At 52.8% G+C, this 57671-nt stretch carries 55 protein-coding genes and 13 tRNA genes; 47 read left to right on the forward strand and 21 right to left on the reverse strand.

Annotated elements, in window-relative coordinates; genetic code table 11:
- Positions 1-53: 53 nt before the first annotated feature.
- Genes BLU70_RS10690 through BLU70_RS10700 form a run of 3 tightly spaced genes read right to left on the reverse strand, consistent with a single transcriptional unit; the run spans position 54 to position 2318 of the window.
- Positions 54-737: a ferric reductase-like transmembrane domain-containing protein gene (locus tag BLU70_RS10690; protein ID WP_074693444.1), complete on the reverse strand. Its 684-nt coding sequence runs from the start codon at positions 735-737 to the stop codon at positions 54-56.
- Positions 722-1639 carry an FAD:protein FMN transferase gene (locus BLU70_RS10695; protein WP_074693445.1) on the reverse strand — a complete coding sequence of 306 codons (918 nt, stop codon included), beginning with the start codon at positions 1637-1639 and terminating at the stop codon, positions 722-724. The genes BLU70_RS10690 and BLU70_RS10695 overlap by 16 nt, the downstream gene beginning before the upstream one ends.
- 10 nt (positions 1640-1649) lie before the next feature.
- Positions 1650-2318: a peptidoglycan-binding domain-containing protein gene (locus BLU70_RS10700; RefSeq protein ID WP_074693446.1), complete on the reverse strand. Its 669-nt coding sequence runs from the start codon at positions 2316-2318 to the stop codon at positions 1650-1652.
- Between the two features lie 183 nt (positions 2319-2501).
- Here BLU70_RS10700 and BLU70_RS10705 point away from each other — a divergent pair, with 183 nt between their 5' ends.
- A complete protein-coding gene (locus BLU70_RS10705) occupies positions 2502-3518 on the forward strand; it encodes a lactonase family protein (protein ID WP_074693447.1) in 1017 nt (338 codons plus the stop codon).
- A 31-nt stretch (positions 3519-3549) separates the two neighbouring features.
- Positions 3550-3810 carry a YuzB family protein gene (locus tag BLU70_RS10710; protein ID WP_232302310.1) on the forward strand — a complete coding sequence of 87 codons (261 nt, stop codon included), beginning with the start codon at positions 3550-3552 and terminating at the stop codon, positions 3808-3810.
- A 98-nt stretch (positions 3811-3908) separates the two neighbouring features.
- On the opposite strand, the gene BLU70_RS10715 is transcribed toward BLU70_RS10710, so the two are convergent.
- Positions 3909-4127 (reverse strand): hypothetical protein, encoded by a 219-nt coding sequence (locus tag BLU70_RS10715; protein ID WP_040290321.1) that lies wholly within the window; start codon positions 4125-4127, stop codon positions 3909-3911.
- A 131-nt stretch (positions 4128-4258) separates the two neighbouring features.
- On the opposite strand from BLU70_RS10715, the gene BLU70_RS10720 reads away from it, so the two are divergent.
- The 5 genes from BLU70_RS10720 to BLU70_RS10745 all read left to right on the forward strand — a co-directional run bounded on the left by BLU70_RS10720 (position 4259) and on the right by BLU70_RS10745 (position 8841).
- Complete coding sequence (locus BLU70_RS10720; RefSeq protein WP_074693448.1) at positions 4259-4990, forward strand: pseudouridine synthase; 732 nt, start codon at positions 4259-4261, stop codon at positions 4988-4990.
- Positions 4991-5086: 96 nt separating this feature from the next.
- Positions 5087-5473 (forward strand): phasin family protein, encoded by a 387-nt coding sequence (locus BLU70_RS10725; protein WP_244885185.1) that lies wholly within the window; start codon positions 5087-5089, stop codon positions 5471-5473.
- 34 nt (positions 5474-5507) lie between these two features.
- Positions 5508-7196 (forward strand): ABC1 kinase family protein, encoded by a 1689-nt coding sequence (locus BLU70_RS10730; protein ID WP_083341263.1) that lies wholly within the window; start codon positions 5508-5510, stop codon positions 7194-7196.
- A 20-nt stretch (positions 7197-7216) separates the two neighbouring features.
- The gene (locus BLU70_RS10735) at positions 7217-8086 is read left to right on the forward strand and encodes a PhzF family phenazine biosynthesis protein (protein WP_074693449.1); all 870 of its coding nucleotides are present in this window, start codon (positions 7217-7219) and stop codon (positions 8084-8086) included.
- Between the two features lie 539 nt (positions 8087-8625).
- Entirely contained in the window at positions 8626-8841 is a 216-nt protein-coding gene (locus tag BLU70_RS10745; protein ID WP_040290319.1) for a cold shock domain-containing protein, read from the forward strand.
- A 189-nt stretch (positions 8842-9030) separates the two neighbouring features.
- Here the strand turns inward: BLU70_RS10745 and BLU70_RS10750 are convergent.
- From BLU70_RS10750 to BLU70_RS10800, 11 genes are all read right to left on the reverse strand, one after another.
- Positions 9031-9107 (reverse strand) — tRNA-Met (locus BLU70_RS10750).
- 107 nt (positions 9108-9214) lie between these two features.
- Positions 9215-9290 (reverse strand) — tRNA-Phe (locus tag BLU70_RS10755).
- Positions 9291-9293: 3 nt separating this feature from the next.
- Positions 9294-9369, reverse strand: a tRNA-Met gene (locus BLU70_RS10760).
- Between the two features lie 7 nt (positions 9370-9376).
- Positions 9377-9452, reverse strand: a tRNA-Val gene (locus BLU70_RS10765).
- Between the two features lie 18 nt (positions 9453-9470).
- Positions 9471-9545: transfer RNA gene (locus tag BLU70_RS10770), tRNA-Glu, on the reverse strand.
- Between the two features lie 6 nt (positions 9546-9551).
- A tRNA-Asn gene (locus BLU70_RS10775) sits at positions 9552-9626 on the reverse strand.
- Between the two features lie 3 nt (positions 9627-9629).
- Positions 9630-9705 (reverse strand) — tRNA-Ala (locus tag BLU70_RS10780).
- A 4-nt stretch (positions 9706-9709) separates the two neighbouring features.
- Positions 9710-9786, reverse strand: a tRNA-Arg gene (locus tag BLU70_RS10785).
- 3 nt (positions 9787-9789) lie between these two features.
- Positions 9790-9864, reverse strand: a tRNA-Gln gene (locus tag BLU70_RS10790).
- 3 nt (positions 9865-9867) lie between these two features.
- Positions 9868-9943, reverse strand: a tRNA-His gene (locus BLU70_RS10795).
- Between the two features lie 44 nt (positions 9944-9987).
- Positions 9988-10072 (reverse strand) — tRNA-Tyr (locus tag BLU70_RS10800).
- Between the two features lie 117 nt (positions 10073-10189).
- Between BLU70_RS10800 and BLU70_RS10805 the strand changes: the two genes are divergently transcribed.
- The gene (locus BLU70_RS10805; protein WP_040290360.1) at positions 10190-10960 is read left to right on the forward strand and encodes an alpha/beta hydrolase family protein; all 771 of its coding nucleotides are present in this window, start codon (positions 10190-10192) and stop codon (positions 10958-10960) included.
- 50 nt (positions 10961-11010) lie between these two features.
- Complete coding sequence (proC, locus tag BLU70_RS10810; protein ID WP_074693451.1) at positions 11011-11829, forward strand: pyrroline-5-carboxylate reductase; 819 nt, start codon at positions 11011-11013, stop codon at positions 11827-11829.
- Between the two features lie 17 nt (positions 11830-11846).
- Here the strand turns inward: proC and BLU70_RS10815 are convergent, their stop codons facing one another.
- A complete protein-coding gene (locus BLU70_RS10815) occupies positions 11847-12335 on the reverse strand; it encodes a MogA/MoaB family molybdenum cofactor biosynthesis protein (RefSeq protein ID WP_040290318.1) in 489 nt (162 codons plus the stop codon).
- A gap of 93 nt (positions 12336-12428) precedes the next feature.
- Here BLU70_RS10815 and BLU70_RS10820 point away from each other — a divergent pair, with 93 nt between their 5' ends.
- From BLU70_RS10820 to BLU70_RS10850, 7 genes are all read left to right on the forward strand, one after another.
- Positions 12429-13250: a dienelactone hydrolase family protein gene (locus BLU70_RS10820; RefSeq protein WP_040290317.1), complete on the forward strand. Its 822-nt coding sequence runs from the start codon at positions 12429-12431 to the stop codon at positions 13248-13250.
- 57 nt (positions 13251-13307) lie between these two features.
- Positions 13308-15038 carry a phospho-sugar mutase gene (locus BLU70_RS10825; RefSeq protein WP_006447754.1) on the forward strand — a complete coding sequence of 577 codons (1731 nt, stop codon included), beginning with the start codon at positions 13308-13310 and terminating at the stop codon, positions 15036-15038.
- 1 nt (position 15039) lies between these two features.
- Positions 15040-16230, forward strand: a complete 1191-nt coding sequence (locus tag BLU70_RS10830) for an MFS transporter (RefSeq protein ID WP_006447753.1) — start codon at positions 15040-15042, stop codon at positions 16228-16230.
- A gap of 287 nt (positions 16231-16517) precedes the next feature.
- On the forward strand, positions 16518-17288 hold the full coding sequence (locus tag BLU70_RS10835; RefSeq protein WP_040290316.1) for a WecB/TagA/CpsF family glycosyltransferase: 771 nt from the start codon (positions 16518-16520) through the stop codon (positions 17286-17288).
- A gap of 100 nt (positions 17289-17388) precedes the next feature.
- Positions 17389-18612, forward strand: a complete 1224-nt coding sequence (gene metK, locus BLU70_RS10840) for a methionine adenosyltransferase (RefSeq protein ID WP_052012382.1) — start codon at positions 17389-17391, stop codon at positions 18610-18612.
- Positions 18613-18826: 214 nt separating this feature from the next.
- Positions 18827-19489 carry a response regulator gene (locus BLU70_RS10845; RefSeq protein WP_074693452.1) on the forward strand — a complete coding sequence of 221 codons (663 nt, stop codon included), beginning with the start codon at positions 18827-18829 and terminating at the stop codon, positions 19487-19489.
- Positions 19490-19546: 57 nt separating this feature from the next.
- Positions 19547-19969: a hypothetical protein gene (locus tag BLU70_RS10850; protein WP_006447749.1), complete on the forward strand. Its 423-nt coding sequence runs from the start codon at positions 19547-19549 to the stop codon at positions 19967-19969.
- 21 nt (positions 19970-19990) lie between these two features.
- Here the strand turns inward: BLU70_RS10850 and BLU70_RS10855 are convergent, their stop codons facing one another.
- A complete protein-coding gene (locus BLU70_RS10855) occupies positions 19991-21445 on the reverse strand; it encodes a helix-turn-helix domain-containing protein (RefSeq protein ID WP_176780892.1) in 1455 nt (484 codons plus the stop codon).
- A 131-nt stretch (positions 21446-21576) separates the two neighbouring features.
- Here BLU70_RS10855 and BLU70_RS10860 point away from each other — a divergent pair, with 131 nt between their 5' ends.
- The 13 genes from BLU70_RS10860 to BLU70_RS10920 all read left to right on the forward strand — a co-directional run bounded on the left by BLU70_RS10860 (position 21577) and on the right by BLU70_RS10920 (position 33599).
- Positions 21577-22314: a response regulator transcription factor gene (locus BLU70_RS10860; RefSeq protein WP_006447747.1), complete on the forward strand. Its 738-nt coding sequence runs from the start codon at positions 21577-21579 to the stop codon at positions 22312-22314.
- Positions 22311-23615: a HAMP domain-containing sensor histidine kinase gene (locus BLU70_RS10865; protein ID WP_006447746.1), complete on the forward strand. Its 1305-nt coding sequence runs from the start codon at positions 22311-22313 to the stop codon at positions 23613-23615. Before BLU70_RS10860 ends, BLU70_RS10865 begins: the two co-directional genes overlap by 4 nt.
- Positions 23616-23633: 18 nt before the next feature.
- On the forward strand, positions 23634-24389 hold the full coding sequence (locus BLU70_RS10870) for a ComF family protein (RefSeq protein WP_074693454.1): 756 nt from the start codon (positions 23634-23636) through the stop codon (positions 24387-24389).
- 57 nt (positions 24390-24446) lie between these two features.
- On the forward strand, positions 24447-24836 hold the full coding sequence (locus BLU70_RS10875; protein ID WP_052012381.1) for a TIGR03826 family flagellar region protein: 390 nt from the start codon (positions 24447-24449) through the stop codon (positions 24834-24836).
- Between the two features lie 26 nt (positions 24837-24862).
- Complete coding sequence (locus BLU70_RS10880; protein ID WP_006447743.1) at positions 24863-25432, forward strand: sigma-70 family RNA polymerase sigma factor; 570 nt, start codon at positions 24863-24865, stop codon at positions 25430-25432.
- A 169-nt stretch (positions 25433-25601) separates the two neighbouring features.
- The gene (locus BLU70_RS10885; protein WP_006447741.1) at positions 25602-25802 is read left to right on the forward strand and encodes a flagellar biosynthesis anti-sigma factor FlgM; all 201 of its coding nucleotides are present in this window, start codon (positions 25602-25604) and stop codon (positions 25800-25802) included.
- The gene (locus BLU70_RS10890; protein ID WP_083341264.1) at positions 25795-26079 is read left to right on the forward strand and encodes a hypothetical protein; all 285 of its coding nucleotides are present in this window, start codon (positions 25795-25797) and stop codon (positions 26077-26079) included. Before BLU70_RS10885 ends, BLU70_RS10890 begins: the two co-directional genes overlap by 8 nt.
- A 26-nt stretch (positions 26080-26105) precedes the next feature.
- Positions 26106-27536, forward strand: a complete 1431-nt coding sequence (flgK, locus tag BLU70_RS10895; RefSeq protein WP_074693456.1) for a flagellar hook-associated protein FlgK — start codon at positions 26106-26108, stop codon at positions 27534-27536.
- A 14-nt stretch (positions 27537-27550) separates the two neighbouring features.
- Positions 27551-28477 (forward strand): flagellin N-terminal helical domain-containing protein, encoded by a 927-nt coding sequence (locus BLU70_RS10900; RefSeq protein ID WP_074693457.1) that lies wholly within the window; start codon positions 27551-27553, stop codon positions 28475-28477.
- A 42-nt stretch (positions 28478-28519) separates the two neighbouring features.
- Positions 28520-29356 (forward strand): flagellin N-terminal helical domain-containing protein, encoded by an 837-nt coding sequence (locus tag BLU70_RS10905; protein WP_074693458.1) that lies wholly within the window; start codon positions 28520-28522, stop codon positions 29354-29356.
- 63 nt (positions 29357-29419) lie between these two features.
- The gene (gene fliD / locus BLU70_RS10910; RefSeq protein WP_074693459.1) at positions 29420-30970 is read left to right on the forward strand and encodes a flagellar filament capping protein FliD; all 1551 of its coding nucleotides are present in this window, start codon (positions 29420-29422) and stop codon (positions 30968-30970) included.
- On the forward strand, positions 30970-31326 hold the full coding sequence (locus BLU70_RS10915) for a hypothetical protein (protein ID WP_040290309.1): 357 nt from the start codon (positions 30970-30972) through the stop codon (positions 31324-31326). Before fliD ends, BLU70_RS10915 begins: the two co-directional genes overlap by 1 nt.
- Positions 31327-31328: 2 nt before the next feature.
- Positions 31329-33599: a glycosyltransferase gene (locus tag BLU70_RS10920; RefSeq protein ID WP_074693460.1), complete on the forward strand. Its 2271-nt coding sequence runs from the start codon at positions 31329-31331 to the stop codon at positions 33597-33599.
- Positions 33600-33709: 110 nt separating this feature from the next.
- Here the strand turns inward: BLU70_RS10920 and BLU70_RS10925 are convergent, their stop codons facing one another.
- The 4 genes from BLU70_RS10925 to BLU70_RS10940 form a co-directional block, all read right to left on the reverse strand.
- Complete coding sequence (locus BLU70_RS10925) at positions 33710-35425, reverse strand: glycosyltransferase (protein ID WP_074693461.1); 1716 nt, start codon at positions 35423-35425, stop codon at positions 33710-33712.
- Positions 35422-36528, reverse strand: coding sequence for a glycosyltransferase (locus BLU70_RS10930; protein ID WP_143027520.1), 1107 nt, complete (start codon positions 36526-36528; stop codon positions 35422-35424). Before BLU70_RS10930 ends, BLU70_RS10925 begins: the two co-directional genes overlap by 4 nt.
- Before the next feature lie 59 nt (positions 36529-36587).
- Positions 36588-37394: an FkbM family methyltransferase gene (locus BLU70_RS10935; RefSeq protein WP_074693463.1), complete on the reverse strand. Its 807-nt coding sequence runs from the start codon at positions 37392-37394 to the stop codon at positions 36588-36590.
- A gap of 161 nt (positions 37395-37555) precedes the next feature.
- Positions 37556-38422: a class I SAM-dependent methyltransferase gene (locus BLU70_RS10940; protein WP_074693464.1), complete on the reverse strand. Its 867-nt coding sequence runs from the start codon at positions 38420-38422 to the stop codon at positions 37556-37558.
- Between the two features lie 174 nt (positions 38423-38596).
- On the opposite strand from BLU70_RS10940, the gene hpf reads away from it, so the two are divergent.
- The 18 genes from hpf (at position 38597) to BLU70_RS14985 (ending at position 57607) form a co-directional block, all read left to right on the forward strand.
- Positions 38597-39142, forward strand: a complete 546-nt coding sequence (hpf, locus tag BLU70_RS10945; RefSeq protein WP_074693465.1) for a ribosome hibernation-promoting factor, HPF/YfiA family — start codon at positions 38597-38599, stop codon at positions 39140-39142.
- A 266-nt stretch (positions 39143-39408) separates the two neighbouring features.
- Positions 39409-41799, forward strand: a complete 2391-nt coding sequence (gene secA, locus BLU70_RS10950; RefSeq protein WP_006447726.1) for a preprotein translocase subunit SecA — start codon at positions 39409-39411, stop codon at positions 41797-41799.
- 134 nt (positions 41800-41933) lie between these two features.
- Positions 41934-43080, forward strand: a protein-coding gene (gene prfB, locus BLU70_RS10955; RefSeq protein WP_143027521.1) for a peptide chain release factor 2 whose coding sequence is annotated in 2 segments (ribosomal slippage) — positions 41934-42011 and positions 42013-43080 — 1146 coding nt in all. Because the reading frame shifts where the segments join, the coding sequence is not laid out codon by codon here.
- Between the two features lie 140 nt (positions 43081-43220).
- Positions 43221-44768 carry a glucose-6-phosphate dehydrogenase gene (gene zwf / locus BLU70_RS10960; RefSeq protein ID WP_040290345.1) on the forward strand — a complete coding sequence of 516 codons (1548 nt, stop codon included), beginning with the start codon at positions 43221-43223 and terminating at the stop codon, positions 44766-44768.
- A complete protein-coding gene (locus BLU70_RS10965; protein ID WP_074693467.1) occupies positions 44769-45413 on the forward strand; it encodes a cyclase family protein in 645 nt (214 codons plus the stop codon).
- Between the two features lie 156 nt (positions 45414-45569).
- Positions 45570-45646, forward strand: a tRNA-Ile gene (locus BLU70_RS10970).
- 24 nt (positions 45647-45670) lie between these two features.
- A tRNA-Gly gene (locus tag BLU70_RS10975) sits at positions 45671-45744 on the forward strand.
- 385 nt (positions 45745-46129) lie between these two features.
- Positions 46130-47737, forward strand: coding sequence for a chloride channel protein (locus BLU70_RS10980; protein WP_176780893.1), 1608 nt, complete (start codon positions 46130-46132; stop codon positions 47735-47737).
- Between the two features lie 181 nt (positions 47738-47918).
- A complete protein-coding gene (locus BLU70_RS10985; protein WP_074693469.1) occupies positions 47919-48809 on the forward strand; it encodes a DUF1648 domain-containing protein in 891 nt (296 codons plus the stop codon).
- A gap of 51 nt (positions 48810-48860) precedes the next feature.
- Positions 48861-49217 carry an ArsR/SmtB family transcription factor gene (locus BLU70_RS10990; protein WP_074693470.1) on the forward strand — a complete coding sequence of 119 codons (357 nt, stop codon included), beginning with the start codon at positions 48861-48863 and terminating at the stop codon, positions 49215-49217.
- Positions 49214-49618, forward strand: coding sequence for an SRPBCC family protein (locus BLU70_RS10995; protein WP_074693471.1), 405 nt, complete (start codon positions 49214-49216; stop codon positions 49616-49618). Before BLU70_RS10990 ends, BLU70_RS10995 begins: the two co-directional genes overlap by 4 nt.
- A gap of 83 nt (positions 49619-49701) precedes the next feature.
- A complete protein-coding gene (locus tag BLU70_RS11000; protein WP_074693472.1) occupies positions 49702-50631 on the forward strand; it encodes an alpha/beta hydrolase in 930 nt (309 codons plus the stop codon).
- An 81-nt stretch (positions 50632-50712) separates the two neighbouring features.
- Complete coding sequence (locus tag BLU70_RS11005; RefSeq protein WP_074693473.1) at positions 50713-51498, forward strand: SIMPL domain-containing protein; 786 nt, start codon at positions 50713-50715, stop codon at positions 51496-51498.
- A 265-nt stretch (positions 51499-51763) separates the two neighbouring features.
- A complete protein-coding gene (locus tag BLU70_RS11010; RefSeq protein WP_244885187.1) occupies positions 51764-53149 on the forward strand; it encodes a sugar transferase in 1386 nt (461 codons plus the stop codon).
- A gap of 50 nt (positions 53150-53199) precedes the next feature.
- Positions 53200-54078: a UTP--glucose-1-phosphate uridylyltransferase GalU gene (gene galU, locus BLU70_RS11015; RefSeq protein WP_074693475.1), complete on the forward strand. Its 879-nt coding sequence runs from the start codon at positions 53200-53202 to the stop codon at positions 54076-54078.
- 1059 nt (positions 54079-55137) lie between these two features.
- The gene (locus tag BLU70_RS11020) at positions 55138-55884 is read left to right on the forward strand and encodes a glycosyltransferase family 4 protein (RefSeq protein WP_244885188.1); all 747 of its coding nucleotides are present in this window, start codon (positions 55138-55140) and stop codon (positions 55882-55884) included.
- A gap of 4 nt (positions 55885-55888) precedes the next feature.
- Positions 55889-56887, forward strand: a complete 999-nt coding sequence (locus tag BLU70_RS11025) for a glycosyltransferase family 2 protein (protein WP_143027523.1) — start codon at positions 55889-55891, stop codon at positions 56885-56887.
- 438 nt (positions 56888-57325) lie between these two features.
- Complete coding sequence (locus BLU70_RS14985; protein ID WP_420168601.1) at positions 57326-57607, forward strand: acyltransferase; 282 nt, start codon at positions 57326-57328, stop codon at positions 57605-57607.
- The last annotated feature ends 64 nt before the right edge of the window (positions 57608-57671 follow it).

Genomic DNA, 57671 nt, shown 5'->3' on the forward strand with positions numbered 1-57671 from the left:
CTACTCGATTACATTCGGTCCTGTGGCTACGCGCGGTTCATCTGCGACGTGCATCACACTGGGCGTGCGTGCTCTTTCGATTTCGGAGTCTGCCGGCGAGATCGCGCCGCGAAGAGTCGACGCCCGAACACCAGCAAAAACAAGGCGCTCGGCACTGCATAGATCAAAACCGCCCATGGTTTTCCTGTATCCGTGCCTGAGAAGAGCCCATGCAGTGTGACGGCGATGAACATGGGGAACGCGAGGACGTGTATCGTTCGCCAGACCTTGGCGTTTAGCTTCTCCCGGAAATAGGATGTGACGATGAGCAAAATCCATCCATACATGACGAGAATACCCAAGCCAACGGCGAGTGCGCGATATCCTGCATCAAACGGGATGAACAGCGATGGCAGCGGAAACGGCACCATGGTGTCGGCATGTAGACCCCATAAGTGAAAGAAAAGAAACGGAAACACAAGCAGGGCAGAAAACTGGTGTAGCTGCGTCGTCAGTTTGCGCAACTTCCACCGGTCAAAAAGTCCGGTTGAACTCGACGCCCCAAGCAATACTGCAATCGCCAGCAAGATATACGCCGTCATGCCAGACGCCCTCGCAACGTACCAGTGCATCCGGTTGGCCGATGCCGGCGCCGGGTCTGTGAGAAAAACCAGTGCATACGATCCCGCGATGACGGCAGCGACAACCACCCATGTATAAATAAAAGGCAATCGCTGTGGCTTTACAATGAGTTGCATTGATGTAGGACCTCCCGCGAACTCGTGATGAGCACCCACTCATCGCAATCCTGCTGGGACAGCCAATTTTGGCCCAGCTCAAAACCTAGTAAAAGGGCTACCTTTGCCTGTACCTCAGCGCGAACCAAGTCGCGATGTACAATCGTACAGGAGACGACATCGCTCTCGGTGGGCAGACCTGTAAATGGATCGAGCAGATGGTGTGCAGGCCCATTTGTCGTCATCCAGCGGCGGCGGTATGTTCCACTTGTCGCCACGGCGCGATCGCGCACAGAAAGGGTCAGCGAGGTTGCCTGGGGGGCAAACGGATCCAGCACCCCAATGGTCCAGGGCTCGTCCCCGTTCATGCCGCGGCAAACCATGTCACCACCCGCGTTGCAAATGAATGCAGTCAGTCCCGCTTGTTCGAGCCACTGTGCGGCTTGCCTGACAATCCATCCTTTCCCGATACCTCCCAGATCGACTTCGTACCCCGGCTCAAGACGGGCGCGCGAGGCCGTGGCATGGAGGGTAAGGGGCGACTTGCTGGGGGCGATGCGTTCGCTCACCTCCAGCGGACGATAGGTGACGGTTAATTGCTCGAACGACAAATCGTAGCCTATACGGCGAATGTCTTCCCCGAGATATGGATCAAACCAGCCGTGCGTTTCGGCGAACGCTTGATCGGCAAGTCGGAGCACTGCGGCGAGACGAGGATCGACATCCACCCAATGGCCGTTCGTGCGATTGAACCGGGATAGTGCACTGTCTGGGTGAAAGCGAGACAGAATCGACTCCCATTCGGAGATGAGTCGTTGTACGCCGTCTGCCAACAGCTCACCGACGTCATCCGGCACATGGTACACGTCGGGTACATGCACCGTGACGTCCGTGCCCATGGCCCGAAACCGCACAATGTCCATCTTGCCCACCTCAAGATGCCGAGGTGATGGCACTTGGTGGAGTTTGCACAGAACTTGCCGGCGGCACGTAGGTACTAGATGTGTTGGAACTGTTCGATCCGCCGCTTTGTGAGCTTTGTGAGCTTTGTGCAGCCGGCTGCTGGACAGTTGGTGCCGACGGTGTCTGAGTCGTTTGTGTAGATTGCTGTTGGGTTGGTTGTTGGCTTGTCACTGCCTGTGTACGTTGAGTGCGTAGGGCCTTTTGTAGCGCTTGTAAGGTCTTGCGATCCACGGTACCTGTTTCAGGCAAGCCCACAGACGATTGAAAGGCTGAAACGGCTTGCTCCGTAATGGGGCCATAGTCGCCCGTCACGGCATACGAGAAAAATCCCAAAGTGGTGAGTTCCTGTTGGAGTGCTTTGACTTTGCTACCGGTATCGCCGACCTGTAACACAGTGTCGTTTGAGACATGACTACTGATTGTGTGAACCGTGCTTGTTGTCGATCGGGATTGCGCATGGGCCGCGCTGTTTGTGGAAGTCGTCGTGGCTCGTGTCGACGCACCTCCTGCAATGGCGTGCCAAATCGCAAAAAAACCACCAAACGACACGGCTGGCAGCGTCCACGACAGTCCCGCCAGCCACCGGCGAAGGCGCCTTTCGCGTTCTTGGTTGGCCAGTTTTCGCTCCTCAGGTGTCATGCCTAATCCTCCTCACATGTGTGTAGCGGGTGGGCTCTGCCTCCAAGCATCGCATCGCAACCTTGAATTTGAATTTGATTGACCGCGCTCGCGATGCCAAGCGTTTGGCATGGAGGCGTGGGCGAGGTATGATCAACGAAACATGATGGAGATGTGTAGCAGAACGGATGGGAGAGCGATGATGTGACAACTGTATTTATCGGTACATATGGGGGAGAAGACGAGCAGTCCATTCAGATTCTTCAATTTGATCCACACACGGCTACGCTCAGGCCAACGGGCGGTATATCGGGAATCAGAGCGCCTTCCTATCTCTTGTATAACCAAGCGAGGCGCTGTTTGTATGCTGTCAGCGAAACGGCGAATGGCCACGTCGCAGCATACCGCTATGAGCCGTCGGCGCTCGTTTTAACGCCGCTCAATCGCCAACTGGCCCATGGTGATTCGCCTTGCCATCTCGCCTTTGGCGAAACAGATGTCGTTTATGTATCTAACTACATGTCTGGTAGCATCTCCTTGCTGCCCATTCACGATAGCGGGTGGCTCGAACCAGCTGCACAGGTGGTGCGTTTTTTCGGAAACGGGCCCAATAGCGAGCGCCAAGAAGGCCCACATGCGCACTCTGTTGCCATCGATCCGTTGACCAAACGCGCCTTTGCTGCGGATCTCGGCACCGACCGCATTCATGTCTACGAGCAGAGCGGGCGATATCTTTCCTATTGCGACGAGATCGTCCTGCCACCTGGAACCGGGCCGCGCCATATGGCGTTCTCTGCGACCGGAGAGGTGTTATACGTCGTCGGTGAGTTGAATGCCACAGTCAATGTGTTTACGCGTGTCGCGCAAACGTTCAAACTTGCACAAGTATTGCCGCTTTATGGCGATCCAGCAAGTGTGCGGTGGGCAGCCCATCTTCAACTCAATGCACGGGAGACATGCTTGTACGTCACGAATCGTGGTGCGGACACCTTAAGTGTCTTTGAGATCCAATCTGATGGGCAATTGCAACCCATGTTCGAGGTGCCGGCAGGCGGCAAGACACCGCGTCACTTCTGCTTGTTGCCGGATGAGCGTTATCTCCTCATCGCCTACCAGGACGATGACGCGATTGGCGTGTTTGCCATCGACGAAAGGGGCAAACCTGTGGACACAAGGCTGCGCTATCACGTAAAAAAGCCAGTTTGTGTACTGTCGGTATAAGTAAAGTGCCTTAGGAAGGGAGTGCGGTGTGGTGTACGGCGTGATCGTGGTCGAGGTATGTGTGAGCAATCCGCTGAGCGCCTACCCGCTCGCAGCACTGGAGGAAGAATTCCCGGGAGTTTCCGTCTTGGAAAGCGAGTGCCTGAGTTTGTGTGGGCTCTGTCAGCATAACGCGTATGCATACGTCAATGGCAAACTGGTTTTCGCAAAGGATGCGAAAACGTGCTACGAACGATTGCGGCAGCGCATTGCAGAAGAACAGGCGTGGTTGCTAGACGAACCTGAATCGTAACGAGCAAACGGCAGCGACGGGTGACGGACGCATTTCTGTAAGGCGCCCGCCCCGTCTTTTTTCAGATACTCCTACAGCAAAGCATAGCAGGGCCGCTGTCAGCGATCCTGGTACCAGTTTTTGTAGCGACGACGGCGCAGCCACTCGAGGCGATGATACAGAAATCGGCCAATCTCGAGCCCTGTCGAGATTTTACCGAGTACATTCAAAATCGGCTCCAAGGTCCAGTAAATGGTCAATGCGACAAACGCAATGATGGCGAGACAGATGACGGCAAGTCCGAGCAGGACGACAAGTGCGATGGTGAGCAAATGCATCACAGCACCTCGTTTCTACATTGATAGTCTCGCTGCGGTAGGCAACGAAAGCCCTAAAATCATTGTACGGCATGGTCAGGGAAAGACAAAGTGGAACTTTCAGGGGCGGTATCTGAGTTCTTGTGAGGGGGATGGTCGTGGAAAACGTGAGATTGGACAAGTGGCTGGCCACTGCAGGCATTGGCACGCGCAGTGAGGTCAAGAAACTGTGCAAAGCTGGCCGCGTACGCGTGAATGGCGAGGTTGTGAAAGATCCCGCAGTGCACGCCGTCATCGGCCGGGACGTGGTTGAGTGCGATGGTGAGCCTATTCCATACGAGCAATTTGTTTATTTCATGATGTACAAGCCGCAGGGCGTGTTAAGCGCCACGGAGGACGTGCGTCAGCCGGTCGTCACAGAGTTGCTGGCTGCTAGGGATCGTTCGTATGGCGTGTTTCCTGTCGGACGCCTCGACAAAGATGCGGAGGGGCTGCTTCTTCTGACGAACGACGGCCAACTGGCGCACAGCCTGCTCTCGCCCAAACGCCACGTGCCAAAGCGGTACTTCGTGCGCGTCGAGGGTTGTCTCGATGAGCGCGATCGCGATGCTATCGCAGCAGGTGTCATTCTTGAAGATGGTTACGCCTGCTTGCCAGGGCGCCTCGAAATTCATGTAGCCGGCGATGAATCGGAGGCATCCATCGAAATCTATGAGGGCAAATTTCATCAAGTGAAACGGATGTTTCAGGCATTAGGTAAACAAGTGACCTTTTTGAAGCGGGTGACGATGGGGCCGCTTGTTCTCGATCCGGGCTTGACCCCTGGCGCATACAGGCCGTTGTCGGCGGTAGAGCTTGAGCCACTGTTGAAATTGCGTGCGTAGACTGGGAACGTGGTACACTATTGGCAACAAGCCGTGCGCGTGTGAGCCGCACATCATAAGGTAGTCACACAGCGGAATTGCGAAGCGAGGTGCACGATGTTGGAAGACTCCTTCAAAAAAGTTCTAGATCTCGGCGTAGGTTTGATGTCTTATAGCCGCGAGCGATTGTCCGAGGCTGCCAAGCAGTGGGCTGAAGAAAAGCGGATGACGCCGCAACAGACGCGGGATTTTGTGCATGAGATGATCGAGCGTGGCGAACAAGGCCGGATCGAACTGCAGAATGCGGTACAGGACAATGTGCAAAAGGCCTTAACAAAGCTTGGTGTGCGTGAAGATCAGGAAGGCATTCGCGCCGAATTGGCGAGCCTTCGCCAATTGCTGGAGCGATTGGATAACCGCGTACAGCAGCTTGAGGCGAAATTGTCCGGGAATGGCGTTGCCGACACCGCGAGCGCGGCAGACAAGCTCGAACAGGTCGATTGACCCAGGTTGACGTCGGCAGGCAAAGGAGATTGGCATGGTTGGAGGACAGATTCTCGGCAAGCGGGTTCGCCATTTGTCGCGGTATAAGGACATTGCACAGATTCTGGTCGCCAACGGCTTTGGCTGGTTTATTGACGAGATCGGACTGTTCGACATTTTATCCTTGCCGCGGCGCATTTTTTCGGAGCGGCGCGAGCGCGAGACCATTTCGACGTATGAGCGGATGCGTTTGGTCATTGAGCAGCTCGGGCCGACGTTTATTAAGCTTGGGCAAATCGCTAGCCTGCGCGCTGATGTGTTTCCTCCCGAGTTCATCGAGCAATTGACGAAGCTGCAGGACGAAGTGCCCCCCGTGCCGTTTGATCAGATTCGCACCATCGTCGAGACCGAGCTGGGGCAACCCCTTTTGGATGTGTTTCGTGCGTTTGACGAGCTTCCGGTAGGCGCCGCTTCCATCGGCCAGGTACACCGCGCCGAATTGCATTCCGGTGAAGAGGTGGCCGTCAAGGTACAGCGCCCTGACATTCAACAAAAAATCGAGATCGATCTCGACATTTTGATGGATTTGGCGCGCTTGGCCGAACGTCATTTCGAATGGGCGGCACACTATGAACTTAGCCAAGTGGTGGAAGAGTTTCGTTATACTCTGCTCAACGAGTTGAACTATACGATCGAGGGTCGCAATGCCGATCGCCTGCGGAACATTCATGAGGGTGATGCGACTGTACGCATTCCGAGGATCTTCTGGGACTGGACCACGTCGCGCGTGTTGACGATGGAATATGTGCGCGGGATCAAACTGACCAATGGAGCGTTTCTGCGCGAATCGGGCTATCGCACCGGTGAAATCGCCCAACGTGTGGCCAATGCCGAGTTCACGCAGATGCTGATGCACGGTTTCTTTCACGCGGATCCCCACCCAGGGAATCTTGCCGTACTGCCAGACCACAGCGTGCTGTTTATGGACTTTGGTATGGTTGGGCGGTTGACGCCGGAAATGAAGCGGCATCTGTCCGCTTTGATCATCGCGCTCATGCGCCGCGACTCAGACGCCATCGTCCGCGTGCTTTACCGCATGGGCGTGGTCCCCAGTGACGTCGACGACAGGCGTTTGCACCGCGACGTCGACAACCTCCGCGAAAAGTATTACGATCTGCCGTTCACACAAATCAGTCTTGGCGACGCGGTCAGCGAATTGTTCTCCGTCGCGTACCGCCATCGCATCAAAATTCCTTCCGATCTCGCGCTGGTCGGCAAGACGCTCGTCACGGTCGAAGGCGTGGTCGAGGGCCTAGACTCATCGTTTCGCATCCTGAATATCGCCGAGCCGTTCGGACGTGCGTTGTTGCGCGATCGCATGAATCCGAGCCACTTTATCGGCAAGGCGTTCAAAGGGGCCGTCGACACGGCCGAGCTCTTGACGGACGTCCCCAGGCAAATCCGAGGCATTTTGCGAGAATGGCGACGAGGCAAAGTGCGCGTACAACTCGAAATGGCAGAAGTGGATCAGTTGATGCGCCAACTTGTCCGGATTGGCAATCGCTTGTCGTTCAGCATCACGTTGCTCGCGTTCAGCATCTTCATGGCCGGCCTTTTGATTGCGACGGTACTCAAGCGCTCCTCTTCGGCACTTTGGTCATTTCCGACCACTGAGGTGGGTGTCGCTGTAGGTCTATTTATGGTGTTCATATTGATTGTATCCATCTGGCGATCGAGTAAATAGGCGACAAGGAGGCGAAAAGGATGCGGGAAGTCGAAATTTTTCAGGTGGACGCGTTTACGAAGGAGCCATTCTTGGGCAATCCAGCCGGTGTCGTACTCGATGCGGACGACCTGACATCGGAAATGCGGCAGTGCATTGCGCGTGAGATGAACTGTTCGGAGACCGTTTTTGTCGTGCACTTAGGGGAACATCACTACGATTTTCGTTACTATACGCCGGCGACCGAGGTGGATCTTTGTGGGCATGCCACCATTGCCGCTTTGCATCTTTTGCGGGAATGGTCAGAGGTCATTGGGGATCTCCTTGTCGAGACGAATGTGGGCCGATTGCGCATGCGGATCGAAGACTCCGGAATGGTGTGGATGGAGCAAGCCAAGCCACAGTTTCGCGATTTGGAGCAAGTGGAGAAGGCGCAAATTCTTGAGGCGCTAGGTATGTCAGCTAACGACGTCGCTCGAGAATTGCCTTTCGCCATGGCATCGACCGGTTTGTGGCAAGTCATGGTGCCTGTCGCAAGCCGACGTACGCTTTTGGCTCTTGAGCCGCGCATAGATCAGTTGGGGGTCGTATCGCGCCAGCTTGGTGCCGTTTGTGTGCACCTGTATGCACGCGATCCTGTGGCGCCGGAGTCCGCGGCTCACACACGTGACTTCGCGCCAGCCGTCGGTGTCGCAGAGGATCCGCATACAGGTACGGCGACCGGGGCACTGGCGGCCTTGTTGGTGCATCGCGGAATCACTGAGCCAGGTCGGCACGTCTTCGAACAGGGATGGAGTGTCAAGCGACCTGGCCACATATGGGCTGAAATCAATTCCACGGATCTTTCGTCGGTTTGGGTTGGTGGGGAAGCGGTCACTGTGTTGCGCGGTGAGATGCGGCTGACCAGATAGCGCTCACAGGGGACCTACCCCTACATAGAAGATGAAAGGCGACGAATACAATCTCCGTACCATCTGGCGAGCCATGCCGTGAGGGCTTCTTCGAGTCCGCGTAAAGGGAGAGGATTAGCATATATAGACTGTACGGCGGGTGTGACACGGTCTTCGGTTATGCTCGGTGAAGCAAAAGAAGCGGAAACCTCGACGGTCGCATCGGCTCTCACCTCGGCAGCCAGGACCACGGCGGTGACAGCGCCGGTGTGGCTGCGAAAGACCACCTCGATGGTGCGCTCGTTGCGTGTATATGCGAGTCGGTGGTCAAATGTGCAAATTATATCGGAAATGGCCTCTATTCGGTCGAGAATCGGGGCTATTGGCGCGCTCTCAAAATTCATATTTTGTATGCCTCCAGAAAGTTGTGGTTAAATTGACCCACTTAGGTTACACTATAGGTGTCACCGATGTCTCGGTCGACAGCACGGGCCCGAAGCCGTTATATGAACAGCGGGATCGACCGCCTGTGTGGAATTTGAAAGCGTGCATTGAGCACCATGGAGGAATTGATTTTGCAGCACGGTACAGTGAAGTGGTTCAACGCAGAAAAGGGTTACGGTTTCATTCAAGTCGAAGGCGGCGAAGACGTATTTGTTCACTTCAGCGCCATCCAAGGCAACGGCTTCAAGACGCTTGACGAAGGGCAAGCTGTCGAGTTTGACATCGTGGAAGGCCCGAAGGGTCCGCAAGCAGCCAACGTGTACAAACTGTAATCTGACGTACTACGAATAAGCAAGCAGTTTATTCGATGTATGTACAAACGAGTCCACGAGGTGGGCTCGTTTTTGTTGTTGGCCATGAAACATAGGAACGCGCGCTTAAGCCGCGCGCAACAGAAGGAAAGCTTTATGTGTCTTCTTCACACGATAGGGAAAACAGTTGATTCCGCAGTGCAAACGAATTGGTAGCGGCGAGTGGACTCGAACCACCGACACCACGGGTATGAACCGTGTGCTCTAACCAGCTGAGCTACGCCGCCATAGAAGAGTTGAGCATTACCGACCATCGAAGTCACATTTGAACAGCGAAAGGGGAGAAGCCCTTTATTGAAACTACTCGCTTCGATGGAGACCGGCAACACAGGAATGGTGGCTCGGGACGGAATCGAACCGCCGACACGAGGATTTTCAGTCCTCTGCTCTACCGACTGAGCTACCGAGCCAAATGGTTGCGGGGGCAGGACTTGAACCTGCGACCTTCGGGTTATGAGCCCGACGAGCTGCCAACTGCTCCACCCCGCGGCATAAATGGTGGACGTTGACGGGCTCGAACCGCCGACCCTCTGCTTGTAAGGCAGATGCTCTCCCAACTGAGCTAAACGTCCAGGAATTAAGGTGAAGAATGGTGACCCCAGCGGGATTCGAACCCGCGTTACCGCCGTGAAAGGGCGGTGTCTTAACCACTTGACCATGGGGCCGTGATTTGGCTCCCCGAGTAGGATTCGAACCTACGACCCTCCGGTTAACAGCCGGATGCTCTACCGCTGAGCTATCGAGGAAAGTGGTGGAGGTAGACGGATTCGAACCGACGACCCCCTGCTTGCAAGGCAGGTGCTCTCCCAGCTGAGCTATACCCCCACAATGGCGTGCCCTGAGAGATTCGAACTCCCGACCTTTTGATTCGTAGTCAAACGCTCTATCCGGCTGAGCTAAGGGCACATATGGCTGGGGAAGAAGGATTCGAACCTTCGCATGACGGTACCAAAAACCGTTGCCTTACCGCTTGGCTATTCCCCAGCATGGGGTGAGTGATGGGATTCGAACCCACGAATGCCGGAACCACAATCCGGTGCGTTAACCCCTTCGCCACACTCACCATACGCGTATTCAGCTTTTCCCAAACGTCTGAAATTCAGACGTTGGTGGAGGGGGTAGGATTCGAACCTACGAAGCATTCCGCAACGGATTTACAGTCCGCCCCATTTGGCCACTTTGGTACCCCTCCGCGTTGGGAAATTGCGTTCTCGCAACGCGCAATGAGTACATTACCATGTGGTTTGGACGAAAGTCAAGTGGTAACATGGAGGAGGAAAAAGTGTGCAAGAAAAGAGGGGAGTTCCGCATGCAGAAGGCCATTGAATTGGCAGTTGACGGACTCGTGTTGCGCGGGATGGAACATGTGCCGGATCAGGCGGCGACAAGGCCGGTGCCGGCGGCCATTTTGTTTCACGGGTTTACCGGTACGCACATTGAAGCTCATCAAATATTTGTCAAGCTTAGCCGTGCGCTTGAAGCAAAAGGGATTGCCGCGTTTCGTTTCGACTTCGCCGGAAGCGGCGACAGTGACGGTGATTTCCAGAACATGACCGCCACTTCCGAAATTCGCGACGCCAAGGCCATTCTCGAATGGGTAAAAGCCGATCCGCGGATCCTCTCTGACCGAATCAGCCTCGTTGGCCTGAGCATGGGCGGCTACGTCGCTTCCATCGTCGCCGGGGACATGCCTGACGCGGTGGATCGACTCGTCCTTTGGGCTCCAGCCGGCAGTTTGCGCGAAGCGATGCAAAGTGCGGCAGAGGAACAACGCGTGGGTCGCGATGACGACGTGTTTGATCTCGGGGGAAACCTCGTGGGGCGCGCGCTATACGAGGACGTGCTCGCGATCGATCCATACGAACGGGCTCGTCCATTCCAGGGCCGTGTACTCATCTTGCATGGCATGGAGGACGCTACGGTGCCATACGAGGTCGCACTGAAATATCAAGAGGACGTGTATGGCGAGCGGGCGCGCTTGCACCTGCTTGAAGAGGCGGACCATACATTCAACAATCAACATTGGGAGAGCGAAGTGATCCGCGAAACGGTGGCCTTCCTAACCGACGTGGAACGTTGACAGAACATTCGCCCAAAAAGACAAAAAGCTAGGAGATAGGAGGAGAACGCGTGGACGACATCTTCATACTGGGCGCCGGTGCGATGGCCGAATCGTTTATCAAGGGTGTTGTGGCTCAACAGGCGGTCGATCCGGCGCGCATCCGCGTGCTCAACCGAACAAACCGCGATCGGCTTGTACAGTTGCAGGAAATGTATGGCGTTTCGCCTGCCGGTTCGCTCGCCGAAGTGCGCCGGGCCAGCGTCGTCATTCTCTCGATCAAGCCTTATGATGTGCTGGCTGCCTGCAAGAATATGGCTGACTACCTGTCTGGGCAGACGCTCATCTCGTTTGCCGCGGGCATCTCGATCGCGGCCATCCAAAGCGCCTCTGGTGGCAAGGCGCAGGTGGTGCGCACCATGCCAAACGTGCCGGTCGCCGTAATGGCTGGCGCGATTGCGCTTGCTGCTGCCCCTGACGTCAGTGCAAAGCGGCTCGATGAAGCGGTGCACCTGTTGTCACAATTGGGTGAGGTTGTCGTCATGGAGGAAGCGATGATCGATGCGGCGACCGCCGTATCAGGGAGCGGCCCGGGTTTTCTCAGTTACTTGCTTGAGGCAATGGAACAGGCCGCTGTCGAACTCGGATTTACGCCCGAATTGGCGCGGCGTCTTATCATTCAAACCGTGATTGGCACAGCTCATGTGTTGCGCGAGTGGGAGCTAAGCCCGGCCGAACTGCGCAAACGTGTGACGTCGCCCAATGGCACGACGCACGCCGGGCTCGCGGTATTGGCAGGGCGCGGCGTGCAGCAAGCGATTGTCGATGCGATGCGCCAGGCAGCGATGCGGGCCGAGGAAATGGGACTGGAATACACCCGGCAAGAATAATAAATATGGAGTGCACCTTAATGCCGATGTTCGGTGTGACCCATCAGCAGGTCCACCACGTGTTTGAGCACTGGGCGCACGACCGCAAAACACTCTTCGACGGCTTTGGCGCTGCCAGGGAAATTGACGATGAGCGTGCGACCGGCGCTACCCGCGACTTGGCGCGACGTCATGGCAAATGGTGTCTTCTGCAACGTCTCGGCGCGCATCGCCTCGGCGATACCGGGAATTTCCCGTTCGATTACGTCGCGCGTTGCTTCCGGCGTCACATCGCGCGGGCCAAGCCCGGTACCGCCAGTCGTCGCAACGACGGCCACGCCTGCTTCCACGTGTTGGCGTAGAACGTCGGCAATTTGCGATCGTTCGTCGGGGACGACAGTTTGCGATGTGACCACAAACCCAAGCTCTGACAAAAGCCCAGCGAGCAGTGGGCCACTTGTGTCCTGACGTCGCCCTTCTGCGGACGAATCACTCACCGTCAGGACGGCCGCTCGATAGGGGTTCATCACATTCTTCCTTTCTCAACGCTTCTTACAGCCGATGCGGGTTAGTTGAGCCGCTGATGTCACTGTGACACAATATCCATGGAGGTGGCAAATATGTCATTACATACTGAATGGATTCGCTACGGCAAAAACGGTGAACAACTGGGCTACTTGGCAAAGCCGGAGCGTCTGCCCAACGGGCAGCCAGCCGTGATCGTGCTACAGGAGATCTGGGGCGTGGACGATCACATCCAAAACGTCGCCAACCGCTTTGCAGAGGCAGGCTATGTCGCACTCGCACCGGATTTGTACGCCGTCGATGGCAAGCGCAAGGAAGGCTTTGAAGCCGACGCGATCGACGCCGTCAAGAAGTTCCTTGAGACCGTGCCACCACAGGTTTGGAACGATCATGAAGCGCGTGACCGCGCTATGGAAACGCTCCCCGAACCGCAACGGACACAGGTTCGTCGCACATTTGGTGCTTTGTTCGGCGGCCTTAATCTCGATGCGTACAACGAGCAGTTGCTTGCGGCATCCTCGTTCCTGCGCGATACATATCCAGGCAGCCAGGGCCAACCCGTCGTATCCATCGGGTTCTGCATGGGCGGCGGCTTATCGGCGCGCCTTGCGACGCTCGATCCGAAGCTGGCAGGTGCCGTCATCTTCTACGGCCAAGCCCCTGGTGAAGACCGCATTGCAAGCATTCAGTGCCCAATTCGCGGCTTTTACGCATCGCTTGATCCACGTATTACCGACGCGGTTCCGGCTTTTGCAGAGCAGATGCAGCGCGCGGGCAAGGATTTTGCGTACCGCATTTACGAAGGGGCGCATCACGCGTTTTTCAACGATTCGCGCGCGTCGTATCACCCCAAGGCCGCTCGTTCTGCGTTTGCTGAAGTGCTGACGTTCTTCAACCAGGTGACAGGCGGCGTATGACGGCGAGTTAGCCGGGGCAGACGGCGAAACATCCAATCGAAGGAGGCGTGATCGAAGATGACCGCGTTTGACGCAGCGAAGGAGTATCAACATTGGCTCGATCAACCGCACTTACCTGCCCAGATGCGCGATGAACTCAAGAGCCTGACGGACGAGGCGGAGATCCGCGATCGCTTTGGCGCAGATCTCGATTTTGGCACTGGGGGCTTGCGCGGTGTCATGGGTGCGGGTCTCAATCGGATGAACATCTACACGGTGCGCCGTGCGACGGCTGGACTCGCACTCCATCTGCAGGCGCAAGGCGAGGATGCGGTCAAGGCAGGGGTAGCCATTGGTTACGACTGTCGCCATCATTCGCAACGGTTTGCCGAGATCGCAGCGTGTACGTTGGCTGCTTACGGCATTCGCGCGTATGTTGCGCCGTTGCTCTGTCCGACTCCTGAGCTGTCGTGGACGGTTCGCCATCTGCAGGCGGCCGCAGGCATTATGATCACGGCCAGCCACAATCCGCCAAAATATAACGGTTACAAGGTCTACAATCGGCATGGTGGGCAGTTGCTTGAAGCGGATGCAGACGACATTAAAGCTCGTATGGCGTCCTTTTCCGACATCTTTCAGGTGCCGAGCCTGACGCGCGACGAGGCGGAAGCAAAGGGGCTTTTGCAGACGGTTTCGGCGAACGTTCGCGCCAGGTACGTCGAAACGGTCGTCCGCGAACTGCGTGATCCACGTCTCGGCGACGAGCGCAAGCAACTCGCTGTCGTCTATACGCCACTGCACGGCACGGGCAACGTCCCTGTCCGCGAAGCGTTGCGGCTTGCCGGGTATGAGCGGGTTGCCCTAGTCGCATCCCAGGTTGAGCCAAACGGCGATTTCCCGACCGTAAAAAGTCCCAATCCAGAAGAAGGCGAGGCCCTGTCGCTCGGTTGTCAGCTGGCCGACGAAGTGGGTGCCGATCTCGTCATGGGGACCGATCCGGATGCGGATCGCGTCGGTATTGCTGCCCGCGACAAGACTGGTCAGTTGAAGTTGCTCACAGGCAATCAAGTTGGTGCACTGCTCGTCGACTATATGTGTGGGCGCTTGCAGACAGGGGACCAGAAAGGACAGCCACCCATCGTCTTTAAGACCATCGTCACTTCGGACTTTGGTCGTGCCATTGCACAATCACATGGTGTCACCGTCGAAGAGACGCTCACGGGCTTTAAGTACATCGGGGACAGGATTACGGCCTATGAGGCGAGTGGATCATACCGTCTCCTCGTCGGCTACGAAGAGAGCTACGGCTACTTGTTAGCGCCCATAGTCCGCGACAAGGATGCGGTGCAGGGGTGTTTGGCGATTGCCGAAATGACTGCGTACCACAAGGCGCGGGGCGAAAATTTGTTCGACGTGTTAGAACGCCTGTACGGACAGTTTGGTTGGTATGGCGAAAAGCTGGTCAATGTCGAACTGTCTGGAAGTGACGGGGTGGAGCGGATGAAGCGAGCCTTACAGGCTTTGCGCGAACAGCCGCTGCAGGTCGACGGATTGCAGTTGATGGCGGTTGAAGACTATTTGTCGGGAGAGCGCCGCTATGTCGCGGATGGCAAGACGGAACGGCTGACCTTGCCGACCTCCGATGTACAAAAATTCCTGTTTGCCGGGGGACATTGGGCTGCCATTCGGCCATCGGGCACCGAACCCAAGATGAAAATGTACGTCGGTGTACGCGGTAACAGCGCCAGTGAACGGGATGACGTGCTGAACCGAATGGTCGAGACGTTGCGGCGAAGGGTCGCCGATTGACATGGCTGCATGGAAACGCACGCTCGTCATTTTGTGGTTCGCCAATTTTTGCGTGACGATGGGTACGAGCCTCATCATCCCGTTCATTCCGCTATATTTGGCGCAACTGGGCGTGCACACGGAACAAAGCATTGACCGTTGGTCGAGCTGGGTGTTTTCTATCCAGTTTGTGACGTCCTTCATCTTTCAGCCCATTTGGGGGGCATTTGCCGATCGCCGTGGGCGCAAGTTGATGTTGTTGCGCGCTGGCTTTGGCATGGGCGCGATGACCGCGTGTATGGGCTTGGTCAACGCGCCATGGCAATTGCTCTTGCTGCGTTTCATCAACGGTATTTTCTCTGGATTCATCTCCATGGCGATTTCCTTGCAAGCGTCCGTGACGCCCGCCGAACAGTCGGGCAAGGCGCTTGGCACCTTGCAGACCGGGAACATCGCCGGATCGCTCATCGGACCGCTTATCGGTGGTGTTCTTTCCGAGTGGTTGGGCTTCCAAGGTTGCTTCTTTTTCACCGGCGCCCTTTTGGTGGTTGCGAGTCTCATCGTCCTCATCTTTGTGCATGAACCAAAGGTCAAGCGAGAGGTTAAGGCCAAACAACGCGGATCGTGGCGTAGCCTGGTCGGCCTATGGCCGGTATTCCTGGGTTCGTTCATGACGCAGTTGGCGATGATGAGCATTGAACCGATTGTCACCATCTTCACGCGCCACATCTATCACGGCCCGCATTTGTCGCTGGTTGCCGGCTTGGTCATTGCGACTTCCGGTATCGCCAACCTCATTGGCACGCCAACGCTCGGGCGGATCGGCGATAGGATTGGGCAGTACCGCATTCTCTTGGTCGCGTTTCTCGGTGCGGCCATCGCGTTTATTCCACAGTCGCTCGCTCACAATTTGGCGTTGTTGCTTTGCGGCCGATTTTTGCTTGGATTGTTCATCGGCGGTATGTTGCCGTCTTTGCAGGTGTTGGTGCGCAAGCTCGCCCCTCTTGAAAAGCAGGCTACCGCGTTTGGCATGAATTCGAGTGCGACGTTCTTTGGCAATCTTGTCGGACCACTCATCGGTGGCAGTGTCGCCGCGAGTTATGGCATTCGTTCTGTGTTTTACGTGACGATGTCGCTGCTTGTCGCAAACGCCATCGTGATCGCATTCAATCGCAAAGCGCTCTCGCCGCGCACGGAGGAGATGGCTGTTTAATCGTCACTTGTCGTCTGGCGGTTTAGCGCTCGTCCGTGCGGGGCAAAACTGGAGAAGGCAGGGTTGTGTAGCCCTGCCTATTCTCATATGGGGATGCGATCCGAATGAAGGCGCCGCGCAGCCGAATTTTCCACATTGTGATCTCGGTCGTAGCACTCATGGTCACGGCCGTCTCTGTCGCCTCCATTGCTTTGGAATTGTCTGTCGCTCGTCTCTTGTCCTAGCGCGCGGCCTCTTTGCGCGTGGTATGATGGATGAGATAGATTCGGAAAGTGGAGGCTGGCGACGTGGCTGTACAAGGTTTCGCGAAAGATGTCGTCGACGTGCTGGGCGTGCGCTTCCATCGCGTAACGACAGCGGAAGCGGTCGAGAAAATCCTGTACTGGACGGGCGATGGCAACCATCACTTGGTCGTCACGGCCGGCCCTGAGTTTGTTATGCAGTGTCAATTGAGCGAGTCTCTATTGCGCCTTGTCAATTCCGCGGATTTAGTCACGGCCGACGGCATTGGAGTCGTCTGGGCGGCGGCAAAACGCGGCCGACCCGTGCCCGAGCGCGTGACTGGCGTGGAGCTTTTGCCTGCCGTCTTTCGGGCGGCGGAGGAGCGTCGCCAAAGCCTGCGCGTCTACCTGCTGGGCGCCAGCGAGACCTCGCTTGCGGCTTGTCTTGCACAGTTGCAAAGTGCCTATCCGACGCTTGCGTTTGCAGGTCATCATGGCTATTTCTCCCCATCGGAAGTCGAGTCCATTTTGCACGAGGTACGGGCGTTTGCACCGCATCTGTTTCTCGTTGGTATGGGACAACCGCGCCAAGAACAGTTTTTGCGAGATGTACTTGGGCGCTTGCCCGCATGTGTGGGAGTAGGCGTGGGGGGCTCGATTGACGTGTGGGGCGGCACGGTCACACGTGCGCCCGATGTGTTTCAACGCCTGAACTTGGAGTGGCTATATCGTCTTTTGTCTGAGCCGAAGCGCTGGCGCCGCCAACTCGCTCTGCCAAAGTTCGCACTGCGCGTGTTGATGACGGGCGGCAAGGCGGAAACAGTGGAATCCAAATAAGAAACGGCGCTCCCTGGTGTTGGCAGTGACTAGCGGTTGACTCTGATTTTTTCATATACTACGATATGATTTGTTTTGCACTCGGACAAGCTGGCCGCAGATGCCGCCGCTTGGAACTAAAGGAGGTTCCAGATTGGGACAACGACGCCTGTTTACCTCAGAATCTGTGACAGAGGGGCATCCAGATAAGATTTGTGACCAAATCTCTGACGCCGTGTTGGATGAGATTTTGACATATGATCCGAACGCGCGCGTGGCGTGCGAGACGACGGTGACGACCGGGTTGGTACTCGTCGCAGGTGAAATTACGACGAGTTGCTATGTTGACATTCCGAAGGTCGTACGCCGGACCATTGCCGATATCGGCTACACGCGTGCAAAGTTTGGCTTTGACGCGGAGACCTGCGCCGTCATCACGTCCATCGACGAACAGTCTCCTGATATTGCGCAGGGTGTCAACCAGGCACTTGAGGTCCGTGGTCAGTTGAGCGATGCCGCCATCGAAGAAATCGGCGCCGGCGACCAAGGTTTGATGTTTGGCTTTGCATGCGACGAGACGCCGGAATTGATGCCTTTGCCGATTTCGTTGGCACACCGCCTGTCGCGCCAGTTGACGGCGTTGCGGAAGAGCGGCGAACTATCGTATCTGCGGCCAGACGGAAAGACACAAGTCACCGTCGAATACGATGGCGACGTTCCGGTTCGCGTCGATACCATCGTCATTTCGACGCAACACGACGAGCAGACGGATCTTGCCACAGTGGAACGAGATATGATTGAACGCGTCATCCGTCCCATCGTTCCGGCGCAACTGCTTGATGACGAGACAAAGTACCTCATCAATCCGACCGGTCGCTTCGTCATCGGTGGGCCGCAGGGCGATGCAGGGTTGACGGGTCGCAAGATCATCGTCGACACCTACGGCGGTTACGCCCGACACGGAGGTGGAGCGTTCTCTGGCAAAGATCCGACAAAGGTCGACCGCAGTGGCGCATATGCGGCACGCTATGTTGCAAAGAACGTCGTCGCCGCAGGGCTTGCGCGCAAGTGTGAAGTACAGGTCGCCTATGCGATTGGCGTTGCCCGCCCAGTGTCGATTTCGGTCGATACGTATGGAACAGGTCAGATCAGTGACGAGAAGATTGTCGAGATCATCGGGCAAGTATTTGATTTGCGCCCAGCGGCCATTATTCGCGATCTCGATTTGCGTCGCCCCATCTACCGGCAGACGGCGGCTTATGGGCACTTCGGCCGTGCGGATCTCGATCTACCATGGGAACGGACCGACAAAGTAGCCGAGTTGCAGAAGCTCGCGCTACGCTAAAGGGGTTCTGACCCTCATAAACGAATAGGGCAGACCGTATGATATAGCATCACCCTTACACCCCATGATTTGCACCTCTTTACCAGATCCGTTCTGGTAAGAGGTGCTTTTTTCTGACGCTTATGCGGCGGATTTTGATATGATGAGAAAAAGACGAAACACCGGAGCTTAAGGTAGCTCAGGTGCTTGCGGGGAGTACGCTCGGGGGAACAACATGAGTGAACAAGTCATTCGCGTCGCCATCGCGGACGATAATGAGGCATATCGCCTCACTATGCGCGACGTGCTTTTGTATGAATCGGGGATTGAAGTGGTCGCTCTTTGGCCGAGCGGCGTTGAGGTCCTAAGTGAAATCGAGCGGGTCCGGCCCGACGTGCTATTGTTAGATATCACCATGCCGCACGTCGACGGTCTTACAGTGCTGACGGCATTGCACGAGCGGCATTCGCGCGTGCGCGTTGTCGTGCTCACGATGCATGATCAGTCCTCTGTGGTACTTTCCGCCGTACGCTCGGGTATCAGCGGCTATGTCGTCAAAGACGCGCCTCTTGAGGATGTCGTGCGCGCCATCCGCGAGGCGTTCGCCGGCCACGCCCTGATCCATCCGCAGGTCATGCCAGCGGTGCTCGGCGAGATCGAACGTCAGCATCAGTTGAGTGATGGTTGGAAGTCTCTCTTGACCGCGCGCGAATTCGATGTGCTGTGTCAACTGGCAGCGGGAAAGAGCAACGAGCAAATCGCGGAAAGCTTACATATCACCGTGAAGACGGCGAAGAACCACGTGTCTCATATCCTTGCAAAATTGCAGGTGGCCGATCGGGGTCAAGCAGTCCTGTACGCGTATAAACAGCGATGGTTGCAGCCTGAATGGTCATAGCCACAGTGTCCGCCTCCTTGGCTACCACATATCTTGTGGCAAAGGAGGTGGGCCAGCATGTGGCCGAAGTTGGTGCTGTTGGCGGCAGTCCTCATTTACTTGGCTTTGTCTGTCGCTGGGAGCGGGCTCGCTGGACTGGCCAGGCGGAATCCAAACGACAAACGCGCGTCGCTGTACGTGCTTTTAGCCGACAATGCAGAACAACACATGGAGGCCGTGCTGCGGCGTTTGCAAAGAGTCGCGCGACGGCGTGTGCAACCGCTTTCTGTCGTCGTGATCGACGTCGCCTCGACTGATCAAACGGCGGCCATCGCCCATCGCTTTTCCGATCCGGCTTTGACTATCGCCTATGTATACGTGGCAGACTGGCCGCATGCACGGGCAGAGGCGGGCCGTATCGCAGACCAAGCGCCAGCCGATTGCGACGTTCGGACACTCGAATTGCGATCCGGCAGGCCTTCCTTCCGCCAGGTGATGTGAGGGCTGTTGCCCATACACTCATCAACTCCAGAACGGCAACGACGGCCGCGCCCCTTCGGTAAGCTCCTCCATTTTGCGGCAGTACGCGAGGACGCGGTCGACGTCGCCCACGTCGCCATACCACATCGTCAGCAAGGCGCATGCGCGACGCCGATGCTCCGGGTTGCCCCAGTTTGGATACTCGGCTTCATATTGCACGAGCCTTTGCAGACTCGCTTCCCGCTGTCCACTCAGCGCCGCGAGTTCGATTTCTAATAAATTTAATTCTAACGCGATGTCCCGGTTGCTAGGCGAGTCGGGTTCTTCCGTCAGCGCAAGCAACGCCTTGACCTCCTCGATCAACTCCGCCGCCTTTGCCACCTCCTCGCGTTGCAGGCACTCCCGAATTTGCTTGCAGGCTTCATGCAAGCGCGATCGCGGATGTAGCGCAGTCATGGCGAACGCAGTCTGCTCAATTGTCTGCAAATCGTTCGTCGAGAAGTTGTTATGCTCGTGGTTGGGTTCCGCCGCTTCCTGCGTTCGTGTGCGCACCGCAAGGCTCGATTCGATCAACTGTGCGTACGTCACCAATGCGTTCGCTTGTTCCGCCCAACGGCGTGCCGTCGCTGGATCAATTGGCATCAGCGCCAATGCTTCTTGCGCAAGCCGCTCAGACACCGCCCAGAGCGTCGGCATGCGCTGTGCAAAAGCTTGTGCCTTTGCAAGATAAGGCCGCTTCTCGGCAGTGAAATCGCCGATGACATCATTCTCTTCAAGTGAAATTTCCGGAGGCCCTGCCACTTCTGGTGGCGTGGCGAGTGCGGGAAGCAAAGCCGACGTTGGGCGCTGCCACGGAACGCTAAAACCTTTTCCACCAGGATCCAACGCGTCCAGATGCAGATGAAGTTCAATTAAGCTTTGCGTCCATTCGAGCGGCGAGATACCACTCTTTCCTTCCATACGATCCGCCAATGCGACCGCTTCCCGCCATTCGCCCAAGGCTCCCTCGAGATTGCCGCGATCGTACTCGGCTTGCCCGGTTTCGCGCAATACATAAAACAATAGACGCCAATCCTGCGCGCTGTAGGCGTGTTCGCGCAGTTGCTCCAGTTCCCGCACGGCCTCTGGGTACTCTCCACACGCGCGGTGCACGCGCGCTAAAGTGAGCCTGTACTCGGCCAGGTTGCGAGTTTGCAAGGATGCACGCGGCAAGTTTTCGATCAACTGGCGGGCGACTTGCGGCCGTCCTGTCGCCAACTCATACTGCGCAAGGCGAATATTCGCTTGCAAAAGAAAATGCGGATCGAGCTCTGAGAGAAACGTTTCCACGGGCTCACCCAGTCGCTTTGCGAGCTCGATAAGCAACGTGTAAGATGGTTTCACCTTGCCAGACTCGATTTGACTGATCATGCTTGGCTTTACCAGATCATCAGCGAGATCGACCTGGCTCATGCCGCGCTGAATGCGAAGATCGCGAATTTTCTCACCGATTGACACACAGACACCCGCTTCCCCTAACATATGAGTAGAGTTTCACATATTGGCATTGTTTTGACAAGAAGTGATAGGGTTCTACAAAACAGATCTGGCTGTTGTTTGGCGAAACTTGCTACAATGTGGATAGGTCAATGAGCGGGGGGAACCTTGTGCCGACAGTACTGGTTGTCGACGATGAAGCGTCCATACGGACATTGGTGGAATACAATTTTAGCCGCTCTGGGTTTCTCGTGGAGGGCGTCGAAGACGGTAAGACAGCCTACGACATCCTGAGCACGGATGCACGCAAGTATGATCTCGTCGTATTGGATTTGATGCTCCCCGGCATGGATGGCATGGAGGTGTGCCGACGGCTCCGCCAGGAGGGTGTCAAGATTCCCATCATCCTTTTGACAGCGCGCGATGAAGAAGTGGACTTAGTGCTTGGCCTCGAACTCGGTGCTGACGACTATGTCACCAAGCCATTCAGCCCGCGCGAGTTGGTGGCGCGTGCACGAGCTGTCCTGCGCCGCAGTGAAGCAAAGGAGTCGGAAGCCAAGCCCAGCGCCGCCGGGAAGGTCTTGCGCGCCGGGCGGATTGTGCTTGACGTCGCGCGCCACGAGGTTCGCGTCGACGGCGTGCTCATGGACTTCACGCCGAAGGAGTTCGATTTGCTCCAATACTTTATGGAGAATCCGGAACATGTCTTATCGCGGGACCAACTGCTGGATCGCGTTTGGGGCTACAGCAGTGCCACCGATACACGCATTGTCGACGTACACGTTTCACACCTGCGGGAGAAAATCGAGGAGGATTCGAAGAATCCCGTTTACATCCGAACGGTCCGCGGCATCGGCTACAAGTTCACGGAAGGCGTGTCTGCGAAATGACCAGCTTTCTGCTTGGACTGGCCATTGGCTTGGCTCTGTTGGCAGCGGGAATGTTGGTGCAGGCGGCGGCGTTTCGAAAATTGCGAAGCTATCTGCGCGATGCGATGGATGCCATTGTCGAGGGGCGCTACGACGTGCGCATGTATGACTATCGCAACAGGCCTTCTGAAGTCGTATTGTTTCGCCAGTTTAACCGGATGGCGGAGCGGATTGAAGAGACGCTCGCCGATATGTCGCAGGAGCGCGATATCTTGCGGCATATTCTGCAGAACATGACCACAGGTGTCATTTACCTGCGCAGCGACGGGCAGGTGCAGATGGTCAACCATGCGGCTGAACGCCTTTTTCGGCGCCCCAGTGAACAGTGGCAAGACAGAGACCATTGGATGGTCTTTCGCAACTACAATCTTGGCAGCGCCATTGATCACGCATTGCTTTTTGGCGCGCCGTGGTCGGGTGAACTCGTCATCCGCGAGGGTGTCACGCTGACCGTTCGGTTGGTGCCCATCTCTGCCGATCCGCGCTTGCGTGCCAAGGCGGACGGCGCTCACGACGTGCTCATGCTCGTCAACGACGTCTCGGAGTGGCGTCGGCTCGAACGCATGCGCAGTGAATTTGTCGCCAACGTCTCGCACGAATTAAAGACGCCCATCGCCGCTATTCGCGGTTTCGCAGAGACTTTGCTCGACGGCGGCGTCGACGAGGAAGCCCAACAAAAGTTTCTGCAGACCATCTACGACGAATCGATGCGCATGGGTAATCTGGTGTCTGACTTGCTTGAATTGTCCAAGTTAGAGGCAACCGACAGCCGTGTCGATCCGGTCGCCGTCGATCTCTACGAGGTTCTCGAACGGGCGGTGGATCGCATCGGGCCGACTGCCAGTGAGCGCGGCATTCGCATCGTCATACCACCGCGTGATCCGGTTCAGGTCTGGGCCGAACCAGACATGTTATTACAGGTTTTCTTAAACCTGTTGGCCAACGCCATCCACTATTCGCCGCCGCAAAGTACCATCCGCGTCACCTGGGACGTGTTGGTGGATCGCATTAAGGTACACGTGCAGGATAACGGCATCGGGATTCCGCAAGAGTCGTTGGATCGCGTCTTTGAACGTTTTTACCGCGTACATAAGGATCGCAGCCGTGCTTCCGGAGGGACCGGTCTTGGCCTCGCCATCGTCAAGCACATCATCTCGTCGCTTGGCGGCGAGGTTGGCGTGGAGAGCGAGGAAGGGAAAGGGAGCGATTTTTGGTTTACGCTATCGCGGCTTGATCGGCCGGTATCGGCGCGATCGCGCTGAGAGACAGGGGGCGCGCCTGTGAATCGAAGTCTGACTTCTCGCTTTGCGTGGAAACGCCGCCTGAACGGAGTGTTGAACTGGATCTTCCCGTCGGATGCAACGACATGTGCTATTTGCGGCCGCCCTGCTTTTACTGTCGGAGCTTCTTCTCACTGGCCATCGCAATCGGAAAACTCGCGCCTGTGCGCCTTTTGTGTGCAGGATTTGGAGCGGTGCCAGGTTGCGGTGGAACAACATGCGTTGCAGGTGGAGAACGCGCCCGACAGGCGGATTGATGTGTACAGTGGCATTGACTACGACGCCTTTGTGCGGACGTTGTTTCGATCTTTTAAGTACGACGGCGTCATTGAACTTGCGCCGTTTTTTGCGCATGTCTTGTTCGCCTGTTGGCAGGCGCTTGACGAGTTTGCTTGCGATTGCATCGTACCCGTGCCGACAGCGGCGGATCGGATCCGCAAACGAGGGTATGATCACGTTCGTCTTCTGGCAGAACGACTTGCCGGTCATGTACAATTACCCGTCCGTCCGGCATTGCTTCGCGTGCCGCGCGGGGGTGCGTTTACGCAGTCGCAGACGGCGAAAAATGCAGAGTTACGGCGCCGGGAATTAGCGGGTGTCTTTGTCCCGAATTCGCGCAGACCGATTGTCGGACGCCGTGCGCTGCTGCTTGACGATGTGGCCACAACAGGTGCGACGCTTGCCGCCTGTGCCAATGCGCTGTTTGCCAGCGGCGCCAACAGTGTGATCGCCATCGTCGCGGCGCGTGTGCGATAGCATGGCAGGAATTTGTCGAGAAAGCGCGAAAAGTGGGGGAATAGGGAGGTCATTGGCATGGCTATCGCCAATTGTAAACGGTGCGGGCGTTTGTATAACAGGATAGGACGCGATATTTGCAAGGATTGTATCCGCGAAGAAGATGACGTCTTGCTTGAGATTCGGCAATATCTAAAAAAACACCCGCAGGCGAACATCTATGAAGTTGCGGACGGCACGGCTGCGACGTACGAGGAGATTGTCGCGTTTTTACGCGATGGGCGCCTTATTCTGCGCGACAATCCGAATATGGCATACCCGTGCGAGCGTTGCGGCACGTTGACGCAGTCAGGGCGCTTGTGCGCCAATTGCACGCAAGCGCTGGCCAAGGAGTTGGGGCAGGCGGCGGCTGCGATACAGAAAGAAGAGTCACAAGGCAAACGGGGAAAGGGATTTTTGAGCCGGTAAACCGTTGCCGGCGGGTGGAGAGTTAGGTGTCAGCGGTGGAAGCCGGAATGAACTTCGAAGATTATACCCAGTATGTGAATCGGCTTGCGAAACGTCTGATTCGGTACCGACGGAGTGCCATGATTGATGAGTCAGATCTAGCCTCGGCTGCGCTCACGGCTTTATGGCAGAAGCAGATGGAGCGTGGGCTTGTGGATATTACCTATGCTAAGCAAATTATCAAGTATGCGATGCTGGAAGTCTTGCGAAACTCCAACCTTTTAAAGACGCCGAGATCGGTACCGATGCGACAAGCGATTCAAGCCTATCAGCGGTCTGTGGAGCAATCGGAGGCAGAACACCTGGCCACAAGCGATCCGATTGAAGAATGGGAACAGGAGGAACTCATTCGTGAAGTCGGGGGAGTCATCGGCTCATTCCTTTACGAAGACCAATTGCTGCTGTCGTTGGTGTTTGAGCAGGGACTCAGCTTTCGCGAGGTTGCGGAGGTGCTGGGGAGCACGAAGTCAGTCGTATATCATAGATATCGGGAGCTAATCGCAGAGGTTCGCACAAAATTGGACGTAGATCAGTTCGGTAGCGCCAAGCATTTGTAATGTAAATTCCATCGGAAACGTTACGTAAGTAGGAGCGGTTCTCATCGCTCCTTTTTCATTTCTACCATTCGCATGTTGTTCGACAAAAACAAAAAAATTTTTGACTCTGCTCGAACGATACGACAAAACGTGACGTTGTTATGGGTGAAGGGGCAAGGAGGGAAGCTCGATGTGGTCTCCGTCCAACTCGTTTGATGTCACTGGGAGTCGGCAAATATCTCAGACAGCGAGTTCGCAAATTGCAGATGCGAGTCGATCGGACAAGATTAGACAACTGCAAGAAGCAATTCGCAACGGCACGTATACAGTGAATGTCAATCATATTGCTAAGGCCATAGTTCAACAAGGAGTTCTTAATTCGGATGGCTGATGTCATAGATGCAGTTGCGCAATTAGAAGCAGCGACAGATCGTGTGCTTGCGGCTCTGAAGTCGGGCCGGACAGATGGGTTGTTGGAGCTTCTTACAGATCAATGTGTTCGATTACAACAAGTGGAATCTGTCGGTGTGGAACGGTGTTCGGAAGTGATGCGTCGGATTGCGCAAAAGGTTCAGATTCAGCAGATGTTGATTGAACAAGGGTTAAGTATCTCTGAGCATTTTTTAAAAAAGCTTTATCAAGGTCGTTCTTATAGTCAGTTGGCCTGAGATTCTTGGTGAGGAGGTGATTAAAGATGGGTGTCTCAACGTTTATGCCGCTTTATGTCGGGTTGTCCGGGTTGGAAAGTATGCAACAAGCGGAAAGTGTAGTAGGTAACAATATTGACAACGCCAGTACACCTGGCTACGCGCAAGAACAGGTTAATTTTGTGGAAAATGAGCCATTTCCAGCTGTGCCCGGGTCAGGTCCGGCTGTTGCTGGACAATTCGGCCAAGGCGTCGCTGTGGGTTCGGTGACTCGTCAGGACGATCCCTACTACGACGAGCAGGATCGTCAAAACCAAGGGACATATCAAATGTACTCGACGCACAGTTCCGTGCTGACGCAAATTCAAGGCATATTGAACGAGCCGAGCTCTACCAGTGTTCAAAACGCGGTGGATCAGTTTTTCAGCGCTTGGCAAGAACTTTCGAACAATCCGTCCGATGATGCTGCGAAGCAAGCGGTTATTACACAGGGGCAGGTCGTGGGTCAAACGTTTCAGGTTGTTACACAACAACTGCAACAGTTGCAAAGCAACCTCACTGGAGTCGTCAATGGCCAACTGGCACAGTTGAACCAATACGCGCAGCAATTGGCGGGTCTAAACAAACAGATTACACAGGTCAAGCAGTCGGGTGAAAATCCAAACCAACTACTTGATGAACAAAGCAACATTCTGGACAAGATGTCGCAGCTGGCTGACATCACCTATACGCCCGATTCAGCTGGCGATGGCGGTGTGGATGTTACAGTAGGCAGCGGATCGAATGCGGTTCAGGTGGTCAAGGATGATACGTATTCGCCGTTCCCGAATGCTACAACAGCTTCGTCGCTGTCAACTAGTACGCCAGTTTCACTTTCGTCATTGCAACCGCAACTGTCTAGCATCACATCGGGCCAGATTGCAGGCAATGTGCAAGGGTACGACGATGCGAGCAACTTGCTCAGCAATATTGGCTCTTTTTTGAGCAATTTTGCAAGCCAGGTGAACGGTGCGCTTGGCGGACAGTCGTTTTTCTCCTACAGTGGTGGTGTTCTTTCCGTGGGTATTACGTCGCCATCAGCATTGCAAACGGGTCCTTCCGGCAATGCTGGCGATAACACCTACGCCGTTGCGATGGTGAATCTGCAGACGACCTCGTGGACTATCAATTGGAATTACAGCCAGCAGGCCAATGGGGGCTCGTCCGTATCCCAGAGTGTAACAGGTACTCCGGATCAACAACTGGCGGCGATGGTTTCTGGTGTTGGTACGGAAGCTTCAGGTGTTACGTTTAGTGAGAATACGGCGAATGCCTTGCAGGAGCAAAGCTCGCAACTGCGCCAATCTGTCTCTGGCGTATCGCTGGACGAACAGGCTTCCTATATGGTCGAGTTTCAGAACGCCTACGCCGCTGCGGCGAAATACATCACGACCTTTCAATCAATGATGCAGAGCCTATTGAACATGGTGCAGCCGTAAGGAGGTGACAGTAGATGCGTGTGACACCTTGGATGGAGCAACAGCAGTTCTTATATAACATCACAAACATCGACAACGCCATGCAGAATACCCAAGAACAGTTGTCGACCGGTAAGACGTTGAATAAAGCTTCGGACAATCCTTTGGCGGTGTCTGAGGATATGGATTTGGCTTCCGAGGTGCAGGAGACATCAGGGTATCTGTCGACCATCTCGACAGGGCTTACTTGGATGAACAATACGTCCACGGCGCTTCAGAGCATGATCTCGCAACTCCAAGAGGTGCAATCGGACGTTGTGCAGGCGCTGAACTCAACCAATATGAGTGCAGGTGGGCAGCAAGGGCTTGCGGATACCGTTTCGCAGTTGATCCAAGGCATATATCAAACGGCGGATCAACGTCAGGGAAACAACTACATCTTTGGCGGACAAGCCTCTCAGACGCAGCCTAGCACATATCTGAAAAAAAGTCCGTCTGACAGCCCTGCACCGGTACCGAGCGGAGCAAACGCTGAGATCAACTATCAAATCGCGTCGGGCGTCAGTGTTTCCATCACGGTGACGGCGTCGGATATTTTCCTAAGCGCTCCTTCCTCCGGTGTTTCGAATCTACAGGACACCCTGAACAACATTCAGGCTGACTTGTCGGCAGGAAATGAAAGTGGCTTGCAACAAGACTTGAACGATTTGAACGCCAATCTGACGCAAGTGATTAACTTGAATGCCGATTTGGGTTCACGCATTCAGCGGTTGACGACCGCGCAAAATCAATTGCAACAATACAGCACCAATCTTACAAACGAGAAGGGGGGGATTGAAGGGGCGGATATGGCGCAGGTGATCACCCAATTCACCACCGACCAGACCGTCTACACGGCGGCTTTGCAAATGGGCGCGCAAATCCTGCTCCCCTCTCTCGTAAACTATTTGCCCAACTCATAATTTTGGGTAAAATAACTTTTCATCCTTTGAGGAGGTCTTATCATGGCTCTTGATTTCAGTGTAAACAACAATGCATCTGCATCCAGCATTCTTTCCAACCTGTCTGCTGTGAACAACGCTTTGAACACATCGTATACCCAACTGTCCACTGGCAATAAGATCAACAGCGCTGCTGATGATCCGGCTGGATACGCCATTGCGCAACAGATGACGGCTCAGGTCAACGCTCTGAACCAATCGGTGCAGAACGCACAAAATGGCATCAGCATGTTGCAGACGGCATCCGGTGCGATGAACCAAATCAACAACATCCTGCAGACGATGAACACGTTGGCTGTTGAAGCTGCGAACGGTACCGAAAATAGCACGGACCTCTCGAATTTGAACCAGGAGATGCAAGCTCTCCAAAATCAGATTAACAACATCACGTCGCAGACGAAGTTTAATACGATGACTTTGCTCGATGGTTCACTGGCAACTAACGGTGTGACATTCCAGATTAACACTGACGGTACAAGCAATTCGGAACTGAGCATTACCATTGCCTCCGTCTCTGTTGGTGCATTGTTCGGGGGAACCATCAATATTACGTCGCAATCACTGGCTCAACAGGCCATCACTTCGATTCAAAATGCGATTACCAGCTTGTCCGCTTATCAGGCGAATGTCGGTGCTGTGGAAGACCAATTGAATTACACCGTGTCGAATTTGCAAAACACGGCAGAAAACCTGCAAAACGCTCAGTCCACCATCACCAACACCGATATGGCGCAGGCATATACGCAATTCAGCCAACAGCAAGTGCTTCAGCAGGTCGGTTTGGCGATGCTCTCGCAAGCGGATCAGCAGCCCGATGCAATTCTCAAGCTGTTGCAATAAGATTAAGATGTTCCTCGGTCGACGCACGTGTCGGCCGAGGAATTTTCGAAAGGTGGTATCCTCGTGTCCATTTCATCAACCAGTTCAAGTTCCATGGCCAACTTGCTTCAGCAGTTGAATACCTTATCAAACCCAAGTGGTACTGGCTTGCCTGTATCACAATATGCTCAAGATTTACAACAAATTTTGACTCAAGAACTTGAAACGCCATCCAATAACGAATTGTCGCAATTAAGTTCACAACAGACGGCATTAACTGGGTTGCAGACAGCTTTGCAGACCTTTGAACAGGCTACGGAGACGTTATCCAGCTTGCAAAGCTGGAGTACGGTCACTGGGACATCGAGTGATCCCGGTTCGTTTACAGTCACGGTTCAACCGGGTGCGCAACCGGCCATGTATTCTTTGCAAGTGACATCTTTGGCTAGTAGTCAAACATCCATTCAAAATCTTTCTTCACAATTCCAGACGAGTGCTGACGGGAGTTCCAACCTTTCTTCGGGTACCATTATTCTCACAAACACTGCGGACAGCAATAAGACGGCCACGATTAATGTGTCGGCAGGGGAATCTTTGAACGATATTGCAGCGGCCGTCAACCAACAGACGGCGAACACAGGTGTACAGGCTTCTGTATTAACGAACGGGCAAAATCAATACTTTTTGTCGCTTTCATCGGTCAATACGGGAACGGCAAACGGATTTACCATCAGTGGAAGCATAATCGGCAGCGGAACTGGACAAATCCAGTTCGCGACCACAAATGCCACCGATGCTTCTATCACGCTTGATGGGCAGACGATGACTTCGTCAACAAATACGTTCCAAAATTACATTCCGAACGTGACGATACAAGTATCACAGACCATGGCGAGTGCTGGAACCTTAACATTATCTACGGATACAAGCGGGGCAGAAAAGGCAGTACAGACATGGATGACAGCGTATAACACATTGATAGACACGATTAACAAAGACACTGCGTACACCCCGCCTTCGTCAGGGAGTTCGTCGACGCAGGGAACCGCAGGGCCATTGTTTGGCGATCCGCTAGCCATGGATTTGCTACGCCAATTACCGGCGGCTGTGAGCGCGTCCATAACGACATCTAGCTCAGCAATCAATTCTTTGGCGTCCATCGGTATTGTTATTGATCCATCGAATGGACATTTGGAGTTCCAATCCACGTCAGGCTTTTCAAGTGCAGCGGGAACACTACCTGATGGGCAAGCCATGTTCGAGTCAGCTCTATCATCGAATCCGAGTGCGGTGCAACAACTCTTTGGTATTGTCTCCACCACAGCAACCACGGCGATTCCGCAGTCGGGTGTGCTTGGGAATGTATACAACTTGATGAATAACCTGTTGATTGGAAATACCAGTGGTACGGGGACAAGTCCAATCGAAGGTGAACTCAACGCCATCTCTGCGCAGCAGTCGAGCATACAAAACTACCTGAGTCTCGTTCAACAACAGATTACGAATCAGGTGACTAACTACACTAATCAATTGAACCAGTTAAACTCTGTGATGGAACAAGCGCAAGCCCAAATGAAACAAATTTCTGCGATGTTCGGATCGTCAGCATCGTCCTCCTCAGGTGGGATACTCTAATGTCCGCATCTCTGCAACTGCCTGGTGACGAATTGGAGCAGCGGATATGCACATTGGGACAACTGGCAATTCAACTATTGGAGGAGCACCGGTTTCAAGAAGCTGCGGCAGTCATGATGAATCGAGGAAATGCGCTTGTGGGATGGTTGAGTGCCGAATCGCGGGACAGAACTGAAGCAGTGTTCCAAAAGATCAAAGACCAAACAAATCAAATTGTTGCGCTAGCGACGGAGCATCACGCGGAAGTTTCGAAGGCGGTGTTCGCCCTGCTCGACGCCAGTCCTGCGTTGAAGGCATACGCAAAGTCACGGTGCATGTCGTCTACACATTGGAAAGATGAAGAGGATAGGAGATAAGCATGTTACTATCAGCGTGCCTCATCACCAAGGATGAGGAATTGACTTTACCTAGATGCCTGGAATCGCTTAAAGGCGTTGTTGACGAAATCATTGTCGTGGATACCGGATCGAAGGATAAAACGGTTGAAATTGCACGCAGTCAGGGGGCAAGGGTATACCACCACGACTGGGATGGCGATTTTGCTAAGGCTCGCAATGCCTCGCTGGATCGTGCATCTGGTGAGTACATACTGGTAATTGATGCTGATGAATATTTAGATCCTAATGACAGGCGACACATTCGCTCGAAACTTCTGCAGTCGCGAGCCGATGGTTACTTGGTTGGTATTGTGAATTACATGGGTAATTTGGCAAGGTATCACACCTCTTCTCCTGTTCAGGTACTCCGAGTTTTCAAAAATGGGTATCGATACTCGGGTTCCATTCATGAACAGGTATTACCCGCAGTGATCGAGAGTGGCGGGCGTATCGAAACACTAGACTTGCGGGTACACCATTTGGGATATCTCTATGAATTTGTTACATACAAAGCGAAACCAGCGCGGAATATGGAGCTTTTGCAAAAAGAACTGGACGAAGACCCGGATAACTTGTTTCATATCTCCAATATGATGGCTGAATACATGCGTGTGCAGATGTATGCCAAAGCTGCTGACCTTGGAAAACGAGGATTTGACGTTTTCAAAAAAAATCCACATCAAGCGACGCACTTGTTGGCGCGATTGCTGAGAATGCTGGTGGTTGCGCTCGCGATGATTGGTGAATCGGATGAGGCCATCAAGTATGCTGAGCGGGGTGAAAATATATTTCCCAATCTCCCCGATATTCGCATGGATCACGCACATGCACTCATTCAACAAGGGCGGTTTGATGAAGCTATACCTGTTTTGCTTCAGTGTAGAAAATTGGGTGACGTGAAAAATCCTTTGATTGATACAGTGCCTGGCTTAGGTAGTTTTCTTGCTGCAGCGGAATTGGGAAAAATCTGGCTTTTTTTGGGGGGCTTGCAGAAGGCTGCTGAATGGTACTTGACGAGTTTTCAAGAAAATCCGCGTCAAGAGAATGTTGTTGGATACTTGGTTTATCTGCTGCCAATTCAACACGAAGCTATCAGACAACAACTCTATGAGGTGTCCAAGCATGACCCGTTGGTTTTTGCGCATTTTGTGGAGGCATGTGCTGTGTCTCGGGTCGAAGGTTGGCAACAATGGATTTCACAGATTCCGTGCGGCCCGTTGACAGAAGCCACAATTGAAAGACTGAATTGGATTCAAGTCATGCAGGATTTCCCTGATGAGCTTGAGGGTTATACGCATGCACATGGCAGTGCTCAAAACCAGTTATTGTTCGGCTTGCATCGCTTAGAGTATGGTGACGTCGAAGGTGCAAGACAAGCTCTTGCTGAAGCGGGGGCACGTGGGGAATCAGTTCTTGCTTGGTTGGATAGTAAAGATCGGGACATTCAACTCTCTGGCATTGCCAGTGAGCTCATGCTTCTCCAAGCACGGAGGCTGCTAGTTACCTGGTTGCCGCATGCAGCCGACAGGCACACTCTGCTGCCTATCGTACTTGCCAGCCCATTGCAAGATCTGCTTGTGGAGGCGGAATGGATAGGAGACAGCGGCTGGGAGTGCGAGTTTCGTTCTCATCGCGCCTTTCAGCGCGGAAATATAAAGGAAAGTATAGCTTGGTTGGAGAAAGCCATGCAGTATTCACCCAGTGTACGCCGTGTCGTGATCGAAGCTGACATTGCGCTGGCACACGGGAATGTGGAGCTTGCACGTGCTGTGGTAGAGCAAGGTCAAGCCATCTTCTCGGCATCCGAACTACTCAAACGCGTTGCAAACAATTTAGGAATCAGCCAACGTCGTGTCAGATTAGCAGATGAATTGTTGGAATGGAATAAAGGGGATGAAGGCATGAATCCACATCGTGCATATCAGTCGTCTGCACTGACCATGCCTTTGCAGGTCAAGATTGTGAAACTTCATGAACGAGCCCTTGAGTGCGTCGAGCAGATCCGTATTCTCCATGAGCAAGGGGAGATTATGGAGGCTCGTAAATATATTCAATATGTACAAGACATTATTACGTTTCTCAGAAGTAGCACAGATACCTCGACAGAGGCAGGAAAAGCGGCTGACGCCTCGTACGCGTTTTATTACAGCATGTTGGTAAAATGGTTTTTACAACCCAACTTGATTGTAGAACAATACCAAACCATGAAGGAATTTTGGACTTCATGGACGGAAACATGGAAGAAGCTTTGATATCGTCAGTTGAAGGCCTGTATATCTAGACCTTACGCCCTCCTGCTTACACGACCACTGTGCGGCAGGAGGGCGAGGTTACTTCAGGAGAGTGCTTCTGCTTACTGAAATTACACAAAGGGATTGTCATTAGCGAGACGTGAGGCAAATACCAATGCATCAATCCCTCCGGGCATCTTACCGCTCGTTATTGTCCGGAATCCCACTTCGGAAAGAAGCAATTGCAAAAGCTCTGTGGGATAGGGACGAGAATTAAACGGCTTTGTCCAAAATTGCTTTGTGATGACCTGCGTGTTATCGCAATCTGGCGTTACGATAAAAATTCGCCCTCTATAGCTCATGATTTCAAAAAGGGCCAGAAGGAGTTTAGCGGCGTCACTAGGCTGGAACATCTCTATCGCATGCCTAATGAACACCGTGTCGTAGGTTTTATGGTATAGCCGCTCGTCTGCCAGCAGGTTAAACACATCACCGTCCCTGTCTTGGACGCGAGATAGCTCAAAATGAGTTACACATGCTCCTTTCATTTGCATATATTTCATCCCATCTATAGTTTTCGGTCCGATATCCAATATCGCGTCGCCTTCGTGCAAGCCGTGAGAGAGGATGGCCGCGTAGGCTTCGCTGGACGTCACATGGGCATTGGTACGCTCATTCACTCCTCGCAGGATAGAGAAAGCTTTGAGCTCAACGGGTGTGTGAGTAATCGGTTTTTGAATAGCTTTTTCTTGCAATATTTTAATTCGGTTTACAACAATCTCTCCAATCGCCTCCCATGAATATTGTTGCGCATGCCGCGCAGCTTTATCGCACACAGCAGTGTGATTCTTTCGTTCCGAAAAGGCTTTTATCATGGTGTCCACAAGGTGATCCATATCAACATCAATCATTTCTGCGGGTAGTGCGAGTTGCATATCAGATGGCATGTCCATGGTACTTAACTGAGATTTCACACGATAGCTATTTTCCTCTGTCGTAAATTCCGTGGCAGGGCCCATAGAAGGAATTATCGCTGGTACTCCGCACGCCATGGCTTCGAGGATAGGTAATCCAAATCCCTCAGCTCGATACGGGTGAACAAGACAGTTGCTCGCGCGGTACAGGGCCCCCATTTCAGCGGGGGTTAAATCCCAATCCATATAAAGTATTTCTGGAGATTCTGGGTCAAGTGATGCTGCTAAAATCTGCTCGTGGTACGTTTGGCCTGCGTAATAGCTTGTTCGTCCAAAATCCTTAACAACCAGGCACACATCGTCGGATCGCCTGAATGCTCTGCGATATGCTTCAAGCACTTTGTCTATCCCTTTGCGGTGAATAGTACCTCCTACAAACAGAAACACAAATGACTTTGTCGTTTTCAGTGCATAGCGAGGTCCGTTCACTTGATACACACTCGTATCGATACCGAGAGGAAATGTAAAAATTTTATCCTCGTCGATCCCGGATTTGATGTAGCCCTGTCTGGTGTAATTGCTGTTTACCCAGACTTCATCAACTGATGTCTGAATGAACGGTACCCATTTTGCAGGTACAGGTCCGTATTCCCATGGTTGGAATAGAATTTGAATTGGCACGTCAGAGGGGCGAAGCGTTGGAGGCCATTGCTGGCGAATATGAACTAGAGGGCGTTCAACACCCGCGTCATAGCAATTACGAATGTTAGCTGCATCGGAGAACCAATAATCTGGTATTGAGTCCTTTTCTGTGGGGGTAATTTTAAGATGAACTCCATGCCGAAGCAGTTCTCGGCACAAGTATCGATTGACCAGTGCCAAGCTACTATTAACCAGTTGAGGGCCTTCCCATTCGACCTTCAATAATGTCATTGTTCGGTGACTCCTTTCTCGATACGAGCACTCAATGCATCTAGTCGGTCATGGATCCTTGCTTCAATTACGGATTCATTGAAATGTACTAATAAGTCGTGTCGAGCCCTTTGACCGCGTATCATAGCTTCCGTTGGAAGCTCATAAATTTGTCGTAAACGTTGTTTGAGAACCGATATGGATGGATAAGCCCATAAGTGTCCATTAAACACGGAGAACTCACTTTTCGCAGGTCCAAGTGCGGATGGGATCAGATAAGAGTTTGTCTCATTCATAAAATCTTTTTGACCTCCCCAGTCAGTTGCAACTGTGGGCAAGCCCATCGCCATGGCTTCAAAAAGAGGCCGACCCCATCCCTCCCCATGTGTTGGAAGGACGAAGGCGTTTGCGGCGCGATACAAAGCCGCAATTTCGTGAATTTGTAAGGAACGATTCAAAACATACACAGGAGGTGGATCGTCCCTCTGGAACAGCTCCATACATTTTGTCAACTCGCTGACGGGATCGCGATGCCTGGTTAAATCGTACGTCTTCACTACAAGTGCCACGTTATCCCTGGCTGTAAATTCCTCCATGTAAGCTTGCAAAAGTTCGCGAAAACCTTTACGAACCTGCCAGTCAAAGATGGAGAGGAAGACAAACCTGCCGCCGGTTGGGAGGGGCCACGCGTCACCCTCCGGGTCGAAAATGTGAAAATCAATCGTTTCGGGTATGACATAAATCGGGGCAGTGACACCTGCATCCCTAAATACACCCGCATTAAAGGTGCTAGGAACCCAAATTTCGTCGAATGCATTTAATCGCGTAACCCATTCTTTGGGTAATCGATCGGTTTCAAATGTGGTGCGTGCTATATTGATTCGAAAGTCATCTCTTGCTTCAATTGCGCTACACATGAGGTTGCATATATAAACGTCATTTGTTTCTAAATGTGTTGATTCAAATAACCTAAGTGTAGGATTAGGGTTATGTCCAGAAAGGCGATTTCGGATTTGCACTTTATGCTCACCGTTGCGTATAGCGGATAAAATTCGTAGGTTATCTTCAGCGAAACCTGACCCGTTAGTGAAAAGGCCATCAAGCAAGATGTTTAAAGACCGCATATAATTGTCAACCTTCTCAAGTAAGACGTTATAAAGTAGAAAATATAATCTCAAATAGTTCAAGCATAAGGAAACATCATCACGATATTTTCGACAATACTATTTTGTTGCAGTAAATCGACGATATCACAGATGATGGGTTGGCCTTCATTGTTTAAAATATGAAAGGTAACCTTGTATACGTCTCGATAGTACAAGAGTTTATCTAACAACGCACGCCACTGATCACCCATGCGCATCTTATTAAATTCAAAAACAACTTGAGTCACCTTTCTGTTATGCAGTAGATTTGTCATGCCGTTAAGCACGTGGAGTTCTGCACCCTCAACGTCTATTTTTATCAGGTCTATTTTCTCGAAGGAATGTAAATAGTTATCTAGGGGCTCGCATGGGATTTTGATTTGCGTCACTTCTTCATCGTGTCTGAAATACGAAAAATATTGTTCATCCGGTTCAAGCACTGATGAATTTCCCGTAAACTTATTAGTTTGGAATAGCGACACTTCCCCGACATGATCATGAACTGCCGCATTAACTACGGTAGTGTGCTCGTTGGTATAGTTAATAAAAATGTTATCCCAAAGAAAATTAAAAATTCCGGGCGAGGGCTCGTAAGCAACTACTCGTCCAGGCCTTTGGACTAATAGACCCATCAAAACCGTGAAGTATCCGATATTTGCACCTATATCAAAGACGACATTACCAGGTTTTACAGTGTTAATCAGATATTTTGTCAGTTGAATTTCAAAAACACCGTGAGTAGCGAGAACTGGCATAATAGATAAGTCGAATCCTGGAGCCAGAAGTCGCCCGCCCCAAACGGTGGATGACAGGACTTTACCATTTCCAACATAGACAGAATTCATAATGAGTATCTACCTCCATATGAAATGCGATTGAGTAGCTGGCAAAAAAAGTTTTGATTCAAGGCATCGCATCGGGGGTTAGCATCCTTGGCATCCTTGGTATCCACAAGACTTATGGGTCAGATTCGCGTGGTAGGTGACCCTCAACAAGTTTTGAATCGTTATCGGCGCCTTGCAATTGTAATCAGTTCTTCGTTCAAGGCATATACCCAGTTCTCACGCGACTCTTGTAGTGACAATAGATAATTTTCAAATTCGCTAGCGGTCAGTAGTCCATGCTTAATTATCGCTTCTTGGTGGTCACGAAACTGTTGAATTGCCAATTTGGTGGCCGGCCCTTCGCCAGACACCAAGGAAAATTGAGCTTGCGGCAGTATAAGCGTCCTGATAACCTCGAGCCCGCACTCGTGCATAATCAAAGGGATTTTACGACCGATGTGACGATCTCCTCCGTTCAAAACCTGCAATTTACAAAATGCCTCTCTGAGTCGGCTAAATGCAGTTGGGTGTTCCGGATAGGACAGCGATAGCTGATCGTCAATGTCGATGATACATACGAGACCTCCCGGTTTCAGAACCCGGTGAATCTCTTGCATAACGAGCTGAGGGTTGCGCAGATGTTGAAACACGAAGCGACTTATCACGTAGTCAAACGACCTGTCTTCGTAAGGAAGTTGATACGCGTCACCGACCTGAAAGATGATTCTGGACTGGGGATGTAGTCCTTGCATATCTTCGATATCGGAGAGCATCTTCTTGGCTGAGTGAATTGACGCTTCGTCGTGATCGAGTGCGTTCAGGGCAATTTTCCACGATGCGGCGATCTCGAACGCCAATGCTCCAAACCCAGTTCCTAAATCAAGCACCGTCATATTTTCCTGGATACCTAAAGCGGGGAGTAGCGCCCGCCGGATGGGAGCCGTGTGCAACGTTTGTTCCAAAAGCCAGCGGTGAGGAATGTTGTTTTGATGTGCGTAGGAAGACCAAGTGGCATCAATGGCTTGAAATCGTTCCGCTAGCGGCTTCAAAGGTGCATGTCTCCTCTAGTTTCATAGCTCGGTTTTCTCGGCTAAATGTCGGTGAATTCGTTGATTCAGTGTTTCAAGTATACAATGTAGAAACGCTGCTCGAAACGCGAATTCACCATTTCTCTTCACTTCGTTTGGGTTTATAATATACCCACCACGAAGGAGGAGTTGTCAATGAAGATTCAGGTTCATGGCGACAACATATCTGTCACTTCGGCTCTTCAGGAATACGTGGACAAAAAGATTGGGCGCTTGACCCGCTACTTTGAGGGTGTGGCGGACAAGCAGATCCACGTGACAATGGCGGTTGAAGGAACGTATCACCGCGTTGAAATGACAGTTCACGTACATGGTGTCATCTTCCGTGCAGAAGAGAAGTCGCAAGACATGTACGCCTCCATTGATTTGGTCACAGATAAACTGGAAGAACAGGTTCATAGATATAAGGAAAAATTGAATCGACGCTTCCGTGCGCGGGGATTGCGCACACAAATCCGGCAACGTGGCTTTGCGCAGGACGCCTTGGATGCGGAAGAGGATTTGCGCGTCGTCCGTGTCAAGCGCTTTCCCATCAAACCGATGGATGTTGAAGAAGCCATCATGCAGATGGATTTACTCGGTCACGACTTTTTCGTCTTTACCAACGCCGAGACCGAGGAGGTCAACGTCGTATATCGCCGCAAGCGGGGTGACTACGGCCTGATTGAGCCACAAGGTTAATCCTCGTCGTCGAGTGATAACTAGGCGCATGAGCAACCGCAGTGCGACCTTACATGCATAAGAGTGCGTGATCGCCCTTTATCGATCACGCTGGTACCCAAGGGCTTCCACACCGCCTGCATTTGGCAGTGGTGTCGGAAGCCCTTTCTTGTATAGAAGAAATTTGACGAAAATGGTGTTCGATTTCTTTCTGTTGTGATATCGTGCATGGCTACGGTACAATCTCTAGATAGAAGTCGATCGCGATATGGGGGTGTAACCGTTCGGTGGGACTCCTCAAACAGGTCTTTAATTCGAACGAACGAGATATTGCCCGATTGCGCCGCAAGGTGGATCGGATTAATGCGCTCGAACCGCAATTCGAGGCAATGACAGATGAAGAACTGAAAGCGATGACACCTGCGTTTCGGGAACGGTTGGCCAACGGCGAAAAGCTGGACAACCTATTGCCTGAGGCGTTTGCTGTTGTGCGCGAAGCGGCCAAGCGCGTCTTTGGCCAGCGCCATTACGATGTGCAGTTGATGGGTGGTATGGTGCTTCATGAAGGCCGGGTGGCCGAGATGAAGACCGGTGAAGGTAAGACACTTGTTGCCACCTTGCCGTCGTATCTGAATGGTCTTACCGGGCACGGCGTGCACGTCGTTACGGTCAACGACTATCTCGCAAAGCGCGACGCCGAGTATACGGGACAGGTGCATCGTTTCCTCGGCCTGACGGTTGGCTATAACGGCCACGACATGACGCCTGCGCAGAAGCGCGAAGCTTATATGGCCGATATCACGTACGGCACAAACAACGAGTTTGGCTTTGACTATCTGCGCGACAATATGGTCATGACGTTGGATGACATGGTGCAGCGCCGTTTGCACTTCGCGATTGTCGACGAAGTGGACTCCATCCTCATCGACGAGGCGCGGACGCCGCTGATTATTTCTGGTCCGGCGGAGAAGTCGGCAGATCTCTACTTCCGTGCAGATTTATTGGTGCGCCGCTTGAAGCCGGAAGAAGACTATGAAGTCGACGAAAAGATGCGCACCGCCAATCTCACCGACTCTGGCATTCGCAAGGCGGAGGCTTTTTTCGGCGTGAGCAATTTGTTCGATCCGGACAATGTCACGCTCATGCACCACATCACGCAGGCCTTGAAGGCGCACGGTCTTATGCACCGCGACAAAGATTATGTCGTCATGGGTGACGAAATTTGCATCGTCGACGAGTTTACCGGGCGTTTGATGGAGGGGCGGCGCTACAGCGAGGGCTTGCACCAAGCCATCGAGGCCAAGGAGGGCGTGCGCGTCCAAAACGAGTCGAAGACCTTAGCGACCATCACGTTGCAAAACTACTTCCGCATGTACGAGAAGTTATCTGGGATGACCGGTACGGCGAAGACGGAAGAGAAGGAGTTTGTCGAGATTTACGGCATGGATGTCGTCGTCATCCCGACGAACCGCCCGCTTGCTCGCAAAGACCTTGGCGATGTCATCTACAAGACCGAGCGCGCAAAGTTCAATGCGGTGGTCAACGACGTCGTGGAACGCCATCGCATCGGGCAACCGGTGCTGGTTGGCACGACTTCTATCGAGAAATCGGAACTCGTCTCGCATTTGCTACACCAGCGTGGCGTGCCACACCAGGTGTTGAACGCGAAGCATCACGCGCGTGAAGCGGAGATCGTCGCACTCGCCGGCCAGCGTGGGATGGTCACCATCGCCACCAACATGGCCGGTCGCGGTACCGATATCCTGCTTGGCGAAGGCGTTCCCGAACTTGGCGGCCTGCACATCATCGGCACCGAGCGGCATGAAAGCCGCCGCATCGACAATCAGTTGCGTGGGCGCTCCGGCCGTCAAGGCGATCCAGGATCGTCGCAATTCTTCCTGTCGCTTGAGGACGATTTGCTTCGCCTGTTCGGCTCCGAGAACATCCGCAGGCTCATGGATCGCCTGGGTCTCGAAGAAGATCAGCCGATTGAACACAAAATGCTGACCGGTGCCATGGAACGCGCGCAGAAGAAGGTCGAAGGCAACAACTACGATCTCCGCAAACACGTTCTGCGCTATGACGACGTATTGAACAAGCAGCGCGAGGTAATTTATCGCCAGCGCCGACAGATCCTTGAACGCGAGAACCTGCGCGAAGTCGTCGAAGGCATGCTCGATGATCTTGTCGATCACATGCTTGAGGTCTACTGCTCCGAGGAGCAAATTCCGGAGGACTGGGACATTCCGGCGCTGCTGCAATATGCGGAACATCACTTCCTGCTGCCAGGGCAAGTCGATGAAGCCTCCCTGCGCAAGCTCGATCGCGATGAAATCAAAGCCCGTTTGCTCGAACTTGCCAAGGCGAACTACGATGCCCGCGAGGAGGAGCTTCAGGGCTTCTTGCGCGAACTCGAGCGCGTCGTGTTGCTACGTGCTGTCGATTCAAAATGGATGGATCACATCGATGCCATGGATCAGTTCCGCCAAGGTGTGCACTTGCGCTCTTATGGCCAAGCCGATCCGCTTGTGATTTACCAAAAGGAAGGCTTCGAGATGTTCGAGGCGATGATCCATTCCATCGAAGAAGAAGTTGTGCTGTACGTCTTCAAGGCGACGCTGCAACAGGCGCCACAGCCTGTCCAGGTGCATGGCGCAGTGCCTGTGCAGGGTGGTTGAACGAAGAAGGGAGACAGGCGCAGCGAGTTGCTGCGCCTTGTTGGCGTGATCGGGACAAATGCTGCTATCTGACACAGATAGGTTGGCTCGTTTGATACAATACCGTGGGAAATGACACGAGGAGTGATGGATTTATGGCAGAGACGTTTGGCGAGCTTCGCCAGGACTTAAAAACGATGGCCACTCGGTTGGCGGACTTCGGGAGGTCTCTTTGACGTCCCTAACAAGCAAAACCGCATTGCGACACTCGAGTCGCTCATGGCGGAGCCAAATTTTTGGGATGATCAAGAAAAGGCGCAAAAAATCATTGGCGAGATGAATGCCCTCAAGTCGGTTGTCGACAAGATGAACGAGCTGACCAGCTTGCATGCTGATGCAGAAGTCGCCTTGCAACTTGCACAAGAAGAGAACGATATGGATCTGTTCGCCGAGGCGAACGAAATGGCGACGAAACTCAAGGACGGGATCGATTCGTTCGAGTTGCAATTGATGCTTTCAGGGGATTACGACGCCAACAATGCCATCGTCGAACTGCACCCAGGGGCAGGTGGCACTGAGTCGCAGGACTGGGCCTCCATCCTGCTTCGCATGTACACGCGATGGGCGGAAGATCACGGATATAAAGTCGAGGTTCTCGATTACCTTCCGGGCGATGAAGCGGGCATCAAGAGCGTGACCCTGCGGATCAAAGGGCACAACGCGTATGGATATCTGAAGGCCGAAAAGGGCGTGCATCGGCTTGTTCGCATCTCACCGTTTGACGCGTCTGGGCGCCGTCATACGTCGTTTGCATCCGTTGACGTGATTCCGGAAATTGCCGAGGACGATACGAGCATTGAAATTCGACCGGAAGAATTGCGGATCGATACCTATCGGTCGACCGGTGCCGGCGGACAGCACGTCAACACGACCGACTCCGCTGTGCGGATCACGCACCTGCCGACAGGCATTGTCGTGAGTTGTCAGAGTGAACGGTCACAGATTCAGAACCGCGCCGTGGCGATGGAATTGTTGAAAGCCCGTTTGGCCGCCAAACGCCAGGAGGAGCGCGAGGCCGAACTGGCGGAACTGCGCGGCGAGCAAAAGGAGATCGCGTGGGGCAGCCAGATTCGCTCCTACGTCTTCCATCCGTATTCGCTAGTCAAGGATCACCGCACCAATCAGGAAGTGGGCAACGTTCAGGCTGTGGTCGATGGCTTGCTCGATCCGTTTATTCACGCGTATCTGCGCTGGCAATTGGCTCGTGAGCAGGCGCGTGAAGCGGATAAAGCGACGCAATAACTCATAATTGCTGGCTACGCATCGAAAACTAATGCCAAGTGGGCATCATTTGCCGCTTGGCATTGGTATAATCGCGATCGCTTGATGTACAATGAGTCCCGGAATATATACAAGAGATTGGGGAAGTGGTTGGAGTGGAGATGGAGAACAACACTCGTCAATTGCCGCCGCATGTCTTTGTCCTTTTCGGCGCCACGGGCGATCTCGCCCATCGCAAACTGTTTCCGGCCTTATATCAACTTGAGAAGAAGGGCCTCATGCCCGAAGGCCTGAGCATCGTTGGTACCGCACGCCGCGATTACACGACGGAGGCTTTTCGCGACGAAGTACATAAGGCGCTTCTGTCGTTTGTCAAGGAAGGCGTGGAAGACGATGTTTGGGCTCGTTTTGCACCACGCATTTTCTACGTCCCGGGCAACGTCGACAACGAGGACGACTTCCGCAAGTTGCATCAGTTTGTCCTGGATGTCGAAAGCAAGAAGGATCACGAAGGCAATCGCCTTTTCTATCTGTCGATGGCACCGCGATTCTTTGGTGAAACAGCCCTGTACTTAAAGAAGGTCGGCCTCGCTGATACGAAAGGCTGGCGTCGCCTGATTATTGAAAAGCCGTTCGGCCACGACTACAAGTCGGCCGCCGAATTGAACGATCAGCTTTCGAGCGCGTTCGCAGAAGAGGAAATCTATCGTATCGATCACTACCTTGGCAAAGAAATGGTGCAAAACATCGAGGTCATTCGTTTTGCCAACTCGATGTTCGAGCCACTTTGGGACAACCGCTCCATTGCTTCGGTGCAGATCACCTCGAGCGAAACCGTGGGTGTCGAAGATCGCGCATCGTACTACGAGACGTCCGGCGCACTGCGCGATATGGTGCAGAACCACATGTTGCAAATGGTCATGATGACCGCCATGGAGCCGCCTAGCCGCCTGCATACGGAAGCCATCCGCGACGAAAAGGTGAAGGTGCTGCGCTCCCTGCGTGCGTACAAGGAAGAGGAAGTCGGTCAGTACGTCGTCCGCGGACAATATACGGCGGGCGAGATCGGCGGTAAGGCAGTTCCGGGTTACCTTGAGGAACCAGGCGTTGCACCCGATTCCAAGACCGAGACGTTTGTTGCGGCAAAGCTGTTCATCGACAATTTCCGCTGGGCGGGCGTGCCGTTCTACATTCGTACGGGCAAGCGGATGCCGGTGAAGTCCACCGAGATCGTCATCCAGTTCCGCAACATGCCGAAGCACCTGTACTTCAACCAGGACGGCAACCTCGGGCCCAATCTGCTCGTCATTCGCATCAATCCGGTCGAAGGTATGTACATGCAGATGAACGTCAAGCGCCCCGGTACCGACAACGTCGTTGTGCCCATCGCGATGGAGTTCAGCCAATCTGCAGACAAGTCGCCGGAAGCTTACGAGCGCCTCTTGCATGATGCGATGCATGGTGATTCGACGTTCTTCACGCGCTGGGACGAAGTATCCTTGGCGTGGAAGTTTGTCGATCCGATTGCGCATGCTTTCGCAAACAACACGGTGCCCCTACACACGTACAAAGCTGGCGAGTGGGGACCGAAGGCTGCTCATGATCTCGTCAAGGAACAGCCTGGTCTCTGGTGGCCACTTTACGGAAATGAATCGCCGATGGATAACCTCGAGCATGCAACCGGACATCCGGTGGAGGTGAAGCGTTAAATGGCGAAGTTGTACGATATCAGCATGTTGATTCATGCTGATATGCAGGTGTACAAGAACAAGGACGAAAAGCGTCCGCAGTTCGAAACAACCTCTGACTTCACCACGGGCAGTGCGCACGAGACGCGTTTGCATCTCGATGCGCACACCGGTACGCACATTGATGCCGAACTGCACATGATTCCAAACGGACGGACGATTGAGGCCGTCGGCCTGGAGAAATTGGTTCGATCCTGCCGCGTGATCGACCTCACCGCAGTCACAGGAGGCATCACCAAGGCGGATCTCGAACCGCACAACCCGCAGGCTGGCGAATTCTTGCTGTTTAAGACGCGCAATTCGTTCGAGGAGACTTTTAACTTCGAATTCATTTACCTCGCGGCTGACGGTGCAGAGTATCTTGCGAACATCGGGATTTCCGGCGTGGGCATCGATGGTCTCGGCGTTGAACGTGCGCAGCCGAATCACGAGACGCACGTATCGCTGTTGTCTAAGGATATCGTCATTCTGGAAGGTCTGCGTTTGAAAGATGTTCCGGCAGGCACCTATTTCATGGTTGCCTTGCCGCTCAAACTCACCGGGATTGACGCAGCACCGGCGCGCGTTGTCCTACTCGAAGGTGTGCCAGACATCACATTGGCATAAGGCACGGGTGGCTCATCGCGACGTGGTCAGGCTAGCCATGTGGGCTGCCTGACCGGCCAACGCTGACTCTGGGTGTGGGCGAACGGTGGTGCCAAGAATTTTGATTCAGAGAGTGACAAGCAAAGACGATTGTGTTATAATGTTTATCGTCGCACCGGGCCCATAGCTCAGTTGGTTAGAGCGGCCGGCTCATAACCGGTTGGTCCTAGGTTCGAGTCCTAGTGGGCCCACCAGTGAAATGTGCGCAACCAAAATGTGCGGGTGTAGTTCAATGGTAGAACTCCAGCCTTCCAAGCTGGTAGCGTGGGTTCGATTCCCATCACCCGCTCCAAACAATACAGAGCCGCTGTCCCCGGAATGGGGGCGGCGGCTTTTGTTGTGCATCGTTACCGCTTGATTCCGAAGCACGAAAGCGATGAAGTCTTCGCAGTGAAAGCGTCCATGACCCGCAAATCCTTGCGGGCCATTTTGAAGCCTCGCAAAGACGACAACGAAGGCCGAAGGGGCTATGGAACCTCCGTTTGCACCCAGATTCATCACGGATCTATGATGGTTCGTGGGGGGCGAGGTCATTGCGGCTTTCAGCAAATGTTCATTCTGGCATTCCTGCTGGGAACGAATCAAAAATTCACTTTCCAAGATCCGCTCATACACGTCTGATAGCAAGGTTACCTGAACGCATTGTGCTCCTGCTTTATGCGGTGGCCATAGGTATCGTGGCGGGTTATGGTGCAGTGGGCTTTCGGAAATTGATCGACTTCTTTGAGTGGCTGTTCTTTCATGCCGGTGCGTCGCATCTCCAGGTCTTAGGTCATGCAAATGTGATTCTTTTTCCTGTCGTGGGGCTTGTCATCGTCAGTACGATAGTTCGCCGATTTGCACCGGAAGCGAAGGGGCATGGCGTCCCCGAAGTCATGGCCGCGATCGCGGAGCGCGGAGGCATCATCCGATTGCGTGTAGTCGTCGTAAAAGCGTTGGCTTCGGCTCTTACCATCGGTTCGGGAGGCTCCGTAGGGCGGGAAGGACCGATTGTCCAAATCGGATCGGCCTTCGGTTCAGTTTTTGGTCAATTTTTGGGGGTTCCGAAGAAATATTTGCGCTTGATGGTGGCCTGCGGAGCTGGAGCCGGCATTGCGGCTACATTTAATGCACCCATTGGCGGCGTGATGTTCGCCGCGGAAGTGATTCTGGGCAGCTTTGCCTTGGAGAATTTCACGGCCATCATGATGTCGAGCGTAGTAAGTGCTGCAATCGGGCGCATTTACTTGGGGAATCACCCTTCGTTCAATATCCCAATCCACTATGTCGGCCCCTTTCGTGTCTACTGGGTCTATGTGTTTTTGGGGCTGGTTTCCGGACTTTGGGGAATCTTGTACATCAAAGTGCTGTACCGGTTCGAGGAATGGTTTGATGTGCGCCGCTGGCCATTCTGGGCAAAGGCGGCGGCTGGTGGCTTGGCGGTCGGGCTTATGGGGATTTGGTTCCCCCAAATCTTCGGTGTGGGGTACGTGACGATTGATCGCGCACTTTTAGCTCATCTGCCGTTATACCTTCTTGTCATACTCCTCGTCCTCAAGTTGTTGGCGACATCCATCACCATCGGAGCTGGAGGGTCAGGGGGTGTCTTCTCGCCCGGACTCTATCAAGGAGCGATGTTGGGGGGACTTCTCGGCGTTGTGCTTTCGCATTGGAATGTCGACGTGAGTCCCGGGGCTGTGGCTGCTATCGGCATGGCTGGCGTTTTTGCAGGAAGCGCACAGGCACCTGTAACGGCCATCACGATGCTTTTTGAAATGACGGGCGATTATAACATGATTCTCCCGCTCATGATTACGAGTGTTTTGGCGGCTACAGTGGCTGGCATCATTTCTCCGCAAACTATTTACACAATGAAGCTGTTCCGGCGCGGACTTGACATTGTCCGCCTGCGCGAGCCGGATCGAATGAAAGCCTTGACAGTCGGCGACGTTATCCAGGAAAATCGGCTGGTATTTGGAACGAAAACGAGTATCGAGACCGCTTGGGGATCTTTCGCAAAGACAAACGAGTGGTTCGCGCTGATTCGGGATGCCAAGCTTGGCATCGTCGGATCCGTTGCTAGGGCACAGGTCGTAGAAGCATTGCGGGAGAATAGAGGGGATGAACCTCTTACAAGCCTGCTACCTCTTCAAATGATTCGAATCGATGAACGCGCTTCTTTGGCTGAAGCGCTAGCGTTGATGAACGATCACGGGGTAACATATCTTCTTGTTTGTCGCGGGGACATCGGCATCGGCGTGGTGGGAACTTCGGATGTGATCCACGCGTATCGACGTGTGGAGTGAGCGAGAACCGTATGGAAAACTCAAAAGACCCTCGCACCACCCGTGCGAGTGCCTGGGCATTCCCGCTTAGTTCATGCCGCTCATCGAATTTTCAGACGTATATGAGGAACTGGATCCTTGGGATCCACCCGTACTTGCACTTTTGCGAAGCGGTCGAGGTAGGCACGGAAGGAGTGGGAGGATGTCGGATCACCTTTCCCTCGCGCAAGCGCTCAGCATCAACACTGGAATTTGGATCACGTTTGGCCTCACGTTGGCCTTCGTGATCCTGTCAGTTGTGTTATTGCGATTGTTCGCCAATTTCCATACCAGGCAGTTCCGTCTGTTATTTCGCATCCTGCCGCTTGCCCCGCTGTTTTTGTGCGTTTGGATGCTAGTCAGCACGCTCGCAGGAGGCTGGCAAGTGCGCGGTACCACCCTTGAGGTGCGCACCGATGTGGGGGTGACCATGGTCGATCTCGATCGTGCATCAGCGGACTGGGTGCTGCCTGACGGCTCCTATGCACCGGCTTCGCGTATGTATGGCACTAGTGCGGGGAACTATCAGACAGGTCTATTTCGCCTCAACAATGGTGAAACGGCGGTTGTCTACCATGTTGGTCATTATCCAGAACTCGCGATCTCGGACGGGCACCACCTTGTACTCGTTTCGTCGAAGCATGTTTACATGCTTGCCCATCGCATTGCACATGTTGGCGCAGCGCTTGCTCCGGCGCCGAATGCAAGCAGCATCCCCATCCACTGGCCCGCTACTGTGGCAGCACTTTTGCTCTCCTGTCTCTTTGTGTATCTCCAAATTCGCCTTGCACGCGCGTATCGCGATCGCTTGCCTGAAAAGGTTGTGTCCCATTGGGGTGTGGGCGGAAAGGCAAATGGTTGGATGAGCCGCAAAGCGTTTTTGCGCGTTGGCATAATGGTAGCCGTGGCGTTTGGTGTGCTGTTCTCCGGTGTCTCATTGCTCAGTTGGGTAGGGTTCGGGTTGTGTGCCTATGTGCAACTCGTCATGTGGGCGGCCATGAAAGGCGCTTTTAAAATCAATGCGCGTGATGCAGATGACCCTATCCACATTTGACCGGACACCAAAAGGTGTCCTATAATCATCCCGACACTAAACGGTGTCCTTATGGGGCAACGTGGGAGGGCGGTGGTTTTGGCAAGTCAAGCACAATTGCGAGATGTGTACCATGCGATTGCGGATCCAACGCGCAGAAAGTTGCTGCGCATACTCGCGGATTCTCAGGAAATGCCTCTGCATGCGTTAACGGTGCATTTCCCGATGGGGCGCACCGCAGTTTCCAAGCATTTAGCGGTTCTCAAAGAGGCCGATCTCGTCGCCGAACGAAAGGTCGGACGCGAAACGCTGTATCGGCTCCATGCCGAGCCGCTCAAGGAAGTACAGGATTGGATATCCTATTACCAAAAATTTTGGCAAGATCGAATGATGGCTTTAGATCAACTTTTACAGGAGGACGAGCCGTGAAATCCCTTTCGCTAGATTTCCATTTTCATAGCCCCATTCAGAAGGTATGGTTTGCATTAACTGATTCCGCAACGCTCTCCAAGTGGATGTTTTTCAAGGAAAACGATTTTCAACCCGTCGTTGGACACAAGTTTACACTGCGCATGGAGCCGGCAGCAGGCTGGAATGGCGTCGTGGAAGGGGAAGTGCTCATCGTCGAGGAACCGTATCGTCTCTCCTATACGTGGACGAGTCTCGGTGAAGAAAATACGGTCACTTGGACCTTGCGGGAAGATGAGAATGGGGGTACTCATGTCCATCTTGAGCAAACCGGCATTAGCTCGGAACAAGCATTTCATGGCGCCACCTATGGCTGGCAGGGGATGGAACAGCAACTTGAACGCGTATTGTCGGAGGTTTGAAGCGTTCGCCTGTTTCTCGGAACGCTTCATGCAAACATAGCGCACGCTGACGGACATATCGTTGCGACAAGGGGGAGATACCCATGTCGTCTGAGTTTGTCATCGAATCCCAAGATGGAACCCAGATTCACGTACGCACCTGGACACCGGAAAATCGCACTGCACCGCGGGCGGTCGTGCAAATTGCCCACGGGATGGCCGAACATATTGCGCGGTATCACGAATTCGCGCAGTTCCTGGCGCGCCAAGGCATCGTGGTTTACGGGCACGATCACCGCGGCCATGGCCAGACAGGCATCGCCGACGGGCTGCTTGGTTATTTTGCCGATCACGACGGCTTCGAAACGGTTGTATGCGATATCGAGGCGGTGACCAGGCGGATCGAACACGACCATCCCGGGGTGCCTATCGTTTTGTTCGGGCACAGTATGGGTTCGTCGCTGTCGCTGCGGTATATTCAGCATCACGGTCGCCGACTGGCCGGCGTCATCCTATGCGGATCAGGATGGTTTTCGTCCCACACGCTTATGTTTGCTTCCTTGCTTGCTGCCCGTGAGGTAAGGAAGCGAGGTCGCAGAGCTCCAAGTGCCCTTCTGCACCGCCTGACCTTTGGCGGTTTCAATAAGGCGTTTCGTCCCAATCGAACGGAGATGGATTGGCTGAGCCGGGATACGGCGCAAGTAGACGAATATTTGGGCGATCCGCTGTGTGGGCATGTGCACACGGCAGGCTTCTTCCATGATTATTTCAACGGGTTGCAAGTTTTAGAGCGTTCTGATCAGATGGTTCGCATCCCAAAAAACCTTCCTGTTCTCTTGATTTCCGGCACGCGTGATCCCGTTGGCAACTTTGGTCGCGGTGTGCAGAGGCTACAGTTGGCCTTGGAGCAAGCGGGCGTGGTGGACATCGAGTGCAAACTGTACCCCGACGCCCGTCATGAATTGTTGAACGAATTGAACCGCGAACAAGTTTATGCCGATGTCTGCAGATGGATCGATCAACATCTGAGTTAAAAGGCGAGTGTCACATGAAACCAGCCAACTTCGTCAAACGAGTGTAAATTCAAACTGTTTTGGCGAAGGGGCGTTGTACACATGGAGAAATGGGTACGTTCATTGCGTGACAGAACCCGTGGCGGGTGGCGATTTCGGTCGCTGGTGACCGTTGGTACCGCGATGACTCTGATGTTCACGCTTGCAGAGACCACGTGGGCTATGGGAGCGGCACAGAACAATACCGGGACGCTGAATGTGCTTGCGGCAAACACGATCACGGTCGAAGGGGTGGCCACAGAACCGATTCTCAACCCTGTCACGGAAATCAATGAATCCATGACTATCACCGATTCCTCGGTTCAGGCCGAGTTCAAGGACATTGGCACGCTTGAACAGCATATGCGAAGCACATTGAAGAAGGATGGTATTGTGAACGGGAACATCTGGTTTTCTACACCATCCTTCACATCGGGAAACTCAGGAACACAGGTCAACTTACAGATCAACGTGATCGTTCCAAAAGCATCGCAATTGAGCAATGTGCTGACGAGTTTGGGAAGTTATGATCCGAATTTTGTACAAAATAACTTCATGAATGAACAAGTAGTGCCGTTAAACCCAAGTGCCATGTGGCCACAACTATATCAGGAAGCTTTGAACAATGCGAAATCCCAGGCAGAGACTTTAGCCACTGAGGCAGGCGTGCAACTGGGGCAGGTTGAGGCCATTTCGACCGTTCAACCAAGCGGAGTTCTGCAGCCTCTGTCCGGTCCTTATCCGACAAGTCCATCCGTTCCGGGACTCCAGCTTGTGTATAACAACGGGACCCAGGCTGGGGAGGTCATGACGCAACTCTATGTTACGTTTGCGATAAATCCGTCGTAAATCCCTAGCATGACATTACAGACCTTGATCATCATGAAAAATGTAGGGGCGCCGATCCCACAGGATTTGGCGCCTATTTTGGTATCTATTAGATAAAATATACTTTCCAGTTGTATCAAATCGATGCTATAATTTAAATGCTCAAGATGATTATAGGTTAGATTCCAAGCGGTTGGATGTCGATTAATTTGATTCTACATGCTTTCATGCAAACACTTTGCAACCAAAGAGAAAGATTAGATATGGGGTCGGGACTATGGGTTATATGAGAACGAATGCAAGAGCCCTGGGGATTCTAACAGATGTTTTAACATGTATACTAGCGTTCGTGATTGTTTATTACCTCTGCTGGTTCATTCGCGGTCATCCGATTTTTCCTCGAGGCACCTGCCTGTACTTCGAAACCATCATGCTTGTGTCTTGGTTTGTGTCGCTTGTCTTTACTGCTGAATATCCAATTCGAAGAATTACAGCGTATCGAGATGAGCTGAAGATTGTATTACGCGTGAATGTTATTTCTGTTTTGCTATTTGCGTTTGCCATGTTTGCTCTGAAGGTTCATGGGATGAGCCGTTTATTCGTCATCCTGGATTTCGCCGTGACGGTTGTTGGCATGAGCATCAACCGTATTATCATTCGCTTGGTATTGTCTGAGCTCCGCAAATCTGGATGGGATCTTCGGACGAGAATTATTGTTGGTACGAGAGAACTCGCCGAGAGATACATTCTTGCTGTCGAAGATGCGCCTGGAACTGGGATCCGTGTGTTGGGGTTTGTGGGTGTGGATGGAAACCGACACGGCCCATCCGCTCCATATTTGGGGGATGTATCTAGTTTTCGAGAGATCATTGCTCGCATTTCTGTGGATGGAGTAATCGTTGCGTTGCCGTTATCGCACCCGGAAACGCGCAGGGTTGTACAAGAGTGCCAAGAGCAGGGGATTGCGGTCGAGCTGATGTTGGACGAGTTTACATCGCTGTTGGACAAGGGCGGCTTGGTCTACAGTATGAATGTGCCGCGGTTGTACGTTCCGGGAATCCCACACTCGTCAGTGGCTATCATTTGGAAACGGGCGACGGACGTGGTGGTAAGCGCGATTGCCCTAGCGCTACTTTCACCCTTATTTGTTCTTGTTGCTATTGCGATTAAATTGGATGATCGTGGACCGGTGCTATTTTCGCAACAGCGTGTTGGCTTGCGCGGGAGAATGTTTCGGATGTATAAATTTCGGAGCATGGTAATAGACGCGGAGAAAAGGAAACAGGAATTGCTTGAATTGAACGAAATGTCAGGTCCTGTATTCAAACTGAAAAACGATCCGCGTATCACCCGGGTAGGACGCTTCTTGCGCAAAACAAGTTTGGACGAATTGCCGCAGTTGTGGAATGTTTTGAAGGGTGAGATGAGTTTGGTGGGGCCACGGCCACCTCTTCCTGATGAGGTGGATCGTTACGACTATGCGCATCGTAAGAGGCTCAGCGTTAAACCTGGACTGACATGTCTGTGGCAAATCAGCGGCAGAAACAACGTGGACTTTGATGAATGGATGCACTTGGATATGGACTATATCGATAACTGGTCATACGTGAATGATTTGAAGATCCTCATTCGCACGATTCCAGCCGTTCTACGCAAGGATGGTGCAAGTTAACGTGATGTAGCCTGGATACACAAAGGTATGGTGTGAATGGAGGATAAACGATGATTCGCAAAGCTGTGATACCTGCCGCGGGAATGGGAACAAGATTTCTTCCCGCGACAAAGGCGATGCCAAAAGAAATGCTTCCGATTGTTGATAAACCGACGATTCAATACATTGTGGAAGAAGCAGTGGCGTCGGGGATTGAAGACATTATTATCGTTACGGGAAAAGGCAAGCGTGCCATCGAGGATCATTTTGACCGCTCTGTCGAGCTTGAGGAGCTTCTCATGGAGAAGGGGAAGTTTGAGCAACTTGAGGAAGTAGAGGCCATCACGAATATGGCTAATATTCACTACATAAGACAAACGAAGCCCTTAGGGTTAGGACATGCGGTTTGGTGCGCTCGTCGATTTATTGGCAATGAGCCCTTTGCGGTTTTGCTCGGAGATGACATTGTTCGTCACGAAATACCTTGCCTTCGACAATTGATTGATATCTATGACGAAGTGGGAAAATCCGTGGTTGCTGTGGAGAATGTCCCGATGGAGGCGGTGTCCCGATACGGCATCATCGATCCGCTTCCTGTTCGCGATAGACTTTCGATGATTCGAGGCTTAGTGGAAAAACCAAGCCAAGATAAGGCACCGTCTACGTTAGCCATCTCCGGACGCTACATTCTTACGCCTGGAATTTTCGAGTTTCTCGAATCGGCGCAAGTCGGTGTCGGAGGTGAGATACAGCTCACAGACGCACTAAGTCGCTTAAATGATACAGAGGGTGTTGCAGCTTATCAGTTTGAGGGCAAGCGATATGACGTGGGCGAAAAGTTAGGATTTATTCGTGCTACACTGGAAATTGCTTTGGAGAGTGCCGTGCTGCGAGATGACGTTGAGAAGCTTCTGCAGCAACTTGGGGAAAAGGTTGGCGTCCTAATGTGAGCACGAGCAATCGTCAGGATGGCGTGAGGGGCACGGGTATTCGGGTTGTTATCGTACACGATTACCTAAATCAACGTGGTGGCGCGGAAAAAGTAGTGGGAGCATTGCACCGGATATTTCACGAAGCTCCTATTTACACTTCCATCGTCGAAAGAGGGCGATTGTGGGCTAGTCTTGACGACGCTGATATTCGGACGAGCTTTATGTAGAGGTTTTCTTTTATCCGGAAACGTTTCAAGTGGTTTCTTGACTCTATCCACTTGCGTTTCGTTCCATGACCGTTCTATAGCGTGATGCTTTGATCTGGGCAAAGATTTTCGGCAGGGGAAGACAACAGCACGGTGGCGGTAAGATTGTGGGTGGAACAGTTTACATAGACTCGTGAGGATAATTCGATACAAATTGATTTGGAGGCATTCGCTAGTCAATTGTTGAGTCGGGCATAGTCGTAATTAGGGATCCCGTGATCACGTAGCATAATATTTGCTCCGGTTTTGCTGGGGTTGATTGGGACTTAAGGGGGGTATCCGGGGAATGTCGTAAATTGATTCTATCTTTCTTATGTGTTTGGTGGAACTATAAGGCCTCAATCGCCGGTGCGGATGCAGGGAATGTGGCTTCAGAATGCTAAGATAGGTTGGAAGAGGTTGGGTTACTGTGAATGTTCTAGTTGTCAGCAATGTTGATTACGTAGGCGGTGCGGAGACTGTTCTAGCAGATTTGGCCGTGCGCGACCAGCGGAATTCGTACCTGGTGCTCGCACCAATAGGCAAGTTTACTGAGCTCTTGTGCAGGCTTAGAATCGACTTTATCGGTAGTAGATACATACGGACCCTAAATCGCCATTCGGGAATAATAAATGCGTTTATCAATTTGTTTTCGGGGATTTTTGGCGGTGGCTATGAGATTGTGCGCATAGCTCGTGCGCGGCGAATAGATATTCTGTATGCGAATTCGCTTAGGTCAGGGATATATTGTATGATTCCGAGCATTGTGGCGCGTATCCCTCTTTTATGGCACGTTCACGATGCATCCGAAAGCAGAGTTTGGAGTGTGCTAATGTCCTGCTTAACCCGTTGCAAGTCTAACATAAAGGTAGTGGGTGTGTCAGAGTGCGTGCTTAATTCTCGAGTTCTAAGTCATGTTTCTCCCTCCAGAAAGGCTCTAGTCTATAATGGCCTTGATGTCAGTGTGTACTCTCCATCATCCGGGATTCGAGGGGGTGAAAAGATTTCCATATTGCTATATGGTAGAATCATTCGCTGGAAAGGCTATGACATCGCTATAAATGCACTATCTATGATTAGTGTTAACGTACGTAGTCGGCTTACATGCTCCGTCGTCGGAGATTGTTCCGATCCCGTTTACTATGCGGAACTGGTTGAGTTGGTGCGTGATCTTGGACTACATGAAATTGTTCGATTTGGGCCTTCGGTGGCAAGAGAAGATGTTCCTGAATTATTAGATTCGGCAGATGTTGTAATCCATTCTGCTGTGAATCCGGACCCATTACCGACTGTCGTATTGGAGGCCATGGCCAAGGGGAAAGTTGTCATCGCAAGTCGAGTTGGAGGAGTGCCTGAGATAATAGAGGATGGAGTGAGTGGGTACACAGTTCCCCCCGATAATCCACAAGAACTAGCAAAATTGATTGAGCGAGTTGTGTCTCAAATCAACAGTTCGTATTCCGTCGGTAAAGCAGCTAGGGAAAGAATACTGGATGTGTTTTCTATAGATAAGAAAGTCGAGAGGTTCAACGAGCTCTACTCGGTACTAGCTAAGGACTCACGTAAGGAGAAGTGGTGATACGTTGCCGACAGTATCGATTGTGATGAGTGCCTACAATGAGGAAAAAGTGATATCTAGAGCAATCAAAAGCGTTCTAACTCAAACGTACGGGGACTTCGAGTTAATTATTGTTGACGACGCATCAGTTGACTCGACCGCCCGGATCATCGCAGACTTTTGTGAACGCGATCCTCGAATAGTTTTTATAAAGAACGAATTAAATCTTGGGCTTACGCGGTCTCTCATCAAGGGTGTCGAACGTGCTAGGGGACAATTTATTACTCGTATTGATGCCGACGATTATTACGGGCCGCGGAAAATAGAGATCCAAGTTTCCACCATGTTGCGTCAACCCGAATGCAGGTGGAGTGCTACAATGGCAGGCGAAGTGGACTCGACTGGGAAGTTGTTGCATTTGCAAGGATATGATTTTAGGTCAAAATCCTCGGAAGAGTTACTTGATTATATGTATAAAACTAACAATGCTCTGTATCATGGAGCAGTGATGTTTACGAAAGAATTGTATTTAATGGCAGGGGGTTATAACCCCATTTTTAATGGTGCCGAGGACTACGAATTGTGGTTGCGGTTTTCAAGTCTTTCGCCCGTGGCACTGATACGCGACGTGCTGTATTTTCGAGAATCTCGGGTCACTGGCATTTCGATGCACGGAGCAATCCGTCAGTCGATTATCGCCACCGGAGTTCGCAGAATGCATAACGCAAGGCAACTGGGGCAAGACGAGTCTGCTGAGTTAACTGCTATGCAAAACTGGTTATCTTCCTACAAGGCACTACAATTGAAAAAATACGTTGGTGAAAAAAACGCCTGGGATCTGGCGTCGAAGCTTTTTTGCTTGACGGCAAAGGGCTCATTTCCGTTGTTGGTTTCGCTACTGACCAGTCGGTACGCACTTAAGAGTCTTTTGAAAATCATCCTCCTTATTTTACCGAGCCGTTGGAGGAGGGCTCTCGCTGGGACAAAGCGGAAAAAGCTCGATTCCATTAAGGGCATGCGTTGAGTTCATGCCAACCACTGCAGAAGCAATCTCTTCACCGTTTACAGGCTGCAGAGACATTAACATATAATTGAGTTAATCAGTTTTATTTAGCGTGTATCGCTTTAGATGGAGGATTATGGATTATTTGATGGAGCATGCCCCTAGCACTCTAAAGGAGAAACGACGCCTGTGGGATTACGAGTCAGGTATTATTTCGAGAGTATTTTATCGTGGGTAATAATTACATACCTTAAAAAAAAGGGAGCTACTATAGGTGAAGGTGTCAGGTTTCGTGGGTTTCCTAGACTACGCCTAACTGATTTTCCTCTACTGACGATAGGCGAAGGAACTGAGATAGATGAGGATGTACTCATCTGGCAGGGCGGCCAGAGCCCTATTCATATCGGTCGAAACTGTTACATTGGTATTGGAACAATCATTAACTCGTCTGCTGGGATGATGTTGGAAATAGGTGACAATACGCTGGTTGGTGCCTATTGTGTTGTGCAAAACAATAATCATGGGATTAACCGCGGGAAGCTGATACGACTTCAAGATAACGTTGGGAAACCGCTTGTGATTGGGAGGGACTGCTGGCTAGGCGCCCATGTGTGTGTGCTGGGCGGCGCTAGCATAGGGGATGGGGCTGTAGTTGGGGCGCAGTCGTTGGTTAACCGACCGGTTGAGCCGTTCACCGTTGTGGGCGGAGTTCCGGCTCGGGTTTTAAAGTTGCGAGGCTAACGTGCCTGGCGGGGGTCAGATCCGCGAGAAATAAAAATAGATGCAAGATAGGCTTCTGCCAAAG

Source organism: Alicyclobacillus hesperidum, from assembly GCF_900107035.1.
GTDB lineage: Bacteria > Bacillota > Bacilli > Alicyclobacillales > Alicyclobacillaceae > Alicyclobacillus > Alicyclobacillus hesperidum.

Coding starts and splice junctions, on each gene's coding strand:
- BLU70_RS10690 (WP_074693444.1), bottom strand. CDS start 737: ATGCAACTCATTGTAAAGCCACAGCGATTGCCTTTTATTTATACATGG.
- BLU70_RS10695 (WP_074693445.1), bottom strand. CDS start 1,639: ATGGACATTGTGCGGTTTCGGGCCATGGGCACGGACGTCACGGTGCAT.
- BLU70_RS10700 (WP_074693446.1), bottom strand. CDS start 2,318: ATGACACCTGAGGAGCGAAAACTGGCCAACCAAGAACGCGAAAGGCGC.
- BLU70_RS10715 (WP_040290321.1), bottom strand. CDS start 4,127: ATGCATTTGCTCACCATCGCACTTGTCGTCCTGCTCGGACTTGCCGTC.
- BLU70_RS10720 (WP_074693448.1), top strand. CDS start 4,259: ATGGTCGTGGAAAACGTGAGATTGGACAAGTGGCTGGCCACTGCAGGC.
- BLU70_RS10725 (WP_244885185.1), top strand. CDS start 5,087: ATGTTGGAAGACTCCTTCAAAAAAGTTCTAGATCTCGGCGTAGGTTTG.
- BLU70_RS10730 (WP_083341263.1), top strand. CDS start 5,508: ATGGTTGGAGGACAGATTCTCGGCAAGCGGGTTCGCCATTTGTCGCGG.
- BLU70_RS10735 (WP_074693449.1), top strand. CDS start 7,217: ATGCGGGAAGTCGAAATTTTTCAGGTGGACGCGTTTACGAAGGAGCCA.
- BLU70_RS10745 (WP_040290319.1), top strand. CDS start 8,626: ATGGAGGAATTGATTTTGCAGCACGGTACAGTGAAGTGGTTCAACGCA.
- BLU70_RS10805 (WP_040290360.1), top strand. CDS start 10,190: ATGCAGAAGGCCATTGAATTGGCAGTTGACGGACTCGTGTTGCGCGGG.
- BLU70_RS10815 (WP_040290318.1), bottom strand. CDS start 12,335: ATGAACCCCTATCGAGCGGCCGTCCTGACGGTGAGTGATTCGTCCGCA.
- BLU70_RS10820 (WP_040290317.1), top strand. CDS start 12,429: ATGTCATTACATACTGAATGGATTCGCTACGGCAAAAACGGTGAACAA.
- BLU70_RS10825 (WP_006447754.1), top strand. CDS start 13,308: ATGACCGCGTTTGACGCAGCGAAGGAGTATCAACATTGGCTCGATCAA.
- BLU70_RS10830 (WP_006447753.1), top strand. CDS start 15,040: ATGGCTGCATGGAAACGCACGCTCGTCATTTTGTGGTTCGCCAATTTT.
- metK (WP_052012382.1), top strand. CDS start 17,389: ATGCCGCCGCTTGGAACTAAAGGAGGTTCCAGATTGGGACAACGACGC.
- BLU70_RS10845 (WP_074693452.1), top strand. CDS start 18,827: ATGAGTGAACAAGTCATTCGCGTCGCCATCGCGGACGATAATGAGGCA.
- BLU70_RS10850 (WP_006447749.1), top strand. CDS start 19,547: ATGTGGCCGAAGTTGGTGCTGTTGGCGGCAGTCCTCATTTACTTGGCT.
- BLU70_RS10860 (WP_006447747.1), top strand. CDS start 21,577: ATGAGCGGGGGGAACCTTGTGCCGACAGTACTGGTTGTCGACGATGAA.
- BLU70_RS10865 (WP_006447746.1), top strand. CDS start 22,311: ATGACCAGCTTTCTGCTTGGACTGGCCATTGGCTTGGCTCTGTTGGCA.
- BLU70_RS10875 (WP_052012381.1), top strand. CDS start 24,447: ATGGCTATCGCCAATTGTAAACGGTGCGGGCGTTTGTATAACAGGATA.
- BLU70_RS10885 (WP_006447741.1), top strand. CDS start 25,602: ATGTGGTCTCCGTCCAACTCGTTTGATGTCACTGGGAGTCGGCAAATA.
- BLU70_RS10890 (WP_083341264.1), top strand. CDS start 25,795: ATGGCTGATGTCATAGATGCAGTTGCGCAATTAGAAGCAGCGACAGAT.
- flgK (WP_074693456.1), top strand. CDS start 26,106: ATGGGTGTCTCAACGTTTATGCCGCTTTATGTCGGGTTGTCCGGGTTG.
- BLU70_RS10900 (WP_074693457.1), top strand. CDS start 27,551: ATGCGTGTGACACCTTGGATGGAGCAACAGCAGTTCTTATATAACATC.
- BLU70_RS10905 (WP_074693458.1), top strand. CDS start 28,520: ATGGCTCTTGATTTCAGTGTAAACAACAATGCATCTGCATCCAGCATT.
- BLU70_RS10915 (WP_040290309.1), top strand. CDS start 30,970: ATGTCCGCATCTCTGCAACTGCCTGGTGACGAATTGGAGCAGCGGATA.
- BLU70_RS10920 (WP_074693460.1), top strand. CDS start 31,329: ATGTTACTATCAGCGTGCCTCATCACCAAGGATGAGGAATTGACTTTA.
- BLU70_RS10925 (WP_074693461.1), bottom strand. CDS start 35,425: ATGACATTATTGAAGGTCGAATGGGAAGGCCCTCAACTGGTTAATAGT.
- BLU70_RS10930 (WP_143027520.1), bottom strand. CDS start 36,528: ATGCGGTCTTTAAACATCTTGCTTGATGGCCTTTTCACTAACGGGTCA.
- BLU70_RS10935 (WP_074693463.1), bottom strand. CDS start 37,394: ATGAATTCTGTCTATGTTGGAAATGGTAAAGTCCTGTCATCCACCGTT.
- hpf (WP_074693465.1), top strand. CDS start 38,597: ATGAAGATTCAGGTTCATGGCGACAACATATCTGTCACTTCGGCTCTT.
- zwf (WP_040290345.1), top strand. CDS start 43,221: ATGGAGAACAACACTCGTCAATTGCCGCCGCATGTCTTTGTCCTTTTC.
- BLU70_RS10965 (WP_074693467.1), top strand. CDS start 44,769: ATGGCGAAGTTGTACGATATCAGCATGTTGATTCATGCTGATATGCAG.
- BLU70_RS10985 (WP_074693469.1), top strand. CDS start 47,919: ATGTCGGATCACCTTTCCCTCGCGCAAGCGCTCAGCATCAACACTGGA.
- BLU70_RS10990 (WP_074693470.1), top strand. CDS start 48,861: ATGGGGCAACGTGGGAGGGCGGTGGTTTTGGCAAGTCAAGCACAATTG.
- BLU70_RS11000 (WP_074693472.1), top strand. CDS start 49,702: ATGTCGTCTGAGTTTGTCATCGAATCCCAAGATGGAACCCAGATTCAC.
- BLU70_RS11005 (WP_074693473.1), top strand. CDS start 50,713: ATGGAGAAATGGGTACGTTCATTGCGTGACAGAACCCGTGGCGGGTGG.
- BLU70_RS11010 (WP_244885187.1), top strand. CDS start 51,764: ATGAGAACGAATGCAAGAGCCCTGGGGATTCTAACAGATGTTTTAACA.
- galU (WP_074693475.1), top strand. CDS start 53,200: ATGATTCGCAAAGCTGTGATACCTGCCGCGGGAATGGGAACAAGATTT.
- BLU70_RS11020 (WP_244885188.1), top strand. CDS start 55,138: ATGTCCTGCTTAACCCGTTGCAAGTCTAACATAAAGGTAGTGGGTGTG.
- BLU70_RS14985 (WP_420168601.1), top strand. CDS start 57,326: ATGTTGGAAATAGGTGACAATACGCTGGTTGGTGCCTATTGTGTTGTG.